This is a genomic window from Streptococcus mitis, assembly GCF_946190275.1.
Lineage (GTDB): Bacteria > Bacillota > Bacilli > Lactobacillales > Streptococcaceae > Streptococcus > Streptococcus mitis_DC.
The window spans coordinates 1-57,671 of record NZ_CAMHZQ010000014.1; the positions used below are offsets into that span (position 1 = coordinate 1).

A 57,671-nucleotide genomic window follows, 5' to 3' on the forward strand; every position below is an offset into this window, starting at 1 on the left:
TCGATTGCTGCTTTTTCTGTCGCTGCTGCTTCGTCTAAGGCTGCTTTTGCTTTCGCTTTCGCTGTATCTAAGTTTCCTGGTGTATGAACTTCTGCGATTGCAGTTTTACCTGTTTCCTTAGCAACTTCAACAACTTCGATAGTTTTCGCTGCGTCTACTTTAGCTTGTTCGGCTGCTTTAACTTTATCTACTTCTGCTGCTTTAGTTTGTTTTTCAGTTTCTGTCAAACTATTGTCTGCTTTGATTGCTTCTTTTTCTGCTGTTGCTGCATCTTCTAATGCTGCTTTCGCTGCTGTCTTAGCTGCTTCTAAGTTTCCAGGTTGATGTACTCCTTTAACAGCTGCATCAGCTGCTTCTTTCGTAGTAGCTAATGTTTCTGCTGTGTTTGCTGCATCAATCAGACCTTTTTGTTTCGTTACTTCATCTTTTAATTTTTGAAGTTGTGTTTCTCTTTCTGCTGAAGTTAGAGTTCCGTCATTTTCAATCTTAGATTTTTCTACAGCTGCGATTGCTTCTAATTGAGATTTCGCTTTTTCTTTCGCTGCTTCTAAGTTACCTGGTGTGTGAACTTCTGCGATTGCAGTTTCACCAGTTCTCTTAACGACATCTACTACTTCGATCGTTTTCGCTGCGTCAACTTTTGCTTGTTCAGCTTCTTTAACTCGATCTACTTCTTCTTTCTTAGCTTGTTTTTCAGTAGCTGTCAAGCTTGAATCATCTGTAATTGCTTGTTTTTCATTTTCTGCCGCTACATCTAAGGATGCTTTTGCAACTCTCTTAGCTTCATCTAATGTTCCCGGTGTATGGATTTTCTCTACTTCGAAGACTCCATTATCTTGAGCAGTTTTCACTCCATCTGCATCTGTTGCTGCATCAACCTTCACTTTTTCAGCTTCTTTAACAGTATCAACTCTTGAAACTTTTTCAGCTTTTTGTTCTTTCGTTAAGCTTCCATCTGCTTCAATCTCTGCTTTTTCATTTTTCGCTGCTTCTTCAATAGCATCTTTAGCTTGTGCTTTGAGAACTTCTAGGCTTCCTGCTACACCTACATCACTTTTACTTGTTAGACCAGTTGTTCCACTAGTTGTTTGAACTGTAACTACTGAACGGTCTTTTACTTGGGCTGCTTTTAATGTTACTTTTCCTGTCGTAGCATCTACTGGTACTTCTGGATCTGAACTTGACCAAGTTCCGTCTTCTGCTCTTGTTAATGTTACTGTTTTAGCAGTTTCATCTTCGGCAGTATAAGTAATTGTAGCTGTTCCTTTAGCCGTTAAGTTCGGTGTGATATCAACTGTTGCATCTTCTTTTGGTGAAACTTCTGGTGTTGCTGGTCTTACTTTTACAACAACTTCAGCATTTTCTGTCGTTCCATCTGCATAAGAAATGACAACTGGAATTGTGTATTGGTGATCGTTTTCGATATCTGGTAATGGTGCTGTTTCCCTTACTTCTAAAATCTTAGCACGTCTGAATTCTTTTGTTTCATCGCCATCAGTAACAGCTGTTACACCTGCATTCCATGATAAATCATCTGTTTTCAATACTGAGTCAGCTTTCTTAACAACATCTGTAAGTTTTACAGTATGTGCTAACAGTGTGTAACTTGCTTGATCAGAATCTGTGGCAACTTTATCCTCACCCTTAGTTGCAATTGCTGTTGCTGTATCACTTACAAGGTTACGAGGGATTTCAAGACTATTATCACGAAGTGTTACACCTTCTGGAGCAGTTCCTTCAATTTGCCATCCTGTTTCATAGTTTCGTAAAACTACTTCACTACCATTCACAGGTACAGTAATTTTATCTCCACTATTCGTTTCAGCAGGCGTTACTTTTACATTACCATTTTGCCATTGAGAAATTTCTGGTGCTGTTGGTTTAGCTTCTTTAACTACAACCGAAACTGTTATTTCTTCTTCAGTCGTATCAGGGTAATGAACTACTACTGTTCCTTGTTTCACACCAGAAGTTCTAGTATCTGGTTTATCACTTTGTTTCCATGTGAAAGTAGTATTCGTTGGTAATGCAGTTACATTTTCAATACCATTTGACGCTTGTGGTTCATCTCCGATATTTACAACTTGTTCTTTAGCAATAGGCTCGTAAGTTTCAGCATTATTTTTCTCACGAACAGTTTCTGAAAGTGTAATTGGTTGTACTTGAGTAGCATCATTCACTCCAGCTCCTGCATGACGATATGTAACATCTCCATTTGGAGCAACTACAAGTTCGGCGATATTTACTGAAGGGTTAGCTTTCTTAACTGCTTCTTTTACTGCTGTTTTTTCTTTATCATTAAGAGCAGCTGGATTCGATGTTGGAACTTTCTCTACTGGTAACAATCCTGCAAATGCCTCATTTTCATATGAGTCCACTTTACCATTCTTATTACTTTCGTGACGTGTTACTACGCGATCTCCTGCTTGGAATTTCTCCTCACCTGTTAACGTTAGAGTAATACTTCCATCTTGAGCAACTGTGAATGTACGATCCGTTCTATCACTTTCATATCCGTGTTCTGTTTTAGTAAGTTGCATACCTACTCCACGAACTGCGACATGTATGATATCTCCATTTTCCACAGCAGTATTCGGTTTAATCGTTACTGTATTATCTTTTTCTTTAAATACTGACGTAATCTCTACTGGTTTTACTTCTAAAACAGGTACTTCAATATCTTTACGAGTATTATCAGCATAAGTTAACTCTACCGTAACTTTACCATTTGTAATAGCTCCATTGTTTTTAACAGCTTTTGAAGTTGGTTTTGGTTGATTTTCTGGTACTGAAATCTTACTTAATACACGTTCATATTGAGAAGCGTCCACACGTCCTTGTGCTGTTGTATCTTTTTCAGCTCGAACAGATGCTTCTGTGGCTGTTGGTTTAGATTTATTTGCATCAGTAGTATCTAACGGTACTTCAATTATTTCTGTAGATTTATCTGGATATGTTACTGTTGCATTGATATATAGCGAACCATCAGCTTTTGTATTCACACGTCCATTATCTTTCATTTCAAACGCCAAATCATTTGTCGTTCTTGTTACATTTACAGAACCTCTATCAGTTGTAAATCCTAATGTTGCTTTAACTCTATTAAACTCCTCAGTACTTAAATTCGTATTTGGCGCAGTAATATCACGTTCAATCTTAACTTTAGATACTGTTGGAGTATATTTCGCAGCTTGTGTTAATACTTTGAACAATACTCGAGCTTCACTAGATGAATTATCTACAGCTACACCTTGTTTTTCAAGCAGTTTATTTTCTGCTGGGTCAGTTGCAGAAGCATAACGCGCTTCTCCTCCAATGATATCTCCATTAACCCAAGGCGTTGTTCCTTCTTTGAATTTATTCAATGTACCTGAAACTCTTAATGTTTGCTCGCCTGAAGTTTCTGTTTCCCCATTTCTAGCAAGTTTAGTATTCGTTAATCCATTTCCTAAATCTACGCTATTTCCTTCACGGTTATAGAATCCAGCTTCTAATAATTTTCCAGAATTATCACGTAATGTTGCTACATTCACATTTGTAGTTTCAGTTGGTGTAATGTAAACTACACGGTTTCCTTGTCCATCTGTTTCAGTATTTTGGAAGTCAACTGTTGGATATTCATGATCTCCTTGTCCAGCTACTCCTGTCGGTACATTACTTTCGATACCGTCACTTGTTAATACTTTTACAGTTACATCAGAACCATCTTTTACAAAACGGTCTTTAATCGTAATTGTTGCATTTTTCTTATCGATTTTCAACGGTGAGTCTGCTGGGAAACTCCAATTATCAACTCCCCATTCTTTCGTAGCTCTAACCGTTACTGGTTGAGGATTTTCTCCTGTTTGTGGAGTATATGTTACGTCAATGAATTTTACATATGGCTCATTTCCACTCGTAATCACAACATCCCCATTATCCTTTGAAGTAATAACTGGTGTTGATGGTTGTACTTGGAATTCAATTTCTTTTTCCTTATAACGTAGTCCATTATATTCTGCGCTACTTCCCGACAAATCGTTTCTTGTACTTCCAAAGTCAGTTATTCCTGCATAATCTCTTGGGAAGTACGCTCTTACTTTTCGAGTAAATTTCCCTGGAGTAGTAAATCTCAACGTTTCAGAGAAGTTAGGAGGATTATTTCCGTCCACAAAAGCAAACTTCGTTCCTTCTGGGAATGCCGGTTCACCTTGGCTCGTTCCATCATTCACTCTTAAATATTCTCTTGCCGTTTGAGTAGATGTTCCAACAGGTACTGGAGAGATAATCTTATTAGCCGTTTCATCTGTTGTTTTGTCTTTCTTGAAGGCTACATCCACTACATTCACACGGAATTTAACATCAGTTTGGTTTCCTGATTCTACACCATTAACCCCATCTGATGCTTTCAATGTTACTGTTCTTAATCCTAATGGTGCATTTGCAGCAACTACTCCTGAAATAGTGTGGTCAACTCGGTTTTCTGAGTTTTGAACAGTTTTTCCTGTCAGGTTAACATCATTATTGTTTGTTCCATTAAATGATACGCCGTCAGGTAATCCAGAAACATATCGCAAGTTAACTCGTCCTGCTGCATCATTATCATAAACCGTTAATGGAACATTTAATTTTGCTCCGCGGAATACTGTTATAATTGGTGAAGAGTTTTCACTATCATCTAATGCAGTTACAGTATTATTGTCTGTTAAATTCTTCAATTTAACTGTTGGCGGGGTTTCCTCTGTTGCAATAATTGTCGGTGTTTTTTCCACATAAGCTGGCGTATAAATTATTACGTCCTCACCATTAATTGTACGGCTATGTTTTCCACCATTTCCTCCTGGGAACGTTGTTCTAACTTTATACTCTGTATGTGTTCCGCTAGTTAGCGTTGTATTATCATTAACACTAGCATTACCTTTATACCATTCAAATCTCATATCTGGTGATGGTAAATAAGTATCGTCAATCGTTCCACCATTAGAAGTAATTCCACCTACAAAATTATGCGGATCACCTAATGCAGTCCCAGCTTGAACCCTTTTTGTTGTAGTTTTTAATTCAACATCTGCAATTGTATACTTAAACTTATATGTTTTTTCATTATTTAAGGCATCTTTTACTGTTACATTAGCAGTATAATCTCCTAATCTGTTTATATTTTCTACTACATTATTTGTAGTAATTTGATATTGCGGATTAGTACTATTTTGAAGATTTGTTTTTTCTACATCACGACCGTTTTGTTTATTGAACCAAACACCTTCAGGAATACCAGAAGCTTTTAAGTAAGCAGTAGTTCCCGAGTTATCATTTACTCTAAATGTAGGATTAAATGCAGCTCCGCGATAAATAATAAAGTGAGTATCATTCGCATTTTCTGTTAATTTTCTACCCTCAACCCAAACTTCTGGAGGTTGTGTATCCGATTTAGCTACCGGAATTTCAACAGTATCTGTAGAACGGTCAGGATAAGTCACTGTTGCTCCTACAAAATAAGTTCCATCTGATTTACGTTGGATTCTTCCGCTATCTTTCATAGAAATCGTCAGATTATCAGTATCTCTATTAACTTTTAACTCTGTTTGATCTTTACCTTTTGCTTTCGCAGTTTCTGATAGAGCAAAAGTAATTCCTTGTTTAAGTGTGTTAAATTCAGTTTCTGTTACCGTTGCACCATTTGCTGTAATATCTTTAGCAATAGTTTGTGCTGTTGCTGTCGGAGTATATTTAGTTGCTTGTGTCAACACTTTAAATTTAACACGAGTTGAGTTTGAAATAGATGAGTTCAAATCTCTCATCTCGTTACCCGCAGCGTCAGTCGCCACAACATAACGTGTTACTAAATCTCCATCTGTCCATGGATTATTATGATTTGATTTGTTTGTTGGATCAAGTTTACCAGAAACTGTAATGTCTCTTGGTGCTACAACTTCATTATTATTTTGTTTTGTCAATTCATTATAGTTCAAACCATAATCTAAATTAAATTGTCTATTATCTTGTGTTGATAATCTAGTTTCTATTAATTTATTAGAATTATCGCTTACTGTTCCTAATGTAAATGACGTTGTTTCTGTAGGTGTTACATAAACTACACGCTCTCCATTTTCAACTCTAGTTGTATTTGAATTGAATGTAAATGTCGGAGCTACACGTTCCCCCGCAGTTGCATTTGCTGTCGTTTCATTACTGTTCACACCCGAAGCAGCTACCTTAGCTGTTACTGCTTGACCATCTTTCACTTCACGGTCTTTAATCGTAACCGCTCCACTTTGAGGATTAATCGCTACTCCATCTGCAGGAGCATCGCTTGCTAACGCCCAAGTTCCATTTGTTTTCGTAGCTGTTACTGTTTTTTGTCTGTTGTCTTTATCCGTATAAGTAAAGCTTAATGTATTTACATTCGTTTGGTTTGTATGCGCAACTACAACATCTCCATTTGTAACTGTTACTGTTGGTGCTGTAGGTTTAACACGGAATTCAACCTCACGAGTTAGATAAGCGCGACCTCTAATTTCAGTTACGTCATCACCCGTTGCATCTGTTGGAGGAGTTGGTTCTCCGTTTGTTGATGCATTATTTGTTGGATAGAATGCCCCAGCTTTTACAACATGCACCCCTGGAGTATTAAAACTTAGTTTTCTTCTAAATTCTTTATTATTTGCCCCAGTAATGAATCGGAATGCCATTCCTTGTGGGAACATATTATCATTTCTGTCTGCACCATTATTTACAGTTAAGTAATCATTTGGATCTGGAGATAGTTGATTTAACTCTAATTCATCCGAAACCTTAGATACTCCAGCAGTTTCTGAGCGACCTCTTTCAAAGTCAATATCTAATACACGAACACGGAATTTAACTTCTTTTTTATTTCCTTTATCAACACTTCCTGTAGCATCATCAGACACTTTCAGTGTAACTTCACTAATTCCAAGTGTTGCGTTCGGCGCTACTTTCCCTCTTACTGTGTATGAACCAGGTGCATTTTCAGTTCTACCATTTTGGTTAATAATAACATTACTATTAGCTGTTGCACTTTCATTGAACCACACTCCCCTAGGAAGACCAGCATTATTCACATAGCTAATATTAACATTACCTGTTTTTGCATTATCAAAGAATGTAAGAGGTAATTCAAGGTTTGCACCACGATAAATATCAATTGTTGGTGAATTTGATACATTATTTGTTAATTCAGTTCCATTTAATTTAACAGTTGGAGCTACTGTATCTCGTACATCAAATCTAACATCTCTTTCAATTGATGCTGGACGATAAATTGTATAATCGTGACCATCAATTCTCTTCACAACTGACGCTGTATTGTTAGGGAATGTAACAGTCGCTTTATACTTCGTAACACTTCCTACAGTATCTAATTTCGTATCATTTCCTCTAGTTGTTTGACCCTCCTTCCAAGAATAAGTAGCATTATCTGGAAGATATTTAGATACATCTGTACCTGAATTACTATCAACTGCTTTTAGATAATCTCTTGCGTCTCCTAATTGTGAATTGATTTCTACAGTTTTTGGTGTGTTTTTAGGTTGTACATCGACTACTGTATATTGGAATTTATAAGTTTTCTCATTTCCTTGCGCATCTCTTACTACAACATTGGCATCATGCGTTCCTAGATTTGCTGTATTTGAAACTGTATTGTTTATTGCTAATTGGTAAGACGTTCCACTTTGAAGATTTTCTTTAGGACTATCAGAACCACCATTTTTATTAAACCATACTCCTTCTGGAACATTGTTTATTTTAAAGCTTGAAACTGTTCCAGAGTTATCATTCACAACAAATGTTGGGTTGAATGTTGCTCCACGGTAGATAACAAAACGGTTAGCAGAAGCATTTTCAGTCAATGTTTTACCATTCATCGATACCGTAGGAGCTTCTGTATCTCGTTGAATAATTCTATATTTATAGAAATAATCTTTTTCTTCACCTGATTCATCAGCTACTGTAATTTTAGATGTATATTCACCCGGTGTTTCTGTTAGAGAAACATTACCTGCAAATCGAGCTTCAGAAGTATTTTTGATTGTTGCACTATTTATCGTTCTAAAGTTAGATCCTGTATTCGGAGATGTAATACCTGGACGCAAGTTATCGATATTAAATTTTGTTAAATTTCCTTTATCATCCCATGCCTCCACCCTTGGTTGGAAGCGTTCTCCTTGAATCACTTCGTAAAGGACACTTGCTCCTTCGCGTGTTTCTGAAACTTCTTGACCTTGAACACGTACCTTCGGCGGAACAATCGCTTGAATTTTTTGATTATCTGAAGTTACTAAATCTGATTCAACAGTACGTTTTTCACTTCCTGCGTAATCAAGATAAGTATCAGTTTTAATAATAGAACGTGCATAATATTTCCCTTCTTTTACAGATGGAAGATTAAATGTTGCTACACCACTTGAGTTAGCATTAGTCACCCCTATTTCTTCTGTTTTTGCAACACCATTTTCTACATACTCACGGAATAATGTGATTGATTTTCCATTATTTCCATCTTTTACTGTCACTGTTGCAGCTGAACCTACGAAGAATTTCTGTGGTTTTACTATTGTAGGATTCTTAGGTCTTGTAGCAATGTTGAAGTATCCATCATCAGCACTTCCATCACGGAATGTACGTTTATACTTATATTTATGAAGGCCTGGAGTCTCACCAGCGTCTCTACCTAACGCTTCTTTTGATAACTCGTTTCCTTCTTCATTGAAGAAATAGAAATTTTGTCCATATTCGTTATTAGCTTTTTGTTTACCTGCTTCGAAGTTATTTTCATACCCCTCATACATTACATATGAAGTGAAGTCAATTGCATGCAAACTTCCTGCTCCTCCATAAGTAACAAGTCCTCTATGCGACTCAATATTATCAATATTAACGCCACCTGTTCCTGATACATTTCCTAGTACAGTACCTTGTGGATTTCCATTAGCATCTCTTTTCAAAGTAGCAGCATTTGATGGCCACCCCTTATTGTAAAAGTGATCTTGATCAATTAGGAATGTCCCATTCCCTTTCAATTTCATAACGAAACGGTCTGTTGCATCTCTTTCCGAATTTGTTTGCGCATAGAATTGGTCAACCTGAGTACGGACTTTAACTCCTTCATTTTGAACGGCTTTAAGCCCCGCTGCATAAGCTAATTTTTTCGGATTATTAGTTCCATTTGTTTGGAAAGAAATACGATAAGAATCTCCTGTACGTTCAGGAATTTCAAAGTAATAAACACTTCCTCCAGAATTTTTGATAATATCAAATTTTTCATTAGCTTTTTTCCTTGATTCTGCTGATTCAAGAACCGCCTTATAAAATCCTCTATTAATACTTCCTACCCCGGTTTCTTCTCTAGCTAAATCATTCAAGCTACCTGTTGCATAAGCTTCAGCACCAGCTCCCATACCTTGACGGAAAATTACATTATCCATTGTTCCTCTTGTTACACGTTTTAATCCTGCTGCTTGCAGTGCAAGTTCAATAGACGGAGCTGTGAACACTTCTCCAGTAGAAAGTTTCGTTACTCTTGCAGTATTCGCTTTGACCGCTTGTCCATTTGGAACTGTAAAGAAGAAACTATTTGAATAATAATTATTATATCCGCCTTTATTCGCTACGAATTCCCACGTAAATCCATCAGCAGTAGGTACTGTTCTCATATATGCAAATTTTTGTGCATTCTCTACTTTTTCATTACGTCCATCAATAGCACCATCTTGTCTGATACTATGGAAAATATACGTATATTTTTTATAAGGTGTAGGTTCTGTACCATTGTCATAGTAGTACTCTAAGGAGTTATAAAAATTCTTCCCTGCTTCACGTGCTTGACGGTTTAAACGATTGCCCGGCAGTACTGCTTCAGGTTGAGCACTAGGTTGGTTGTTAAGGAATCCTTCAGTATAGTCACGAGCTTGTTTTAAGTCCGCTAATGCTTTTTTAAAGTCTTCTTCAGACAATACTGCGTTTTCATCAGCAAGTCCAAGTTTTTCGTTTAACTTGTCGTAGTTAGCTTTGAACGCAGCTACTTTAGCAGCGTCTGCTCCATTATCTTTTAAGTACTTAACGATATTACGCATTTCATCTGCTAATGCATAATTGTCCGTACCGTTTGTGTACGTTGGTAATGCTTTTGGTGCAACTTCTGCTTCTGGATTTGAACCACCAGCAGATTCTGGTTGAACAACTCTACCTCTTCTTCTCTTTCCACCAGATTCTCCAGCTAGAGTTACTGGTTCTAGAGTTGCTGGCGCTGGATTGGCAACTTCCAATGTCGCTGTTTCTTCTTTTCCATCAGCGATAGGATTTGCTACTGGCAATGATTTTTTGCCACGTTTTTTAGGAAGAGAAGCTTCCTCTCCGCTATTGCCTTCAGCCGGTTGTTCAGGCTGTGCTGGTTTCGGTGCTACTTCTGGTCGTTTAGCAGCTTCAAGGCTAGACACTGCTTGTTGAAGAGAGCTAAGCGCTTGTTCTACATCTGCCTTGCTGGCATCAGGATTAGCCAAAACTTGCTTAGCATTTGCTACAGCGCTCTCTACTTGCGCGAGAGCTGTTTTGACATTTTCTGCAAGACTAGATGACTGAAGTGAGCTGATAGTAGCTGAAACTTGATTCACCACTGATGACAGTTCAGATTTGTCAACTTGAGACTTGGCAATTTCTGTTGGCAATGATTTTTTATCAAGTTGAGGTTTCGACGTCCCCTCATCATTGATTTTTGTCGCCCCACCTACAGGTGTAGTAGTTGAGCCAATTGTGGCGTTAGTCCCTGCTTCTGGTGCTTGATATACAGAGCCCTCTGGCTTTGCAAGAGTGGCTTGGTCAGGGTCACCTTCCCCTGAATTAGGGTTGCTTGAAGATGCTACTCCATCTTGGCGTGCAACTAAAGCTTCCTCTGCTTTAACGCTATTAGCACCAAAAAACAGCAAGGATGCTACCGCAACACTAGCTGCGCCAAAATGGTACTTTCTAATAGAAAAGCGTGTTAATTTCTCTCCGGGATGTTTTCCGAATTTCATGAAATGTTCTCCTTTTTTATTATGATGATGGATCCTAAAAACATCAAATTCTTAAGAATCCATCTCGATGTCTTTACAGATACATTTTTTCACATTTAGATAAAGGACTATATACCTCATCTAAACGACTACACACTTTATGCAGTCTACTATAATTATACCATACCCCCCCCCCGATTTTGCCATAAAATCATAAAAAAAGATTGATATATACCACATTTTTTGACTAAACAATTAACATATTGTAAATATTAATGGTTATTTTAAGCTATACTTGTTTTATGTTTTATTTATAAATAGTGCTTTACATTGATATTTTCTTATGTAAATATGTGTTTTATATATTTAGAAATATTATTAATCTATGCTAATTTTTTTATTTTTTATAAAACATAAAGAAAGAGACATGGATTGAAAGCTAGCTTGATTTGTAGAGTTCAAAGGAAGAATCAGCATGCAAACCTGACTTACCTGATAAATGTAAAAATCCACCTCCTTGCACTAAGTAGCCTATTTCACTAAAGTATATTATATTGAACCTAGAGTAGTACACTATACTTCCTGAACTACCTTTAGAAATTGTTTTGAATCCCTTAATCAATTTGTTGGGTTTTAATTCATCCTGATATATATTTTGTCGTATTTTTACAAGCTAATACTCTTCGAAAATCTCTTCAAACTACGTCAGCGTCGCCTTGCCGTATATATGTGACTGACTTCGTCAGTTCTATCTGCAACCTCAAAACAGTGTTTTGAGCTGACTTCGTCAGTTCTATCTGCAACCTCAAAACAGTGTTTTGAGCTGACTTCGTCAGTCCTATTTACAACCTCAAAACAGTGTTTTGAGCAGCCTGCGGCTAGTTTCCTAGTTTGCTCTTTGATTTTCATTGAGTATAACAATGACATATATGCTTGTGTTCTATTTGCAATCTGCAAAAATCCCTTTAAGCTGATTTGTAGCTCACTAGGGAATACCTGTAGCTAGCCCCTAGTTTTCTATCTGATTCTCATCTACTAAAAACACATCACTGTCTCAAGATTCATTTAAAGAGGAGATGGATTTCTAAACCCTTGACATATATATTAAAGGTTCTTATCCCAACAAATACCTGAACTACAATATCTCTTGAGTAATCTATTAAGTCAGACATGCATATTTGTTATCTTCCAGAACATATATAATAAACTGAAATAAGATATGAACAAATCGATTAAAAAAGCCAAATTAATTTATAGAAATGTTTTAGCAGTTATTGTGTACTATTATAGATTCATAATATATAGTTTCTAGGTAGGTATTTTTCATTCGCTACAGTTAAAAATAAGTAAAAAAGGACGGCTAATCCCTTTCACTTCAAGAGATTTTCCTATCCTTTATTTTTTATTTCTCTGTTACATACAGAATGTTTATATGACAAACTGAACCTGGAATAGTACAATATTTATTCTAGAACATTGTTATAAATTGATTTGAATTCCAAAACAGATTCGTCCAGTTCTTATTTCATATTACTACAACTCTCTAGCATCTATCCTTTACAACAGCGCCTCAAACTAAGCGACGGTCATTCCCAATTGTTCACTCGCAAATTCAGAAGTTAGAACATGTTGGCGTACTAAATCTAGAAAGGTAAAAATTTTCCCACGCTCTAAACCACGCTCCAGCCCCTGTTCAATACCTTCTGCACGACCACGTTCAAGACCACGCTCTAATCCTTTTTCTTCAGCTTGTTCCAAGGCATAATCATGAGCCAATAATGCTTGTTCTTCACGCATACGTAGTTGACTAAACATTTTCCTGTCCTCCTCAGACCAGCTCTTGTAGTCCAGCAGTTGGTCTGCCTGGCTAATAGCTCGCTCGGGTTCTTGAGTAAAGGGCTTATTCCCGAAAAACTCCAACCATGGCTTACGAACCTTGTCTTTGCTGGTTTCTCTGTATTTTTTTAATTCCAAGAATGCCATCTTGACTAGTATTGGTAATGGTCTTACAACAAGGCCTCAAACTCAGCGACGGTCATTCCCAATTGTTCACTCGCAAATTCAGAAGTTAGAACATGTTGGCGTACTAAATCTAGAAAGGTAAAAATTTTCCCACGCTCTAAACCACACTCCAGCCCCTGTTCAATACCTTCTGCTCGACCACGTTCTAAGCCTTTTTCTTCAGCTTGCTCCAAGGCATAGTCATGAGCCAATAAGGCTTGCTCTTCTCGCATACGTAGTTGACTAAACATTTTCCTGTCCTCCTCGGACCAGCTCTTGTAATCTAGCAGTTGGTCTGCTTGGCTGATGGCTCGCTCGGGTTCTTGGGTAAAGGGCTTATTCCCGAAAAACTCCAACCACGGTTTGCGAACGCTATCTTTGCTGGTTTCTCTATATTTTTTTAGTTCTAAGAACGCCATCTTGACTAGTATTGGTAATGGTCTTACAACAACGCCTCAAACTCAGCGACTGACATACCTAATTGCTGACTTGCTATCTCGGCAGTCAGAAGACCTTGATGGACTAGATTTAGTAGCATAGACAAACTTCCTTCAACTTTCCCACGCTCTAGTCCCTGTTCAATGCCCTCTGCAAGGCCACGTTCTAACCCTTGTTCAATACCTTCTGCTCGACCACGCTCTAAACCTTGTTCAATACCCTCTGCACGACCACGTTCTAAGCCTTTTTCTTCAGCTTGTTCCAAGGCATAGTCCTGTGCTAACAAGGCTTGTTCTTCACGCATACGTAGTTGACTAAACATTTTCCTGTCCTCCTCGGACCAGCTCTTATAGTCTAGCAGTTGATCTGCTTGGATGATGGCTCGCTCGGGTTGCTGGGTAAAGGGCTTATTCCCGAAAAACTCCAACCATGGCTTGCGAACCTTGTCTTTGCTGGTTTCTCTATATTTTTTTAATTCTTATTTGCGATGCTCTTTCAATAGTTCTTCAAACTCAGAGACAGTCATACCTAACTGCTGGCTGGCAACCTCAGAAGTCAGAAGACCTTGGTGGACCATATCTAGGAAGGCAAAAAATTTCCCTTCCTCCCTAGCAGTTTCCAAGGCATAGTCGTGTGCTAACAAGGCTTGTTCTTCGCGTCTGCGCTGTTCACTAAACATTTTCCTGTCCTCCTCGGACCAGCTTTTATAGTCCAGCAGTTGGTCTGCCTGGCTGATAGCTCGCTCGGGTTGCTGGGTAAAGGGTTTATTCCCAAAAAACTCTAACCACGGCTTACGAACCTCGTCTTTGCTGGTTTCTCTGTATTTTTTTAGTTCCAAGAATGCCATCTTGACCAGATGGTGTTCTTGACCATTATTTGTGATAGTTAAGACCTCACCTGTCGTGTCCTCGCGCATACTAAAGCTGTGAAAAGCCAAGTCATCTTGAAAGTAGTTGCTATCTACAATTGCGATAGCATAAACGGGTGAGATATATTTGTAACTCTGATGAGTATCACCTTCTCGCTGACGAATTTTTTCTAGGTTTTGATTGACCTGACTACATAGATAAGCCCACAAACGATTAATAAAAAAATTCTGATGATGAACTTGGATTTCAATAATTACTTGCGTTCCATTGTCCAACTCCGCCAAAACATCTATACTGGTATAGAAATCTTGTGCTGAATAAGGCAGGGAAGGCAAGACGTGAATGTTACTTCCCTCCAAAATAGTTACATTTTTTGCAGGTAAATCCAACATATCGCGAATAAATTGACAAGTGATTTCCGGATTGCTAAAAATCTTCTTAGCAACCAAATCGTTAGTTGGGCTGATGCCCGGATGACGTACAGTCATATTTCTTCTCCTTTCATTATAGCACATTTTTTAATCTAGGTTTACTAGATTCACTGCTACTATCTATTTATTCGGAAAAGAAAGGATAAATGAAAAAAATAAGAACAGCGGATAAGCAATAAAGGTTAAGCTTATCTATCCTTCTTACTTATCTGATAATAAATAAGGTCCGCAAGGTAGCCTTTTCTCTCTACAGCATTGGTAATAGTCTTTAGATAGGTCATTCCAGCCTTCTCCATAACACGACCTGAAGCTGGATTAAGATTGGCGTAACGAGCTCTGACCTTTTGAAAACCTGCTTGAATAAAACAGAAGTCCAAGACAGCTTTCACGGCCTCCGTCATTATACCATTTCCCCAGTAAACCTTTCCTAGCACATAGCCAATTTCACAAGAAGAATCGTTCTCATCTATTGTAACGATGCTGATATCTCCTATAACTTTCTCCGGATTTTCTTTGAGACAAATGGCCCATTTGTAATAGTTGAGATTAGTATAGGAAGCAACCCAATTGCGAATCGAGTTTCGAGTGATTTCGACATCAGGATGGGGATCCCAAGTGACGTAGGTTAGATTCTCAGTAGACGAAGCCCAATTTTGAAACATGGCTTCCGCATCACTCTCCACAAATCTTCGCAAGATCAAACGTTCTGTCTGTAACATTTGCGTACCAATAGATTTCATGACGCTACCTCGCTTTCTGATAGATGATTCTCTGCCTAATCTCTATTTATATTTGTTTTGCTTTTGAATTTCAAGGCTCAAGCTAAAAAGGTCCCCTGCACCTCCTCGCTTATTTATTTCCGTGCTCGGGCTGAAAACCTCCACTGGAGGTTATTCTTGCTTCCCAGTTTCAAGGCAAGAAGCTAAAAAGGTCCACCGGACCTTCCTCGCTTTCTTATTTATAGGCTCAAGGTAAAAAGACTAAACTCAGTAACAACTAAAAAACAAGTTTTTCATCTAGTTCCTTGACGCAGTCGCTGTCTGGTTTGAAATGTACTTTACCAAGCTTTTTCAAACCTAGTCATCGTTGCGGGAGTGAGACGACGAAATCGAACTCTGTGAGTTACCAGACCTACTCTCACTTTCTTATTTCAAGGTGAGAGGCTGAAAACCTCCACTGGAGGTTATTCTTGCTCTCGAGTTTCAAGGCAAGAAGCTAAAAAGGTCCCCCGGACCTTTTTACTCCCAAAAGTCATCAAATACGGTGATTGGTAGGTGGCGTTTGTGTTGGCCTTTATGCCACCAGTTTTCAATAGTCGCTTGAGCTTCTGGACTAACTTGTTTGCCTTCTAGGTAGTCGTCAATCTCTTCATAAGTAACCCCGAGGGCTACTTCATCAGCTAGGCCTGGTTTGTCTTCTTCTAGGTCTGCTGTTGGGATCTTTTCATAAAGGGCCGGGTCTGCACCTAGTTCCTTCAATAGTTGTTTTCCTTGGCGTTTATTGAGACGGAACAGTGGTAAAATATCTGCACCACCATCACCAAACTTGGTAAAGAAACCTGTGATATTTTCCGCAGCATGGTCTGTTCCAATGACCGCTCCGCTATGGGCACCTGCCAGGGCATACTGAGCAATCATACGGCAACGAGCCTTGATATTTCCCTTGTTGAAATCTGAAACAGGGCTTCCTGTCGCTTCAACTGCTGCTGTCATGGCGTCAGCTGATTCCTTGATATTAACTACCAAGCTGACATCTGGTTGGATAAAGGCTAGGGCTTTTTGAGCATCTGCTTCATCAGCTTGTACTCCGTATGGCAGGCGGACAGCGATAAATTTGTAGCTGTCATCTCCTGTCTCTGCGCGCAGTTCTTCCATAGCTAATTGGGCCAAGCGACCTGCCAAGGTTGAGTCCTGACCTCCAGAAATCCCTAATACAAAGGTTTTTAGGAAGGGATGTTTTTTCAGGTATCTCTTTAAGAAATCAATCGAACGACGGATTTCTTCCTGAGCATCAATCACTGGTTTCACGCCCAGTTCTTGGATAATCGTTTCTTGCAAACTCATTCTTCTTCTCCTTCACCAAGGGCTTCCTTGCGCATCTTATCAATCAAGTCCATCTTATCTTGCCATACATCACGCGCCAAATCGACTGGATAGTGCTGCGGATTGAGCACGCGCTTGTACTCATCCCAAAGCTTGTCAAATTCCTTACGGGCATAAGCCTGAATCTCAGTCAAGCTAGGCAGGTTGTAAATCAATTTTCCGTCTTTGAAGATATCCACCAAGAGAGGGACAGCGTCAAAATTACGAACGGTCTTCTTGATGTAAGTATAAGTCGGATGGAACATCTTGATTTCAGTCATGTCGCTCACATCCACACCGTCATAAGTGATGTAGTCGCCCTCTGACTTACCTTTTTCACGACTGGTAATGCGCCACACCTGCTTCTTACCTGGCGTAGACACCTTTTCCGCATTATTAGACAACTTGATGGTGTTGCGCATCTGGCCATTTTCATCTTCGATGGCAACAATCTTGTAAACTGCTCCAAGAGCTGGCTGATCATAGGCTGTAATCAGCTTGGTTCCCACGCCCCAGACATCAATCTTGGCCTTTTGCATCTTAAGGTTGAGGATGGTATTTTCATCCAAATCATTAGAAGCATAAATCTTAGCCTCTGTAAATCCAGCCTCGTCCAGTTGCTGACGAACTTTCTTGGAAATGTAGGCAATATCCCCAGAGTCAATCCGCACACCCATAAAGTTAATCTGGTCCCCCAGCTCACGCGCTACCTGAATGGCAGCGGGTACCCCAATGCGAAGGGTGTCATAGGTGTCCACAAGAAAGACACAGTTTTTGTGGGTCGCAGCGTAAGCCTTAAAGGCCTCATAGTCGTTACCATAAACCTGTACCAAGGCATGGGCGTGAGTCCCCAAGACAGGAATGTCAAAGAGCTTACCCGCACGCACATTGCTAGTTCCATTAGCGCCACCAATCACCGCTGCGCGTGTCCCCCAGATAGCCGCATCCATTTCTTGCGCCCGACGTGTTCCAAACTCCATCAAAGGTTCATCTTCGATGACCGAACGAATACGAGCTGCCTTAGTAGCCACCAAGGTCTGGTAGTTAACGATGTTCAAAAGGGCTGTTTCGACCAACTGACATTGGGCTAGAGGGCCTTCCACCTGCACAATCGGTTCATTAGCAAAAACCAAATCCCCTTCTTGGGCAGAACGAACGGTCAACTCCAACTTGAAATTGCGGAGATAGTCCAAGAATGCCCCATGATAGCCTAGCGACTCCAAATAGGCAATATCACTATCTGAAAAACGCAGGTCTTCAAGATAACTCACAATTCTTTCCAAACCTGCAAAAACTGCATAGCCATTCTTAAAAGGCTGTTGGCGGAAATACACCTCAAAAACCGCTTTCTTATTGTGAATCCCTTGGTCAAAGTAAACCTGCATCATGTTGATCTGGTACAAGTCTGTGTGCAATGTCAAACTATCATCTGGATACATACTTTTCCTACTTCCTTAGCTAGAAATACATGAAAATTTTCAAAAACTTTCATGTATTCCAATAAATTAGTACTATTATATCACATTTTAGCTGGATTGAGAAAAGAGTAACAAGCTATTCTCCACTCTCCAGTTCATCCATGTCTTGCTCAAATTTTTTCTGGACCCATTCTCCATAACCCAATGCAATATATAAATGTCATTTTGTAAAATTTTATTAACAAAAAACTCTCTACCATAAAAAATAGAGAGTGTTAAGTTTAAATATAAGATTTCAAAATATCGACGACATCACTTCTTTTCTTAACCTTATAGACCTTGATTCCCAATTTCTCAGCTGCGATTGGATTGTCCTCAATATCGTCTAGAAAGACACAATTTGTAGGATTTAACTGGTATTTATCAAGAATCTACTTAAACGTTACCCATAGCCACTATCATACCTCCATACTTTTATAAAGCCCCTCTTTGCTTTATTCTCCTTACAAATCCTTTTGGTAATAATGTCTTTGCCCAATGTAGGGATAGTCTTGTAAGGTAAAGACTTTCTTGTAGCCATGCCTTTTATAAAAATCTGGCGCCTGAAACTGGTAAGTATTGACAAAAGCAAAACGACAGTTTCGATTCTTAGCTTCAGTTTCTGCTTGCTGCAATAGTTTTGAACCGATTCCTTGCCCTCGCAGTTCCTCTTTTACAAATAAATACTCGATTTCTAGCCAATTTCCAAAAGTCTCTGCTATCAAACCTGCCAGGAGATTGCCCTTTTCATCTTCTACATAAAAATTAAGTGGCTCACTTTCAGCTTTTTCTCTTTTTGAACGATTATAAGCACGAATCAGATTCCCTATTTCTTGTGATTTATGGGATTCCTTATTTTCCAATCTAAAGTACATCCAAACCTCCTTGAAAACTGATACAGCTTGATTATAGTCTTATTTCAATGGACTGTCAAACTAGCAAAAACCCACCAACCTAAGTTGATGAGTTTCAAATCTATTTTCTAAATTTCCACTGGCTGTAAATCCCGAAACCGATAATCCAGATAGCTGAGCCGATTGCTCCTACAAATGTAGACTCTTGTAAAAAGAGGGTTACAAAGACAAAGGCAAAGAAGAGCATGGTTAAAGGATTTAGGAAACGATAATGGGGCATGAGATAGCCATCCGCCATAAAGTCTGGTGACTTGCGGTATTTAAGGTGAGCCACCATAATCAAGATATAAATGGCGATATAGACACCTGATGATGATGCTGTAATCAAGGCAAAGGCATCGGAAACACCTGGCAAGACGTTGATAAAGGCTGCTAGGGCAATCAAAACCGCTGAAGCAATGATCGCATTTTGTGGCACGTTATGACGAGAAAGGGTATCTGCCTTAATAGCCTTTAAGAATGGATTTGGCGAATCATGGGCAATCTGGTACAAATGACGACCTGTTGAATAAAGGGTTGAGTTAAGAGCAGATGCTGCTGACGTCAAGACGACAAAGTTAATCAAGGCCGCTGCCCACTTGATACCTGCCAATTCAAATACCGTAACAAAGGGAGAATCAGCCGAAGCAAGTTCACGCCACGGAATGATAGCCATGATGGCTAAGAGGGCACCACCGTAGAAAAAGGCGATACGCAAAGGAATTTCCTTAACGGCTTTTGGCAAGACCTGACGTGGATTTTTGGTTTCAGAAGTTGTTACCCCGATAAATTCAATCATGAGGTAAGCAAAGAAAACCATCTGAAAGGCCATGACAAAGTTCACTCCACCATTAGGGAAGAGGGAGAAATTGTCGGTGATATTGGCCAAACTTGCTACTCCATGAGGTGTCTTAAAGCCTGTCAAGACCATAAAGACCCCTGTGGCAATCATAGCTAAAATAGCCACAATCTTGACCATAGCAAACCAAAACTCAACTTCCCCAAAGAGCTTAACCGCGATCAGATTGACCAAGGCTAGAATGGTCAAAAATCCAATCTCAATCATCCAACTTGGCCAGCTAGGGAACCAAAACTGAACATAATGAGAGATGGCTGTGATTTCTGCCATACCGATAAAGACAACAGATAGCCAGTAAGACCAAACTGAGAAATAACCCCAGCCCTTACCCAAATGACGCGTGATAAAGTTGATAAAGGTATGTTGCTCAGGATCTTGATAAAGCATTTCCCCAACCGCACGCATCATGAGGAACATAAAGGCCCCTGTAATCATATAAATCAGCACAATGGAAGGACCTGTTAAGCTGATAGAGCGACCTGCTCCCAAAAAGAGTCCTGTTCCAATTGTTCCCGCAATGGCCATAACCTGCACGTGACGATTGGTCAGACCACGCTCCATCTTATTTTTTTTCTTCTTTGAACTCATATCGTCTCCAATTCAATTTAAAATGGAAAAAGGAGTGAGTGAAGCGCACAGCCTCCCCACTCCTTTTTTTTGTTTTTAGGCTGTTTTTTCAACCTTCAAGATTTTTACATCATAGCTACCAACAGGTGTTTCAATGGTTGCTGTGTCACCTGTTTTCTTACCAATCAAGGCTTGTCCAATTGGGCTTTCATTTGAAACTTTACCTGCAAAGGCATCCGCACCGGCTGAACCTACGATAATATAAACTTCTTCCTCGTCCTCACCAATTTCTTGGATAGTGACTGTTTTCCCAATCGCTACTTCGTCTTGGGCAACTGAGTCGCTATTGACGATTTCAGCATAGCGAATTTTTGTTTCCAAGCTAGAGATTTGTCCTTCGACAAAGGCTTGTTCATCCTTAGCTGCTTCGTATTCACTGTTTTCTGAAAGGTCACCGTATGAACGAGCAATCTTAATGCGCTCTACCACTTCTGGTCGGCGGACCAATTTCAATTCTTCTAATTCTTTTTCAAGTTTTTCCTTTTCCGCAAGGGTCATAGGATATGTTTTTTCTGCCATTTTTCTCAACTTTCTTCTGATGATATTTTCTAAAGAAAATTATGTGAAGCATCACATAATTTTAGTTTGTTTGGTTTAATTTGCTGTTGACATGGTCGGCAACATTCCGATCATGTTCTTCTTTATTGCTAGCATAGTAGACCTTACCATCTGTCACATCTGCAACAAAGTAAAGGTTTTCACTCTTAGTCTGATTGATACTTGACTCGATAGCATCCAAGCTTGGACTATCTACCGGACCAGGCATGAGGCCTAGATTTGTATAAACATTGTATGGTGAATTAATCGATGTATCAATTCCAGCATCGTCGGCAAGACTAATCTTCTGACCAAGTTTTCCTTGGGCATACAAGATGGCAATATTGCTTTGAAGTGGCATACCAAGATTCAAGCGATTGTAGAATACACCTGCAATCAACTTACGGTCTTCCGTCTTAGCTCCTTCTTTTTCGACAAGAGAAGCAATGGTCAGCAATTCATTGACCGTCAAATTCTTAGACTTAATCGTACTGTAATGAGGTGCCAAAGTCTTGTCCATAGCTGCCAACATCTCATCAATCAAGCTTTCAACAGTTGTGCTTTCCTTGATAGAATATGTAGCTGGGAAGAGGAATCCTTCCAAACGGTAACGAACGCCACTTTCCTTTGTAGGCAAGCTTTCAAGTAGACTCGGATATTTGGCAACTTCTTGACTGATAAAGCTCTCATCTTGAACTTTTGCTAGGAAAGCATCCGCTGTCAATGGCTCTTTGAAGTCACCTTGCAATTGACCTACAGCTTGTGCCATTTGATCAATCGTATAACCTTCTGGAATTGTCAAAGTCGCAAGGACAGGTTCTTGAGCTTCAGCTGTTCCACCTTTTTGTAGTTCGTGGATGATATCTTCTGTACTCATGCTCTTTTGCAAATTATAGTAACCTGATTTCAAATCAGCATAATTTTTGTACTTAGCATACAAGCTAAAAACTAGACCGTGTTTAATCAAGCCGGCATCTTCAAGTGTCTTACCGATTTCTTGAACATTAGAGCCTTCTGGGATTTGAACCGTTACATATTGCTTAGAATCAGCGTCAACAGGCTGTAAAGATGACTGAACATACTGATAACCGAAGTAAGCACCTGCTGAAATCAAGGCAAGGAAAATCAGTAGAGAAATGAAGAAGGCCTTGAAGCCAGATTTTTTCTCTTTCTGCGGCTTAACGGGTTTTGCTCCTTCTCTACGGCTACGACGTGGTGTATCGCTAATGATATCCACTGTTTCTTTAGCAGGCGTCGGTGTTTCTGGACGTGCTTGTTCTTCTTTTTTCTCTGCTGTCTTATAGGAAACAGCTACCCTTGTTGGGGTTTCATTGTATTCTCTTTCAACTTTGCTAGGTCTAACAGGTCCTGGTCCTGGTCTTGAGCCACTTTCTTCTGCTGGAGAAGAAGGCACATCTTGACTTGGATGGGTTGGGACGGCAGGAGTTTCTCTTTGAAGGTCATCTGCTGGAGAAGCTAGTACATCTTGACTTGGGTGAGTAGGCGCAGCAGGAGCTTTTCTCATAATCTCCTCTACCGTTGACAAGGAATCAGCCATGAGTTCTTCAGCTGAAGGTTCATTTGCAGGAGTGGGAACTACTGCCTCATCTTCTTTCAGAACTTCATCATAGCCTTTTACTTTTTCTAAATCTCTCAGAATCTGCTCTTTAAAGCTTAATTTCTCTTCTTCTCTTGACTTTTCACTCAAAAGTTTTTCCTCCTTGTTGACAATCCATAATATTATATCTTAAAAGTCCAAGAAAAGCAACCTATGATACTTTTCCTAGCTTATTTTTTCGTTTCCCAGACCATATCATACCAGGTTTCCCCTGCAAAGGTTGACTGGGACAGGCCTTCATTGGTAAATCCATGTTTTTCGTAGTAAGTAATGAGATAGTCATGACAGGTTAGGTTAATGCCTTCTCTTTCGTGTTCAAGAGCCAGTTCTTTCAAAGCTGCTAGCAATTTCTGACCTAGTCCGAGGCCCTGTGCCTCCTTGGCAATAGACAGACAGGTCACAGAGATATAGCCACCAGGCTCATGACTATAGTCTTCTATCTCCTCTGTAAAAGACTGGTCTTGCAGATGGCGTTGTGGGCCAACTGGCCCTTCTATATACCCCATGATTCTGCCTTCTTTTTCTGCAACCAGAAACGAGGTCTGAATTTCTCGCAAATGCGCCTCAAAAACAGAGCGAGGAATGGCTTCTTCAATCGAGAAATTTTCTAGTTCAATCTCAACGATACGATCCAAATCTTCTAATCTTACTTGTCTGATTTTCATTGTGCCTCCAGATAAAAGGGATTAAACCAAATCATACTAAAACCCTGGCTAGTTGTATAAAGCGAAGTTTCTTCATCAATAAAACCGTTCATTTCAAAATAGGATAGCAACTCATCAGGACTCTTCAAACGAATAGCCTTGTAATCCAGCTCTACCGCCACCTCTTTCAAAGCCGCAAGAAGAAGCATGCCCAATCCCTGTCTCTGATGGTCAGTATCAATGACTAAAGAATGTATTTCTAGACATTGCGGATTGTGGGGCTGAGGACCACCTAGAACATAGCCCAAAAGCTGATTTTCATCCCTAGCTAGAAGAAAGGTATCCGCAGACTTACGGATACTTTCTTCTAAAATATGGGAAGGTTGCTGCTTTTCAGCTGAAAACACTGAGGCCTGAAGTTCCTCTATATCAGCCAAATCAGACTTACTTGCCTGAATGATTTTAATTGGAATTTCCATGGGAAAATCCTACTGAACATTGCTTGTCAAGTTAGACAAGAGACGCTCAAATGAGTATTCATAGGTTTGGATGTCTCCTGCTCCCATAAAGACATAGACAGCATTGTCATGGTCAAGGAGTGGTGAAACATTTTCAACAGTAATGACTTGGTGTTTTTTGTTGATTTTTTGGGCTAGGTCTTCTACCTTAACGTCACCATGGTCCACCTCACGAGCAGAACCATAGATTTGTGCTAGGTAAACAGCATCTGCTTGGTTCAAAGCGTGAGCAAATTCGTCCAACAAGGCAATGGTTCTTGTAAAGGTATGCGGTTGGAAGACTGCTACAATTTCCTTGCTTGGGTATTTCTGACGAGCCGCATCCAAGGTCGCAATAATTTCTGTTGGATGGTGGGCAAAGTCATCGATAATCACTGTGTCATTGACAATTTTCTCAGTGAAACGACGCTTAACACCAGCAAATGTTTTCAAGTGCTCACGCACCAAGTTCAAATCAAATCCTGCTGTGTAAAGAAGACCAATAACGGCCGTTGCATTCATGATATTGTGACGACCAAAGGTTGGGATGTGGAATTGCCCCAAGTCTTGTCCACGGAAGTGAACTGTGAAGGTTGAACCAGTTGTTGAACGAAGAAGCTCACTAGCTACAAAGTCATTACCTTCTGCTTCAAAACCATAATAATAAATTGGTGCATCAGACGTAATCTTACGCAATTCTGCATCTTCACCATAGACAAAAAGACCCTTGGTAATTTGTTTAGCATAGTCGTTAAAAGCATTGAAAACATCCTCTAGACTTGTGAAATAGTCTGGATGGTCAAAGTCAATGTTGGTGATAATAGAGTATTCTGGGTGATAAGGCATAAAGTGGCGTTCATATTCGTCAGATTCAAAGACAAAATATTTGGCATTGGCCGAACCACGACCTGTCCCATCCCCAATCAAGAAGCTAGTGTCTGTGATGTGAGACAAGACATGAGACAACATACCCGTCGTTGAAGTTTTTCCATGCGCTCCTGCTACTCCCATGCTAACAAAGTCACGCATAAAGCTACCTAGGAACTCATGGTAACGTTTGTAGCTGATACCATTTTGGTCTGCATAGGCAATTTCGACGTTGTTATCTGGACGAAAGGCATTTCCAGCGATAATTTCCATATCACCGTCTAGATTCTTTTCATCAAAAGGAAGAATAGTAATTCCTGCCTGCTCAAGACCACGTTGAGTAAAGTAGTATTTTTCAACATCTGATCCTTGAACCTTGTGCCCCATTTGGTGCAACATCAAGGCCAAGGCACTCATCCCTGATCCCTTAATTCCGATAAAATGATATGTCTTTGGCATGTTTTCTCCCCTATTCTGTAATTCTGGTCAGATTCAACTCTTGGGCAACCCGACGTTCTTGTTCTGTTTGTTTACTTTTTTTATTGTAGATTTGGCTCTTCTTTAGAAAATCATAGTTGTTTTTCTTTGGAGCAGGTGCTGACACTTCTTCATTCTTGGTAGGGATAGAATGAACTTCTTCCGCCAAGATATAATGAGACTGGGTCAATTTTTGGCTATATTTGACAAATTCACCAGGATTTTCCTTTTGGAAAGGAGCTGTCGGTTGGTTGCCCTGTCTAAGAAGGCCTGATTTAGAATGACGTCTCGCACGGCTGAAATCCTGAGTTAGATAGTTAGCAGAGCGTTTCTTTTTCAAGTCTGCACGCGCTTCTTCACGCGCCACCTCTGCATAACTCTTTCCTTCTTTTTTAACCCCTAAAGGAGCTTTTTTAGGTTTCTCGACTTGCTTTTCAATCGGTTTGACTGGTGTTTCTTCAGCAATAGGAGCCCATTCTAAATAATTTTTATCTCGATACTCACCCTTGATATTACTGATCAGATCAGACTCATCGTACAAGTTCATGACTGGCATTTCAGTCAACATGACCTCGTCATCTGACACCAATGGAAATCGTTCTTGTTTCATTTTCTATTTCCTTTCAACACTTCATTATAGCGTATTGTCTTGATTTTTCAAGTGCTGGCTTCAGAAATTCCCAAAATTTCTCTAATTTCTGCTAGGGTGAGACTGCCACGTGACTCTGTGCCGTCCAATACTTGTGACACCAGATGTTTCTTCTGTTCTTGGAGTTCCTGAATTTTTTCTTCAATGGTTCCCTTGGTTACCAAGCGATAGACCTCAACCGTTTCTTCCTGCCCCATCCGATGGGCACGGCCAATGGCTTGCGCTTCCACCGCAGGATTCCACCAAAGGTCAACCAAGATAACCGTATCAGCACCTGTCAGGTTCAGACCGACCCCACCAGCCTTGAGGGAAATTAGAAAGGCGTCCCTTTCCCCTTGGTTAAAGGCCTTGGTCATGTCCTGTCTTTCCTTGGCTGGGGTTGAACCTGTAATTTTAAAGGAAGTCAAGCCCAAGTCTGGCAGTTCTTGCTCAATTTTTTCCAACATTCCCTTGAACTGAGAAAAAATCAAGACACGGTGTCCGCCGTCTGCCACCTGTACCAGCAGGTCTCGGAGACTATCCAGTTTGCCACTAGCTCCCTGATAATCCTCCATAAAGAGGGCAGGCGTATCACAGATTTGGCGCAAGCGCATCAGACCAGATAAGATTTCCACACGACTTCGCTGAAATTCCTGATCTGACACTTGAGCCAGACGCTCTCGCATCTGTTGCAACTGGGCTAGGTAGATAGCCTTTTGCTGGTCTTCCAGTTCATTTTTATAAACCACTTCAATCAAGTCTGGCAATTCAGTCAGAACTTCTTCTTTCTTGCGCCGCATAACGAAGGGCTTGATAAACTGAGCCACGCGCTCGGCTGGCAATTTCATAAATTCTTTCTTACTTGGCAAAAATCCTGGCATGACTATTTGGAAAATAGACCACAACTCACCCAGATGATTTTCAATAGGAGTCCCTGACAAGGCAAAGACTGACGGCACCACAAATTGTCTCAAGGTCTGGGCAATCTTGGTCTGGGCATTTTTCATAACCTGAGCTTCATCTAAGAAAAGGAAATCAAAGGCCATCCCCTGATAAAGCTCACTGTCCTGACGGAAGATAGCATAGCTTGTCACATAGATTTGATGGCTCTCAGCAAGAATCTCTTCACGACTAGCTTTCAAACCATGAACAACAGCCACATCTAACTGTGGGGCAAATTTTTGAAACTCATCTGCCCAGTTGTAAATCAAACCTGACGGAGCGAGAATCAAGACTCGACTTTCTTTTGTCACTTGGCTGGTCAAAAATGCAATGGTCTGGAGTGTTTTCCCCAATCCCATATCATCAGCCAAAATCCCACCAAAACCATAATGATGGAGCATTTGCAGCCAGCCGATTCCCTTTTCCTGATAATCTCGCAAGTCAGCCTGAACTTGAGTTGTTTGTCGAGGAAAGTCCTCTGGATGCGTCAAATCGTGAGCCAGATTCTGGAATTCCTGTGAAAAAGAAACACGGTCACGTCCTTCAAAGAGATGGGCTAAACTGTAAGCCAAAGATTTTCGAGTCTGCAATGTCCCATCTTTTAATTCAAATTGCCCCAATTCCCGCAAATTTTGGCTAATTTTCTTGGTTTCTTCATCGAAAAAGTAGACTTGATTGGACGAATCAATATAAAAATCTTGATTGTCAACCAAGGCCTGCATGGCTTGGTCAATTTCCTCCTGAGCAATATCTTGAAAATCAAACTGGATTTCCAAGAGACCTCCCTTGGAAGCAATCTGCACTTGAGGGCTCGCTAGGTTATAGAGTTCTTCTAACTTGTCTGATAGGTCAACATCCCCGAGTTTTTCAAAGACTGGAATGATGTCATGGAAGAAATGATAGACAGACTCGGCTTTTAAGGCCTGACGCCAAGATTGAAAATCGGCTTCAAAACCCGCTGCCAAACAGACTTGGAAAATTCTTTCTTCTAAGTCAGCATCACTCGAAAATGGCAATTCTTCTAGCTCTTGTCGGCTAGATACCTGTCTATCCCCATAATCAAACTGGATTTCTAAACGAATCCGATTATCCTCTTCCCTGTCAAAATAAAACGATGGAGAAAAAGTTTTGATTTGTAACCGTTCTGGAGCTGAGACGGTCCCCATCTGGCTAAAGAGTGTCAAACTGGAAGCCAATTTATCGCGGTCACTGCTATCAAATTGCAGGAATTTCTTTCCATGTTGATCCAAAGGCAGAGCTTTGATTTCCTTAAGAAGACGCATCTGCTGGTCTGTTAGAAAATAAACCTGTCCTTTATGGAAAAGCACAGCTCCCTGATAAAAGACATTGACCCTTGGACTCTCACTGATTTCCATTTCAAAATAATCCGAGTATTCTGTTACTGTAAATGCAAAGAGATTGGCACCAACATGTAAATCCTGAAAAAGCAAGGTCTGGTAGCTATTCACTTGGTGGTCAAATTGAAAATGGGGTAAGGCCATCAGTAAATTCACCCCCTGCTCAAAAAAGGTCAGAGGGAAAAAGAGATGCCGACCTTGATTTTGGAAAAAGAGGTCTGGAGCCTGTCCTTCCTCCATCAGTCCCCGCAAGAAAGTCAGAAGTTCTTGGCTGGCCTCATCAAAGGCTTCCCAAGAAAGAGACTCCTCATAAATCTTGCCAATCATATAAGACTTTCTCTGCTCGACAATCCTTAAAAAAAGTGGAATATCCCGAATAACATAGTATTTTTGGCTATTGATTTGGCCGATTCTCAGGGTCCACAAGATATGATTGGTTCCTGCTTCCACTTGCCCCACAGCCGATAATTCATAGGCACGTTCTGATTTTGGAGACAAGATTCGGTCCAAAAATTTGCCACCCAAGGTCACCTTGGTTTCAACGGCCTCTTTTTCTTCATGACCTTCTTCTAGACTCTGCAAGATTTCCTGACCACGCTCATCATTTTTTAGAAAATGCTCTAGAGCTGCCAAATGCACACAGTAGCCCCTCTTTTGGAAAAAATCGCAGGCACAAAAAACCAAATCATCCTCTAAACTATAGCGCAGTTCTTCTTCTGCCACGCGAGCGTAGAGCCGATTATTCTTTTCCTTGATGATGTCAACCTTACCAGTTTCATAAAGGGCAACGCCTTCGATACGGACTTTCCCCGGAATCAATTTAGCCATATTTTTACCTTTACCTTATCTTTTTATTATACCATATTTTCCCCTATGAAAATAGCCTTCTAGGATGACTTTTCTCCTAGAAGGCTGGATTTTTAACGTTTGGCAAAAGTCGTCACAATCCGCTGACAAACTTCTTGCAACAGGGATTTAGGCATGGCTACATTGAGACGGGCATGGAGACTTCCTTCCTCTCCAAAATCCAAACCACGGTTAAGGATAACCTTGGCTTCATTTCTCAACAGCTCTTGCAATGCTTCATCAGTCAGGTCATAGGCTGAAAAATCAAGCCAAATCAAGTAGGTTCCCTGCGGTTTCATAACCTTGATTTTAGTTTCTTTTTCAAATAGATCGACCACATAGTTGATGTGTTCTTCAAAGACTTGCTTGAGCTCCTCTAGCCAATCCTTCCCATAGCGATAGGCAGCTTCTGTCGCCAAATAACCCAAGCCTGAAATTTCGTGCTGATTATTGGCCAACTGGCGTTTCTGGTAAGCCAGTCTCAACTTAGGATTTTCAATGACTGCATAGGAATTTTTTGTCCCAGCAATGTTAAAGGTTTTAGTGGCACTAGTCAAGACAATCGCAAATTCTTTAAAGTCAGGGTTAATGGTATTGAAAGAATGATGCTTGTGACCAAAGAGAGCCAAATCTTGGTGAATCTCATCTGAAACTAACAAAACACCATGTTTTTGACAGAGTTGGCCAATCTTTTCCAACACTTCCTTTTCCCACACACGTCCACCAGGATTGTGAGGATTGCAGAGGATATAGAGTTTGACATCCTCTTCTACCAAATCCTTCTCCAACTTCTCAAAGTCAATCTCAAACAGACCATCCTTTTCCACCAAAGAATTGGTAATCAATCTGCGGTTATTCAACTTAACACTGCGAGCAAAAGGTGGGTAAACTGGTGTGTTAATCAGAACTGCCTCGCCTTCTTTTGTAAAGGCTTGAATAGCTGTTGAAATAGCTGGTACTACACCCTCGATAAAGATAAGAGCTTCTTTGTCAAAGTGATAGCCGTGTTGTGTCGCTTCCCACTTTTGAACTTCCTTAATTAAATCATCACTGGCATAAGTATAGCCATAAACCAATTGGTCTGCGTAAGTCTGCACAGCTTGGCGGATTTCAGGCAAGACCACAAAGTCCATATCCGCTATCCAAGCTGGTAGGACTTCGCTATCCGTTTCCGCCTCTTTCCATTTATAGGTATGGTGCCCTAAACGATTGGGCAGGCTTGTAAAATCATATTTCCCCATCTTTTTCTTATCCTTCCAAGGCTTGGCGCAAATCTGCAATCAAATCTCTAGCATCCTCAATCCCAATTGACAAACGCAAGAGGTCATCTGTCAAACCATAAGAATGGCGCACTTCTGCTGGAATATCAGCGTGGGTTTGGGTCGTTGGGTAAGTGATAAGACTTTCCACCCCACCTAAACTTTCCGCAAAAGAGAAGACCTTGAGACTATTCAAGATATGAGGAATGCGTGTTTCATCCGCTACTTTAAAGGAAATCATGCCTCCACGCCCAGTGTAGAGAACTTCCTTAACTGCTGGAGAATCCTTCAAAAAGGCAACCACTTCTTGGGCATTGGCTGTTGAGCGCTCCATACGAAGAGACAAGGTCTTGAGACCACGAATCAATTGATAACTGTCAAACGGAGACAAGACTGCCCCTGTCGTATTAAGATTGTAGAAAAGTTTCTCGTATAGTTCTAAACTATTGGTCACAACCACTCCAGCCAAGACATCATTGTGCCCTGCTAGATACTTAGTCGCTGAATGGAGAACGATATCAGCTCCATCTTCAATCGGACGTTGGTAGATAGGGCTGTAGAAGGTATTATCCACCACCACTTTGGCACCCTTAGCATGAGCCAATTTTGCTAGTTTTTCGATATCAAATTCCAACATCAAAGGATTGGTTGGTGTTTCGATATAGAGAACATCCACGTCCTTTTCTAACTCGGCAATCAACTCTTCTTCTGTATTGGCATAGGTAAAATGGAAACGACCTTCCTGTTCCACTTGGTTGAACCAGCGGAAAGAACCACCATAAAGGTCACGGACAGCCAAGACCTTACTACCTACTGGAAAGACGCTAAAGGCCAGTACAATAGCTGACATCCCTGAGCTAGTCGCTAGGGCATAGTCTGCGGACTCAATAGCCGCCAAGACTTCTTCAGCCTTACTACGAGTTGGGTTTTTGGTGCGCGTATAGTCAAATCCAGTAGATTGACCAAACTCTGGATGCTGATAAGTCGTTGAAAAATGAAGCGGTGTCACCAAAGCTCCTGTCGCTTCATCTGATTTGATACCCGCCTGGGCCAAAATTGTGTTGATGTGTAATTCCTTGCTCATACAATACCTCCAAATCTATAATAACTATTGTACCACTTATTTTCATCAACTCATTTTCTTCTTTTCAAGAGCTAGTTATAGTTTCAAACTATAGACTTATACTCTTCGAAAATCTCTTCAAACCACGTCAGCGTCGCCTTGTCGTAGGTATGTTACTGACTTCGTCAGTTCTATCCACAACCTCAAAATAATGTTTTGAGCAACCTGCGGCTAGCTTCCTAGTTTGCTCTTTGATGTTCATTGAGTATTAGCTAGTAAAGCTAAAAAGAATCCAGAAAAGCTTCCAGATTCTTTTGTGAAAATGATTGCTAGGGCTTACTTAGACTGAAAGAAATCCTGTTGGGCTAAATAGTCATAATGGTCTTTGTTAAATTGATATTGGCCCACATGCTGACTAATCTGACCGACATCCACGGAAAAAATATAGTCTTCATTTTGATAATGCCAATTAAGTCTAACTGTATTCAAGACGGTCTTATAAGTAAAATCTTGAACTTGATTCCAGGGCATCTCAAGGACTTGATTAGAGCGATTTTCAGTTATATCACTGATGTCCATCAAGTAGATTCCCTTAGATGTGAATGCTAGAATCTTAGGCTTCACACTCGACTGAACATAGTAGGAACCACCTATAATGAAAAAATCAATAAAGGATTTCAGCAATGTCTTTTTCTTAAAAGCCATCAGAAAATTCTTTTGCCCTTCAATGCGACAAGTTGACAGAAATGATGCAATCTGTTTTTCTGTCGCAAACTCCATAATAGCGCCCATGATGTTACCTCCATAATGATTAGTAAATAGGCAGATAAGAACTCTTCACTTAAAGAAGAACTTATCATTTGTTGCATTTTATCTTACTTTTCCAGTAGATTGCACCCCTCCTATAACATTACCCTAGCATGTGCATACTTAAATCAACATTGGGTAAATTTTCGAACGTAGTTTCTTATATTCATTATAACATAAATTTAATAAAGCAATTAAAAAATGTAAGCACTTTTCTTCCAATTTTTCCATCATTCTATATAAAAACGACAGCTTCTTTCGAAACCATCGTTTTTCTTGAAAAATCCTTATTTGACATGTTTTGCCAATTCTTCTTGGGCTTTTTTATTGGATTCTTCTTTTTCTTTCAACCATTTTTCTTTGGCTTTTTCATATTCGTCTTTCGTAACTGTCTTATCTTGTACTTTGAGGTATTTATATGATTCGACCCCTTTATTACCAGCTAATGAATACGGTGAAGAGAAAGGAACTGTTTTTCTCAATGTTGGTGTTCCACCCCGTGAAACATTTGGAATTGCTAGAGAGCTATCTACCAACCAGGCTTGGGCATCTGCATACTTTTCATAGCGTTTTGTAATATCTTGTTCCTTATTAGCATCTTCCAACATTTGAGTGTAGATATCCAATCCAACAGCCTTGGCCTTGTCATTGGCTTCACCTGGCTCTATACCTAGATTTTGCATCAAACCACCAGAATTAACATTAAAGACGTCAAGATAGGTTGAAGGGTCTTGATAGTCTGCACTCCAACCGCCATTGTAAAGATCATAATCTTTCTGAGCAGCAGTTTGAGCCAAATAGCTTGTATTGTCAAAATCTTCAGTAGTGAGTTGTTGAATATCAATTACAACATTTTCTGCACCTAAAGCTGCTTCAATAGATTGCTTCATAGAGTTTGCCTCTTGGACACCCTTTTTATCAGCTTGGTCAACTGTCATGTCCAAGTGGATAGGGAATTGGACTCCTTTGGCTTGGAGTTCTTTCTTAGCCTCTGCAAATTTAGCCTTGGCTTTTTCAGCATTGTAGTATGGATCCTGGGCATCTGCAAAGTTGATTCCTTGCCATTCCTTACCATAATTCACCATCTTAGAAGCTACTACTTCACCAAAGTCTTTTCCATTGATACTTACAAATGTTGGAGGAACGACAAGGTTACGCAAAATCTTAGTTGCCCCCTCTTCTCCTTGAGATTGAGCCCCGTAGGCTGTACGATCATAGGCAAAATTAATGGCTTGACGGAAGTTTTTGTTAAGAACCGCTTCTTGTGTAGATTTCTTCTCAGCATCACTTGTTTTTGAAGTGAATTTATAAGATTTTCTATCTAAGTTGAAGTTTAAGAAGTAAGATGTAGCATCTTGCAGACTATAGATGATATTGTCTTTATTCTTCTCTTTGATTCCTTCGAAGCTTGAACTATTTGGATAAAGACGAGCATAGCTATAGGCTCCCTCTACATAGTTACGAGCCAGTGCATCTTGGTCACTACCATCATAATAGGCCAATTTCACATCATCTACAAAGACATTTTTAGCATCCCAGTAGTTAGGATTTTTCTTGTATTCGATGACCGATTTTGAAACAAAGGATTTCATCAAGAAAGGTCCATTGTACAAAATGCTAGATGGATCTACCTTCCCAAAATCATCCCCTTTTGATTTCAAGAAATCAGCGTTGACTGGGAAGAGAATGGTTGAAGTTGTTTTTGAGTTCCAGTAAGGTTCTGGTCGTGTCAAGGTATATTGAACGGTTTGGTCATCTAGAGCCTTAACTCCGACAGTTGAAAAGTCTGTTGTTTTACCAGTGATATAGTCATCTAAACCTGCAACGGATTCTTGCACTAAGTACAAGGCTTCTGATTTTTTATCAGCCGCATATTTCAAACCAGTTACAAAATCTTGGGCAGTTACAGGAGCATATTCCTCTCCATCTGCAGTATACCATTTAGCATCTTTCCGCAGTTTGTAGGTATAGGTCAAACCGTCCTTAGAAACACTCCAATCCTCTGCCAAGGATGGGATATAGTTCCCATACTGGTCATTTTCCATGAGCCCATCTACCAAATTAACCACGATATCATTGGTTGTTGCACGGTTTTCTGCTAGATAGTTCAAACTTGATGGGTCACTTACGTAAACATAGTTATATGTTTTTGACCCTGTGCTAGAATTTCCACAGGCACTTAACAAAATACCTGCACTTAACACGACACCTGCAAGCGTTGCATACTTGGCCTTAGACTTTTTCATTTCCAGAACCTCCTGATTTAAATATTTGTTTTATTATACAGACTAACTACTTTTTAGTCAAGTGTTTTTTGACATAAAATTCAATTACTTTCGTTATTTATTCTCTGTTTTACATTTTATATCCAATTCTAACAATAAAAAATGAATAAGAGAGTGTTTTGGTTTTTAAAAAACTCAACTTATTCATTTTATTTATAAATTATTTTTTAAGAAATTTTTAATTTTGCTCGCAGGCGATCTGCTTGGGCTTTTCCAATCACCTTATCCAACAAACGGGTACGGAGACTCATGACCCCGTATACTCCTCCACCCATGGCACCGACAAGAGCTACATAAAGGAAGCTCCACAAACGTCCACTTGGTTGGAATACAAATCCTAAAATCCACTGGATGGCACCTACACCGATGAACATAACAAGGGTCAACAAACTGATTAAAATGGTTCGCTTCAAAATCACCTTGCGCTTAACACCAGTTACTTGACAAATATCCCGATACATCAAGACGTTAGGAATGATAAGACCGATGGTTGTGGAAATTAAAGGACCATAACTGTGGAAGAGAGCGATGGTTGGAAGTTGCAAGACTAGCTTGGCAATAGAACCATAGATAAAATAAAGAACTGCCTTGCGATTTCGGAACATGGCTTGAAGCATTGGAGACAAGACCATGTACAAGCCTAAAATAGTAGACTGCAAAACTGCAAAGACAAACAAGCCCATGGCCAAACTATCTGGCTTGCCATAGAAGACTGTATAAAGAGGTTCTCCTACCATAACCACTCCAACCGTTGCTGGTAGCAAGAATAGGAAAAGCATGGTAATACTGTCCTGAACTAGACGAGAAGCCGCCTTCAAGTCCCCCTTGACATAGTTTTCAGTCAAAAGTGGCAAACCGACGCTCCCAATTGAAACCCCAACAGAAATCAAAATCATAGTAATTTTATTTGGATTGGCAGAAAAATAAGAAAACATGACAATTAAGTCTTCATTACTGTAGTTGCTAAACCACTTCATGCTATTGATAAAGGTATTTTGGTCCAAGATTTGGAAAAGCTGAATAGCCGAACCAGTCAAGATAAAAGGAATAGCTTCCTTAATGGTATCAACCAAAAGACGCTTGCTGTTAATCTTATCTCCTGTTTCAAAGACTCTTTTGAGTAAACCTTCTTGAGCAAGGAAATAGACCAAAACTGCAAAACTAGCTACCATGCCGACAAAGGCCGCAAAGGTCGATTGGGTAACCGCTGCTAGGTAATCTCCTGAACCGAGCTTCATAATGATAAAGGTTGCTAAGAGCATCCAGATAACACGAATGACCTGCTCAGCGATTTGGCTCATGGCATAAGGTTTGAGGTTATTCATCCCTTGGAAAAATCCTCGGATAACACTCATAGACGGGAAAATCAAGACTCCCCAAGCCAAGCTTTGCATGATTGGGATCAAGTCTTTGCCCACGCCAGACAAGTCTGCTAGCCAAGGAGCAAAGACATACAAGATTAGAGCAAAAACGAGGCCTAGTCCTGTCATAAATCCTAGAAAGCTTCTAATCAGGGCAAAGCTATGCTCCTCTTCTCGCATGGTATTATACTTGGCAACTTGCTTGGCCACCGCAACTGGAATACCTGCTGTTGAAACCAGCAAGAACCAGGCATAGATATTATAACCCATGGTAAAGAGACCATTGGCCGTAGCCGCATAAGACCCCATCCAGATGTACCATGGAATAATATAAATAGCCCCGAGTAGGCGACTAATAAAGTTACTAGCCGTTAACCAAGCAGTCCCCCGTAACATCTGGGCCTGCTGGTGATTGTTTTCGTGCGACATAGATTCCTCATTCAATTTTGATAACTAGGAAAAACTCCTTATCTTCCATTATAAACTTTTCCTTGTTACTTGTAAATTTGCGACTTTCGGTTTACAATAGAAAGTATGATTAAGATTGAAACCGTATTAGATATTTTAAAGAAAGATGGTCTCTTCCGTGAGATTATCGACCAAGGACACTATCACTACAACTACAGCCATGTCGTGTTTGACACCATCTGCTATGACAGTCGCAAGGCTAAAGAAAAGAGCCTCTTTTTCGTCAAGGGTGCTGCCTTTAAGAAGGAATTTCTTCTTTCAGCAATCTCTCAAGGACTCGGTTGGTATGTGGCTGAAAAAGACTATGAGGTTAGTATTCCTGCCATTATCGTTAGCGATATCAAGAAAGCCATGAGTTTGATTGCTATGGAATTTTATGTCAATCCACAGAAAAAACTCAAACTCCTTGCCTTTACTGGTACTAAGGGGAAGACAACAGCAGCCTATTTCGCCTATAACATCTTATCTCAAGGGCATCGACCGGCTATGCTCTCGACTATGAATACAACTCTAGATGGTAAAACTTTCTTTAAGTCTGCATTGACAACCCCTGAGAGTATTGACCTCTTTGATATGATGCATCAAGCTGTGCAAAATGACCGTTCCCACCTCATCATGGAAGTCTCCAGTCAAGCCTATCTGGTCAAACGTGTCTATGGTCTAACCTTTGATGTGGGAGTTTTCCTCAATATCAGCCCAGACCATATCGGCCCGATTGAACACCCTAGCTTTGAAGACTACTTCTACCATAAGCGTCTCTTGATGGAAAATAGCCGAGCAGTCATCATTAACAGTGACATGGATCACTTTTCTGTCTTGAAAGAACAAGTGGCAGATCAAGACCATGATTTCTATGGTAGCCAATCAAATAATCAAATCGAGAATTCCAAAGCCTTTAGCTTTTCAGCTACGGGTAAACTCGCTGGTGATTATAATATCCAACTGATTGGTCACTTCAACCAAGAAAATGCAGTCGCTGCTGGGCTTGCTTGCCTTCGTCTCGGAGCCAGTCTTGAGAACATCAAAAAAGGAATTGCTGCAACCCGCGTTCCTGGTCGTATGGAAGTCCTTACTCAGAAAAATGGAGCCAAGGTCTTCATCGACTATGCCCACAATGGTGATAGTCTAAAAAAACTCATCAATGTGGTTGAAACTCATCAAACTGGAAAGATTGCTCTGGTTCTGGGTTCGACAGGAAATAAAGGAGAAAGCCGTCGTAAGGACTTTGGCCTCCTCCTTAATCAACATCCTGAGATTCAAGTCTTTCTGACTGCTGATGACCCCAACTACGAAAACCCAATGGCTATTGCGGATGAAATTAGTAGCTATATCGATCATCCTGTTGAAAAAATTGTGGATCGCCAAGAGGCCATCAGGGCAGCTATGGCTATCACAAATCACGAATTAGATGCAGTTATTATTGCTGGTAAGGGAGCAGATTGCTACCAAATCGTCCAAGGCAAGAAAGAAGCCTATCCTGGAGATGCCGCCGTAGCAGAAAATTATTTATAAGATAGTAAAAAAATCAAGGGAAATGAAACCCTTGATTTTTTCTATCTTTATTTAAAAGCGTTTTTCAAACCTTCAACGGCACCTTCTACAGCACCTTTCGCATCTTCAACTACTTCTTTTGCCTTAGCAACTGTCTTTTCTACAGCGCCTTCTGCTTCAGTCTTGCTATCCCCAGTAACTTTACCAAATCCTTCTTTGATAGCGCCTGTTGCTTGTTCCAATTTGTTTTCAAGTGACATATGATTGTCTCCTTTAGTTTATTCCGATATGTGTTACCGATTACATATAGTTTATACCGAATACTAAGGAAAGTCAAACAATGTGCTCAGAAAAAGAAATCACGCTAAATAGAAAGTTAATCTCTCCTTATCAAAATCGATAGCCAACTCATACTTTCCGTCTTCATTTTGGACAATATAGCCTAGGACGACTAAACTATCCACAAAGATATCACGGCGTTTCTGCATAAGCTGGTCTTTTTTGAGAAATTTCAACAAAAAAGTCGTCATATACTTGAGGGCATACTCAGGATTGACATCTCCTAAAATGTCATAAAGTTCCTGCTGTTTTTCTGTCAAAGGATACTGATGTTTGACCTTGTAGAAATAATTAGACAGGGTCATTTTAGTGCGCGCAAAATCTGTTTTTTCAACTAAAATAGCTGCATTGGTTTGATTGCGCAACTCCGTCTCAAAAGTTTTCTCCGACAAGACTGGATAGACTGGACTATCTTCTCTGACAAAAATCTCTTGATCCAGTTCGAGACTATCAAGTGATTCAAGTATAGGAAGATTAAGGTAATAACGCTTATTTTCTCGTAGAATCAAACCTGCCTTTATATACTCTTCCATGAGTTTATCAACTGCTACATCTGGAAACTTGGCCTTAATTTCCCGTAAAATCACATCCTCATGCTGGTCCAGATAGCGGATCAATTCTCCAAAAAATGGTTGTCTCGTCAAACGAGATGGATTAAAAATCTGAATCATGAAGATTCCTTTCTTTACATTCTAACAGAGGCGATGCTGCCAACTGACTGGGATTGGTCCCAGCTTGGTTCAGAGGAACAGGCAAACCTAGTTCTCTATAATACTCTCTCCAAAAATCACTAATCTCCTGCTCCCCATCTCCAAATTTCATGGGAATAGTTTCAAAAATGGGGAGAATTTCTGCCATGTACTGGGAACAGTAAAAACCATGTCCATCTGGATAGAAAGAAGCATTATAAGGAGCTCCAAGATGTTTGCAAGCTTTTTCCTTCACAGACTGGATATCCATTTCTGGGTAAACATATAGGTCGTACAAGTGATTGGACTCAAAGAAGTTTGCTGGTTCCTGACAAACAACACCAGCCTGTCCACTAGCATGGTAAATCATCCCATCCACATAAATGGCAACATGGTTATAGTTACCTGTGGAAGTCTGGATGGCCTGTCCCATATCTGACTCATCTCTCACAAAAATCATACTTTTCGAAAATCAAATTCAAACCACGTCAGCGTCGCCTTACCGTACTCAAGTACAGCTTGCGGCTAGCTTCCTAGTTTGCTCTTTGATTTTCATTGAGTATCAAATCGCCATTTGCTAACATGCTTCACTCCTAGAAAAAAAGGAGCCGAAACTCCTTTCGATATAAGTCAAACTAGCCTGTTCTAATTTGAATTAACACTCAAAATCTTAAGCATTAAAGCTTTCAGTCAATTGAGGTACCACTTGTTTCTTACGTGAAACGGCACCAGCAAGGAAAGCATGATTGTTTTCAAGTTTGAAGTTGAAGGCTGCCTCAACCTTGTCCATATTGGCACCAAGAGCCAAGATTTCTGAGTTTGAGTTGACGATATCTGTAATCATCAAGACAAAGTCAGAATAGCCATTTGCTGTGTTCGCAGCTTGCATTGCAGCTTCAATTTCTGCTTGACGTTCCAAAACTTCAGCGATGTCAACTGTGTTTACTTGGGCAACACGGACATTATTTCCGTTCAATTCAAAAGTTTTAGCATCGATGTCAATCAATTCTTCAGCAGATTTGCTAGCCAAATTTGTACCAGCTTTCAACATTGCCAAACCATACTCTTCCAAGTTGACACCAGCTAATTCAGCCAATTCAGGAGCAATAACCTTATCTGTTGGGTGTGTTGTTGGTGATTTCAAAAGAAGGGTATCTGAGATCAAACCTGAAAGCATCAAACCAGCAATCTCTTTAGGCACAGCTACACCATGTTCTTTGAACATACGGTAAACGATTGAAGACGCTGAACCAACTGGCTCCAAACGCATGTAGAGTGGGCTTGCAGTTTCAAAGTTAGCCACACGGTGGTGGTCTACAACACCATAAACTTCTACTTCAGCGATATCTGATACAGATTGTTGGAATTCATTGTGGTCAGTCAGGATAACTTGCTCTGCACCTTCTGCTTTAGCAGAAGTGATAACACGCGGTGCTTCCACACCAAAATAGTTCAAGACAAAGGCTGTTTCTTCATTTGGAGTTCCAAGGGCAACAGCTTCCGTATCCAAACCGTAAGCTTCTTTTGCAAGGTAGGCAAAGGCTACAGATGACCCGATGGCATCTGAGTCTGGATTTTGGTGACCAAATACTAGAATCTTAGACATGATAATACCTCATTTTGTTTATTCTCTTTATTGTAGCATTTTTTTCACTTTTTGACAAAAGTAAGAGGAGTCAAATGACTCCTCACGATTCTTCAAAATAACTAAGTAAATTTCTATCTTGATTTTCAGATAAAAATCTTTCCTTCTGTGGCCTCTTCTTACGCTTGAACAGGGCTTCTGCCGACATGGCTTCTTCCTTACTGGCAAAACCTTGAGCATAGATAAGTTTGACTGGTAATCGTGCTCGTGTATATTTGGCTCCCTTCCCACTATTGTGGACAGCGAGGCGTCTTCTCACATCAGTCGTATATCCTGTATAATAGGATCCGTCACGGCACTCCAGCACGTACATATAAGCCTTATGATCCATAATAAATCTCTTCAAGTTCGGGCGTATAGGAACCATCATCATTGTGGACAATCAAAGGAGGCAAGACCTTAAAGCCACTTGTCGAACCATCCTTGATAGCCTCAATCAAAAGCATATTGGCTTCCTTTTCTCTTTTTGGATAAACAAACTGCAGGCGCTTAGGCGCTAGATTATAGCGTTGTAAGGTATCCAAAATATCCAGAAGACGATCAGGACGATGAACCATGGCCAAACGCCCATTGGACTTGAGAATACTCTGGGCACTACGACAGATTTCCTGCAAATTGGTCGTGATTTCGTGGCGAGCCAAGAGATAATGTTCACTCTCGTTCAGATTGGAATGAGGATCCACCTTGAAATAGGGTGGATTACACAAAATCATATCCACCTTACTTCCCTGAATGTGAGCAGGCATATTTTTCAAATCATCACAGATGACCTGCATCTGCTCTTCTAATCCATTCAAACGGACAGAGCGTTCAGCCATATCCGCCAAACGCTCCTGAATCTCAACAGCCAAAATCTGTGCCTGAGTACGAGTGCTAGCAAATAGCCCCACTGCTCCATTTCCAGCACAGAAATCCACAATCAAACCCTTCTTAGGAAAACGTGGAAAGCGTGACAAGAGAACACTATCCACCGAATAGCTAAAAACCTCTCTATTTTGAATGATTTTAATATCTGTCGAAAAGAGCTGGTTAATGCGCTCTCCTGATTTTAATAATTGTTCTTCTTCCATGGTCCTATTATAGCAAATTTATATTAACATTACAAAGAATATAGATTTCTAACTAATTCTTCTGCTTCTTCAAATGTTGAAGGGCTTCCTTGGTCCAAATTGGCATCATTCTTTTGAGAGGCGCAAATCCGTAGTTAAAGCGGTCACTCGAAAAGCGTCTCCGTCTAGGAAACTGGTGCTTTTCTTCCTCCAAAGTACGGATAGAAAGACTGGCTTTCCCTGTAAATTCATCTAAATCCACTACCTGAACTTGAACCTCTTCATCGACTTTCAAGGCTTCATGAATATTTTCAATAAATCCGGTACGAATCTCTGAAATGTGAATCAGCCCCGTATCACCCGTCTCTAATTCAACAAAGGCACCGTAGGGCTGAATCCCTGTAATACGCCCCTTTAGCTTATCACCGATTTTCATCTTAGTCCTCGATTTCAATAGTTTCAATCACAACATCTTCAACTGGCTTGTCCATAGCCCCTGTCTCAACAGCAGCAATGGTATCCAAGACAGCGTAAGAAGCTTCATCAGCTAGCTGACCAAAAACAGTATGACGACGGTCTAGGTGAGGTGTCCCACCTTGGTTGGCATAGATTTCTGCGATCGGTTCTGGCCAACCTCCACGAGCAATTTCTTTCTTAGAATAAGGCAAATGTTGATTTTGCACGATAAAGAACTGGCTGCCGTTGGTATTTGGACCAGCATTGGCCATGGAAAGAGCACCACGGATATTGTAAAGTTCTTCTGAGAATTCATCCTCAAATGATTCGCCGTAGATTGACTCGCCACCCATACCAGTTCCAGTCGGGTCTCCACCTTGAATCATAAAATCCTTGATAATACGATGGAAAATGACACCATCATAGTAACCATCTTTTGAAAGAGCTACAAAGTTAGCCACTGTTTTAGGAGCATGTTCAGGGAAGAGCTTGATACGCAAGTCTCCGTGATTGGTCTTAATGGTCGCAAGAGGACCTTCTACTGTTTCAATGTCTACTTGTGGGAAATGCAATTCTTTTTCTACCATACCAAATCCTTCTAAGGCATCAAAAATGCCATCTTCTTCTAGTGTTTTTGTTATATAATCTGCTTTTTCTTTGATTTTATCATGAGAAATTCCCATTGCAACGCTGATTCCAGCATAATCAAAGAGTTCCAAGTCGTTGAGGCCATCTCCAAAGACCATGACGTTCTCTGGTTTCAAGCCTAGGTGTTCTACAACCTTTTCCACACCTGTCGCTTTGGAGCCTGAAATCGGCACAATATCAGACGAATGCTCATGCCAACGAACCATGCGAAGCTTATCTGAAAGACTGTCAGGCAAGCGTAATTCATCTCCTTTGTCTTCAAAAGTCCACATCTGATAGATGTCTTCTTTTTCATGGAAATCAGGATCCACACCCAAGTTCGGATAAATCGGATTGATAGCCTCACTAATCATATCGGTGCGAGTCGACAACTTGGCATCATGACTCCCAACCAAACCATACTCAATTCCTTCTTCCTTAGCCCAAGAGATATACTCCTCAACATCTGACTTCTCAATCTGATGTTGATAAATAACCTGGCCTTTTTTATCTTCGATATAGGCACCATTTAAGGTTACAAAAAAGTCAGGCTTGAGCTCACGAATCTCTGGCACGACACCAAAAATCCCTCGTCCAGAAGCAATACCTGTCAAAATTCCTTTCTCACGTAATTGCTTAAAAACAGTTGGGATTGAAGCTGGAATAAAACCTGTCTTTGAATTCCGTAAGGTATCATCAATATCAAAAAAGACAATCTTGATTTTCTTTGCCTTATATCTTAATTTGGCATCCATCTCACTACCTCTTTCAATCTAACTCTTTCCATTATACCATAAAGTAGAGAAATCCCACATCCCCAATAAAATCCTTATCTCTTATCCGAATTCCTTTACAAGATACAAAACCAAATCATCATTATTTTGGCTAGTTGCATTCATTTCCAAGGGTTGATTTCGATACCAGACACCTGTCCCATCTGGAATGTAACCCCGTCTGATATACAATCTCTGGGCAGGGCCATAGCCCAAGTGCAAACCTACACCAAGAGTGACCTTACTCGAAACAAACTTGACTCGTTTTTCTGCTTCTTCTAGCAGTTGATTCCCAATCCCTTGATTTCGAAAAGGCTCAAACACATTAAAATCTGATAACTCTGGATAGACTTCTGCAAAAGGACCATGTTTAGCAGAGGGCAAAATGGTAACATAGCCCGCTACAGCACCATCAATCTCTGCAACTAAGACTTCTCTCTCCCCACTTTCCTGTTCCAGAAAATATCTAGCCAAAATTTCCTCTCTACCAGGCCAACCCTGATTAATAAAACCTTGGGATAGGTGTTGGATATCCGATTCAATCATTTTTCTAATAATAGCGTTTCCCTTCATAAGATACTCCTTTAGAAATTCCTACTATCATTATAGCACGTTTATAGAGAAAGAGACCCAAACGGGTCTGAAAAAGAGGTCCACCCGGACCCAAACTCGCTCTCTCATTTCAGGCTCATGAAAAAGAGATCCACCGGACCCAACTCGCATTCTCATTTCAAAGCTCGTGAAAAAAAGACCCATCGGGGTCTGAAAAAGAGGTCCACCTGGACCCAACTCGCTCTCCCATTTCAAGGCTCATGAAAAAAAGACCCGTCGGGGTCTGAAAAAGAGGTCCACCCGGGTCTTAACTCGCTTCCTTATTTCCTAGCTCATGAAAAAGAGATCCACCCGGACCTGAAAAAAAGACCCACCCGGGTCTTTTCTTTAATCTTCGTTTACGAAAGGCATCAAAGCCATTACGCGAGCGCGTTTGATAGCTGTTGTTACTTTACGTTGGTTTTTAGCTGAAGTTCCTGTTACACGACGAGGAAGGATTTTCCCACGTTCTGAAACGAAACGGCTAAGAAGCTCAGTATCTTTGTAATCAACATATTCAATTTTGTTTGCTGCGATGTAATCAACTTTTTTACGGCGTTTGAATCCGCCACGACGTTGTTGAGCCATGTTTTTTCTCCTTTATAATTTTAGTTGTCCATTAGAATGGTAAATCATCATCTGAAATATCCAATGGATTTGTTGCTCCAAATGGATTTTCATCACGTGAAAAGTCTGGTACTGAATTTGTAGGTGCTGAATAGCTTGCAGTTGGTGCAGAGTAAGCTCCACCTGTATGACCCTCACGCACACTACGGCTTTCCAACATTTGGAAATTCTCAGCCACGACCTCTGTCACGTAGACACGTTGTCCTTGCTGGTTATCGTAACTACGAGTCTGGATACGACCTGTCACCCCGATAAGTGAGCCTTTTTTAGCCCAATTAGCAAGGTTCTCAGCCTGTTGGCGCCACATAACAACATTAATAAAATCAGCCTCACGTTCGCCATTTTGACTCTTAAATGTACGGTTTACTGCAAGAGTAAAAGTCGCAACTGCTACATTTGATGGGGTATAACGCAACTCAGCGTCACGTGTCATACGCCCTACAAGTACAACATTGTTAATCATAGTTTACCTTCTTACGCGTCAGTTTTGACGATCATGTGACGAAGAATGTCAGCGTTGATTTTTGAAAGACGGTCAAACTCTTTAAGAGCTACGTCGTCGTTTGCTTCAACGTTAACGATGTGGTAAAGTCCTTCACGGAAATCTTTGATTTCGTATGCAAGACGACGTTTTTCCCAAGATTTTGATTCAACAACAGTTGCACCGTTGTCAGTCAAAATAGAGTCAAAACGTGCTACCAAAGCGTTTTTAGCTTCTTCTTCAATGTTTGGACGAATGATATAAAGAATTTCGTATTTAGCCATTGATATGTTCCTCCTTTTGGTCTAATGACCCCAAGACTTTGCAAGGGGTAAGTGAGGTTCGCTCACAATAAACTATTATACTAGAAAAAAATTTTTTACGCAAGTAAAAACACCGAAATAAAAAAAGAAGATGACGAATCATCTTCTCAAAAACTATGAGTTTTTAGTCTTCTTTTTTCTTGCGAGCAAGAAGTCCAAATCCACTTAGGGCTCCAAGAAGTCCAAGCGCTGCGAGGCTAGCGTTAGCTTCTGTACCTGTGTTAGGCAATTCTTTTTGACCATCAACATATTTAGGTGTTGCTGGTTGGGTAGCTGAATCAGTTGCTACTGTTGCATCTGCTTGAGCTGGTGCCGCTGGTTGAGTTTGTGCTGGTCGTCCAGGTTCTGCAGGAGTTGCAGGTTGTTCAGGAGCAGTTGGTCCAGCAGGTTGTGGTGTTGCCACTTTCTTGTAGTGGTGTACAAGATGCCCATTTGAATCTTTTGTTGAATTTACAAATTCATATCCTTCAAGAGCTTTAGGATCTTTCAATCCTTCTTCAGGTGAAGTGATATCTTTACCATTTTCATCTACAAAATGAGTTATAACTTTTGTAGTTGGTGTTGATGGAGTAGGATTTGGTGTTGTCGTAACTTTCACTGGAATGTTAACAACTACACGTTTTCCACCTGGTAATTCAATCTCCACTGGAATACTTGGTCTATCACCTGGAATATCTGTAGATGGTTTATCTCCAATACTAATGATTTTTCCACCTTCTGGAATCTTAATATGTTTTTCAACATCTTCATTCGTAATTGGATCACCAAGCTTCTTAACGATATCTTTGATAGGCGTTACGTTCACTGGAACTTCTACTGTGATTACTTTTCCATTTGGTAATTCAACTGTTACCTTAACAGGGTCTTTCTTACCTGGGGTTGTTAAGTCCGGAATATTTTCTACATTCGTTATCTTGCCACCTTCTGGAATCTTGATTCCTTTAGTGTAATCCTCTGGTGTTAATGGCGTTGTCGTTACTGGTGTTTCGATTTCCTTAACCGGCGTTACATTCACTGGGACTTCGACTGTAATTACTTTTCCATTCGGTAATTCTACCGTTACTTTAACTGGATCTTTCTTACCTGGGGTTGTTAAGTCTGGAATGTTTTCTACGTTCGTTACTTTTCCACCTTCTGGAACTTTAACATATTTAGAAATATCATCTTTTGTTAAAGGTGTATTCGTCACTGGTGTTTCGATTTCCTTAACCGGCGTTACATTCACTGGAACTTCCACTGTAATTACTTTTCCATTTGGTAATTCAACTGTTACCTTAACAGGGTCTTTCTTACCTGGGGTTGTCAAGTCTGGAATATTTTCTACATTCGTTACCTTGCCTTTTTCAGGAACTTTAACATATTTAGAAATATCATCTTTTGTTAAAGGTGTATTTGTTACCGGTGTTTCAATTGGTTTTGGTTTAGCTTCCACTACTTTAATCGTTGCTGGTACTTCAACTAAAACTTTTCCATTTTTATCTTTTACTACAACTGTTACTGGTTTATCTCCAACAGTTGTTGAATCGAACGGTTCAGTTTTTCCTTCTGGAACTTTATATTCAAATGTTGAGTCTGCTGGATAATCACTTGGTGTAATACTATCTTTTGGTTTTGGTTGATTTTCACCTGTAGCATTAATAGGAATTAATTGTTCTTTTCCTTCTACTACTTTAACTTTAGCTGGAACTTCAACAAGTGTGTCATCTCCGTCTTTGGCAACAACGACTACATCTTTTTCGCCTGGCGTTGTTGTGTCCACTGGAGTCTTATATCCAAATGTAATTTCATCTGGATACTCTTCTGGATTAATGCTCTTAGATGCATCTGGTTGTTTATTTGTTTTATCAACCGGCACATATTGAGTCTGAGGTTCAACAACCATTACTTTTGCAGGGACTTTTGCAATGACCTTTTCTCCAATTTTAGCTACTACCACAACATCTTTTTCGCCTGGCGTTGTAGTGTCTACAGGAGTTTCGTAAGTAAACTCTGTATCTTTAGGGAAGGCTTTAGGATCAATACTTCCTTCAATATTTGGTTGTTTTTTATCTTTGTCTACTGGGACAAATTGTGGATAGCTTTCTACAACACGTACTGTTGCAGGAACTTCAACTAATACTTTATCCCCTTGTTTCACAACAACGGTAACTTTCTTGTCGCCTGATGTAGACGTATCTACTTCTTCTTTATACTCAAATGTTGCATCTTCTGGATAATCATCCGTATCAATACTATCTTCTGGAGACGGTTGTTTCTTACCTTCATCCACTGAAACGATTTGAGGGTAACCTTGTACAACCTTCACTTTTGTTGGCACTTCAACAAGTGTATCATCTCCATCTTTGGCAACAACGACTACATCTTTTTCACCTGGAGTTGTTGTATCTACTGGTGTTTTGTACTCAAATGTTGTGCCATCTGGGTATTGTTCTGGATCAATACTCTTAGATGCATCTGGTTGTGGTTTGCTTGGATCTGCTACTACGTATTGTGTCTTAGGATCTACTACCACTACTTTTGCAGGAACTTCTACAATTGGTTGACCATTTAGTTTTGCTACAACTGTGACATCTTTTTCCCCTGAAGTGGTTGTATCTACTGGTGTTTTGTATTCAAATGTTGTGCCATCTGGATATTCTCCTGGTGTAACACTATCTTTCGCTTCAGGTTGTTTCTTAGCCGGATTTGCTACTACAAATTGTGGTGTACTATCTACTACACGTACAATTGCTGGTACTTCTGCAATAGGATTACCATCTTTATCCAGCACTTCAACAATCACATTCTTATCTCCAGTTGTTGTTACATCGATTGGAGAGGTTTGTCCATTAGGAGTTTTATATCTGAATGTAGAACCTTCTGGGTATTCTGTTTTATCAATGCTCTTCTCTGGATCTGGAAGAACATCGTTTGTTTCTTTAACTGGCACGATTTGAGGGACACCTTCAACTACTGTAACTGGTACTTTAACAGTTGTTGTTTTTTCTTGACCATCTACAGTGTATTTAACAGTTACATCCACTTCAGTATCATCTGTTAAGTCTGGAACTGTTACTGTAGCTGTGTCATCAATAGCAACTGTAGCACCTTGTGGTAATTTCCCTGTAAATGTTCCGTCAGCAATCGCTTTTTTAGCTTGAGCAAGTACTTTTTCTTTTGCTTTATCTTTGTCACCATTTTTAGGAACAAGAATTTCATCAGCTTCTGGTTTTGGTAATACTGTTACAGGGACACTTACTGTTTCTGTTATCTTACCATTGTCATAGGTTACTGGCACGTCAACTTTTACATCTGTAGCTCCAGCTTTTCCAGTTGTTTCTGGCAATGTTGTTGGTTCACCTTTTGTACCGTCTGTTCCTGCTGTTACAGCATCTTTCGCTTGTTCAGCGGTTGGTTTTTCACCTTCGAATACAACAATTTTACTTGGTGTTGAGCTTACAACTGTTACTGGTACTGAAATTGTATCTTCTGTTACCACTGTACCTGTACTGTCTTTGTATTGTACTTTCACTGGTACTGCTGTTTTATCACCATTAGAATCTGTTGCTGGAACAGCATATGTTTGATTTGGATCTAATTCTGCTGTAACTCCTGATGGTAATGTTAGTTTACCTACCGCAGCTTGTGCTTTTTCTTTTACTGCTGTTGTTAAGTTATCACCAGTTGTATCTTTTAAGGTAATCACTTTTTCTGGTGTAGCTTTTGGTAAGACTGTCACTGGAACTTTTACAGTTTCATTTCCACTTGGATATGTTACTGTTGTTGTTGCAGTTACATCTGTTGCGCCTACTTTTCCTGTTGTTTCTGGTAAATCAGCTTCTGTTGGCGTTCCTACTGTTCCACCAGTATCTGGTGTTACTGCTTCTTTCACCTTATTCGCATCTGGTTTGTTTCCTTCTACAGTGTAAACTGTTTTTGGTACTGAACCTAATACGTTAACCGTAATTTCAGCATCTTTTGTATAAGTTTTGCCATCAACTGTATAAGTTACTGGAACTTTAACGGTTCCTTTTTCAGTTCCTTTTTCTGCAGTGATTGTTGCTAAAACTTCTTCCGTAACATCTCCAACAACTACATCTTTAGAACCTTCTGGTAAATTATCTTTGAAATCAGCCGATGTTACTAATTCTGTTACTTTTGCTTTCGCAGCTTCTTTTACTTTTTCAACAGTTGAGCCTTTTGGTACGTCTACATCACCTGTTGCTTTTGGTAAAACTACTACTGGCACTAAAACTCTTTCCGATAAACTATCATTATTATAGGTTACAGGAATTGGAACTTCCTTAGTCCCTGGTTCTGCTGTAATATCTTCAGATAATAGAGGTTCCCCTATTTTTCCATCTGTACCTGCTGTTACAGCTGCTTTCACTTCGTCATCTGTTAATTCATCATCTTCGAATTTTACAATTTTATTTACTGTTGATCCTACTACCGTTACTGGAACTTCAACTTCTCTCGTTTCAACAACATTATCATTAGCATCTTTGTACTCTACTACTACTTTTGCAGGAGTTTGGACACCTGTTGTCGCTGTTGCTGGAAGAGTGCCTTCTTTTACTTGTTTAATCGATACTTTTATACCTGTTGGAATCTTATCTGTAGCAATTGCTTTAGCTGCTTCTTTAGCTTTTTCTTTCACTACAGTTTCTAAATCAGAGCTATCTTTAAGTACCGTTACTCCTGTAGGAGTTACTTTTGGTAAAACTACAACATCTACTGTTGTTTCTACAGAAATTGTTTCTGTTCCTTTTGTATAAGTTACTGTTGCAGGAGTTGGTAATGTTTGACCTGCTTGACCTGAAGTTACAGGAATATTAGTAATATCATTTTTAGTTGGAGTAAATCCATCTACTGCTGTAGGATTTACTTTGTCTTTTAATTGATCACTTGTTACTGTGTCGTCTTCAACTGTATAAAATTTATTAGTTGCTTGATCTTTAGCAGTAATAACATAAGTCGTTGAAGCAATCGCAGTATTATCATTTTCATTTGTTCCTGTTGCTGTATCTGAATCGGCAGTAACTTTATTTCCATTACTATCTTTCACTTCTACTTTAACAGTATAATTTCCTGCTTCTGTTAACTTCACAGCTGCAACTTCTGCGGCACTATGATATTCCGTTACTTTCCCTGAAGGAGAAGTTAACGTTACTTTAGTAACAGTTGTTTCCTTCTTAGTTGGATCTGTAGTTGCATCATCTTCTCTATCAGTTATTGTTACTGCAGCAGATGCTTGTTTTACTAAGTCAACTGTTGCACCTTTTACAATTGTGTAAGAAGTTGAAGTAACAGCTGGAGCATCATTTAATACAGACGCTTTATCTGAACTTTCTGCATGAACTGCATCGACTGTTCCAGTGAAGCCTGATGAAGTTGAAATATTCCATGTCTCTCCATTTTTTGTTGCGGTAACAGTAGAATTATCATCAGCAGTCCATTTGTTTAGCCCTTTATCGTATCTAACAGTTACAACCATGCCTTTATTGGTATCAGTTGCTGACTCTGCTGTACTATTATCCGCATTTTCTTTATTATAAGTTGTCAAGGTACGAGTAGGATTATTAACAGCTGTTACTTTTCCTGTTGCATCTAACGTACGTGTATATTCATAAACATTGAATGTTGTTTCTCCATTTTTGTTTACATCAACATATAAATCACGTTTTAACCATGTAGTAGTTCCATCGCTATTAACTGTTTTCTTTTCAGCAATATCACTAGGCAAATCCCAACGACCTGTTGTCTTATTGAATGTTGCGGTTACATTATCTCCAACTTGAGTTTTTATAGTTACTTCCGCTCTTGTGAACGTTGCGGTTACATTTTCACTGCTTGCTGTTACATTGATCGTATCTGTAGCCGCTTTTTCTGTTGCTGTTGGAAGAACTTTTAAGTTAAATGTTTCTCCAACTGTACCGATTTCATCATTAACGTTTACAGCTGTATTAGTGGTTTCTGATACAACCCATTTACCATTTTTAGCAACAATTTTAGTATTTGTGCCATCTGGTAATGTAATCGTTGCTTCTGAAGCACCTTTTGAAATTGTAATTGGTACTTCTTTATCATATGCATGAACATTTTTTACAGAAACTGTAGGTGCAATTTTAAAGGTTGCGTGAGCATAGGCTTCATTTGCATTAGTTACATTATAGTCTCTTGCATAAATAGATACGCGGTAAATCCCTGCTTCAGTAGGAGTTCCTTTAAATCCATTTGGATTGCTATCCGTCATATCATTTGAAGCAATTGTGAAACCTACACCAGGAATTTTAGTGTCATCTCCTGTCAGTTCTGTAGGATTCCCTGCTCCTGCCCCTGTAGTTCCTGTAATATTCGCTCCAGAAACACCAATAATAGCACGACCAACTGTATCTCTAATAGTCGCTGTACGGTTAAGAGGAGTTCCATTTTCATCTGTTAAATTATAAGAAATATTTCTACCATTAGGTGCACCGGCATGAGAACCACCCGCATCTCTATAGTCAACCGGAACTACAAGATTTTCTCCAACTTTTCCTTCTTTAACTGTATCATTAATTCCGATTTTAGGTGGTGTAGTATCTTTCCAAGCTACCCCACCAAATCGATGTTCATCTAAAGGAAGTGTTACTGTTTTACCAGTAATAGTATTTTTAAAAGTTACTCGAGTTCTTAATTGTTGATAGTTAAATGGAGTATTATGTGTAAGAACCCCTTGTACACTATTTGTTTGCTTGTCATATGTAGCACCTGGAAAATTGTATACTGTAAAATCTGAAACCGTCCATCCAGCGGCCTTAGCTTCTTCAGTTACTTCAATACGTTTACTTACATCTTTAATATATACTTTATCAATACCTTGTTCATATCCAAGTTTATAAATACTTGATATTAGATATTCATATGGTCCACTACCAAAATATGTAGAAGCTGGTGCGCTTTGAATTCTCGAACCATCATATCGCATTTTCCCACGCCAAAGAACTGCTTCTTCTATCAACTTCTGAACTTCTTCTGCTGAAAGTTGCAATCCATAGTCAATACGACCTTTTACATCACTCTCTTTACCTAAATACGTATAATTAGATGGTCCTGGACTAGGCCTTGTGCCAGCACGTTGATCAGAAAATACTCGAAACTCTAAACCAGCAGCATCTGCTCTTTTCTCTGGCGTATTAACACCTAAATCACCTTGACCTGGATGGCTACTTCCGAACGGCATTGTATAGGTATCCCAACCAGTAAAATTCTCTCTTGATACTGTACTTGTATCCCCAACTATATCTTTTGCTGTTGGTTTTGCTGGTGTTGTTGGTGTAATGACATCATTTGTAACTGTAGTATTTGCCGATGCCTCTCTAAACCCACTTTCCCCATTGCCAGGAATCGCTTGTCCGTTACGTGAGTCTTGATTTTCTTTTTCTTCTTTCTTGTCTGCAGTTGCTTTTGGCATACTTTCAACAACGAAAGCTTTTCCGTTTACTGCTGATGTAGCTTTTGCTACTTCTTCTTTTGTTGCAGTTTCATTTGCAGCAACAGCTTTTGCATTTGCTAATTCTGCTTTTGCAGACTCAATTGCTGAAGCCGTTTTTTCAGTTGATGCTACTTTTTCTAAAGCTGCTTCTAAACGAGCAATAGCTGCTTCCAACTTGCTTGTGTCAGCCTTTGTAGTTGGTGCTGATGGTTGTTCTACCTCAGATGCAGGTGTTGCTGTAGCTGGGGTTGTTGGTTGTTCTACATCAGACGCTAGTTTTTCTAAAGCTGGTGCTGTTGGTTGCTCAGTTGCTGGTGTCGCCACAGTTGATGTAGAAGTTTCAGTTGCTGCTACGGTAGTTGCCGCACTTTGTACCTCTGTCGCTGAAACTGCTCCATTTCCCAAAAATATCAAACCAGCCGCAATCGCTACCGATGCCGCGCCGAAACTATACTTACGAATACCGTAACGTATATACTTTTCCGTTCTAAAATCTTGTTGTTTACCCTTCATTAGACTTAGAACCTCCTTTATGCATGTTTTTTAATATTGAATTGAAATATACAGACAAATAAAAAGACCCCCCCCCCCTTAAATTTTTTAGCTATATCAAGAGGTTATCATTTTAAAAAGGGTTGCCCAATAATTATCAATATCACTTAATATTGTATCATGCCACTATTATTAATTCAAGTTTAATGCCTATATATATTTATTGTTTCAATTTAATACCTCCTTAAAGAAACTAGTACATACATCAGTTTTTAAACAATAAGGTCAATGTACTAGGATACGAAACTCTATTCTGAACAACTGGTAGTATGTTTCTAGCACAAATTCAATTTTATAAGAAAAGGAAGTAAATATTTTCACGAAAAGCGCATATTATCAAGATTTTGAAAACCTGATAATATTTACTTTCGTTTCTCGACCTTTCCATGAAAAAAACGCCACATGGGCGTTTTCCTATTCTTATGGTTTGATACGGTGCAACATACGTGGGAATGGGATAGCTTCACGGATGTGTTTTGTTCCTGCTGCGAAGGTGACCATACGCTCGATACCGATACCAAATCCACCGTGTGGAACTGTACCGTATTTACGAAGGTCAAGGTAGAATTCGTACTCTGTACGATCCATCCCAAGTTCATCCATCTTAGCAACTAATGCATCGTAGTCTTCCTCACGCATAGACCCACCGATGATTTCTCCATAACCTTCTGGAGCAAGCAAGTCTGCACAAAGCACGCGCTCTGGATTTCCAGGAACTGGTTTCATGTAGAAGGCCTTGATGGCTGCTGGGTAGTTCATGACAAATGTTGGCACACCAAAGTGGTTTGAGATCCAAGTTTCATGTGGTGAACCAAAGTCATCACCATGCTCAAGATGTTCGTAGTCAGCGTCTTCATCATTCTCATGCTCTTGCAAGAGGTCAATGGCTTGATCGTAAGTAATGCGTTTGAATGGCTCTGCAATGTATCGTTTCAAAAGTTCTGTATCACGTTCCAAGGTTTCCAAGGCTTGAGGAGCACGGTCAAGAACACCTTGTAGAAGAGCTTTCACATAAGCTTCTTGCAAGTCAAGTGATTCATCGTGTGTCAAGTATGAGTACTCTGCGTCCATCATCCAGAACTCAGTCAAGTGACGGCGTGTTTTTGATTTTTCAGCACGGAATACTGGACCAAAGTCAAATACACGACCAAGAGCCATAGCCCCTGCTTCTAGGTAAAGCTGACCTGATTGGCTCAAGTAGGCTGGCGTTCCGAAGTAGTCTGTTTCAAAGAGTTCAGTTGAATCTTCTGCCGCGTTTCCTGAAAGAATTGGGCTGTCAAATTTCATGAAACCGTTCTTGTCGAAGAACTCATAAGTTGCATAGATAATAGCGTTACGGATTTGCATCACCGCTACTTGCTTACGAGAGCGTAGCCACAAGTGACGGTTGTCCATCAAGAAGTCTGTTCCATGTTCTTTTGGTGTAATTGGGTAGTCTTGAGATTCACCAATCACTTCAATGTCTGTAATGTCCAACTCATAGCCAAACTTAGAACGTTCGTCTTCTTTGACAATACCTGTCACATAGATAGACGTTTCTTGGCTCAAGCGTTTGATAACATCAAACTTCTCAAGCCCCACTTCTTCACCAAATTTTTCTACAAAGTTTGGTTTAAAAGCCACACCTTGGAAGAAGGCTGTTCCATCACGCAATTGCAAGAAGGCGATTTTCCCTTTTCCTGATTTGTTGGCAACCCAAGCGCCAATCGTCACTTCCTGACCAACATAGTCTTTTACATCAATAATCGTTACACGTTTTGTCATTGTTTTTCCTTTTCTTTTATTTTTCCATAAATGCTTTCAAGCGTTTAACTGCTTCTTTAAGTGTGTCTAGGTCTGTCGCATAGCTGAGGCGGACATTTTCTGGAGCTCCAAATCCTGCTCCTGTTACCAAGGCCACTTCAGCTTCTTCTAGGATAGCGGTTGTAAATTCTGTCACATCCGTATAGCCTTTCATCTCCATTGCCTTTTTGACATTTGGGAAGAGATAGAAGGCTCCTTGCGGTTTGACCACTTCAAATCCAGGCACCTCAGCAAGAAGGGGATAGATGGTGTTTAGTCGTTCCTCAAAGGCCTGACGCATGCTTTCTACAGTATCTTGCTCCCCTGATAGGGCCTCAACTGCTGCATACTGGGCTACTGCTGACGGATTAGAGGTTGTTTGACCTGCAATCTTGGACATGGCCGAGATAATGTCTACTTCTCCGACGGCATAGCCAATACGCCAACCAGTCATAGCATAGGTTTTAGACACACCATTGATGACCACTGTTTGCTTGCGAATCGCTTCGGATAGGCTAGAAATCGGTGTGAATTCATGGCCATTATAGACTAAGCGACCATAGATATCATCTGCTAGGATGAGAATGTCCTTTTCTACAGCCCAGTTCCCGATTGCCAAGAGTTCCTCACGGGTGTAAATCATACCTGTCGGATTGGATGGCGAATTCAGCACCAAAACCTTGGTCTTGTCTGTGCGAGCCGCTTCCAACTGCTCTACGGTCACCTTAAAGTGATTGTCTTCCTTAGCAGGAACAAAGACTGGCACCCCCTCTGCCATCTTGACCTGGTCTCCATAACTGACCCAGTATGGGGTTGGGATGATGACTTCATCACCTGGGTTGACCACTGCCATAAAGAAGGTATAGAGAGAATATTTGGCTCCCGCAGCGACTGTCACTTGATTTGGCGCTACAGAATAGCCATAAAAGCGCTCAAAATAGGTATTAACCGCCGCCTTAAGTTCTGGCAGACCTGAGGTTACTGTATAAAAAGAAGCACGCCCATCTTGAATCGATGCAATGGCGGCATCTTGGATATTTTTTGGAGTAGTGAAATCTGGCTCACCTAAGGTTAGAGACAGGATATCTCTTCCCTCAGCCTTCAGTGCTTTGGCACGGGCTCCAGCAGCCAAGGTCACACTTTCTTCCATTTCTAAAACACGGTTGGATAGTTTCATAGGCCCTCCTTATTGACCAATGCTCCTGTTTCAAAATCTACTAGATAAAAATTAGAGCCTGACTTGACTTCCCAGATTGGCTTATCTTGATAACGGCCAAAGGTAATCTTGTCAATCTCGCCTGCTCCTTTTTCCTTAGAAACCGCTTCTGCTTTTTCTTGTGAAACACCCTGATTTAGCTGATAAACGTAGATCTTATGGTCATCTTTCCCAATCAGGACAGCAAGTGCTTCTTGTTTTTTATTACGACCAAGAACGCTATAATAGGATTCCAAGCCATTGTATAAGTCAACCTGATCAGCCTGCTCTAATCCTGCATACTGCTGAGCTAATTTTTCTCCTTCACTTTTAGCTGTTTGATAAGGTTTCATACCCAAAAACACTAGATACAGAAAGGAAGCACTGATAACCACAAACAAAATCGTCATCCCTAGACCATACTGCCACAGTAGATTATTTTTTGCTTTGTTTTGTCTTTTTTTCACTCGTCTATTTTACCATCTATTGGGCTTTATTACAAGCGAATGCAAGAATACTCTTCCAAAATCTCTTCAAACCACGTCAGCTTTATCTGCAACCTCAAAGCTGTTCTTTGAGCAACCTGTGGCTAGCTTCCTAGTTTGCTCTTTGATTTTCATTGAGTATAAGCAACCAATTCTATTTCTTCCTTCAAAGCAAACCGATTTTTCTTGATTAAAACCGAGCAGGAAAAGTAAAGACAGCTCCAAAATCAACCTATTAAAAAACCTGAGCTTAGTACTCAAGTTTTCGTAAGTTTTTTGATCTATGGAATCACTTTATCATCCATTCTTTTAGCCATTTTTCCTAAAAATACAGGCAGTAGAAAGCTAATCATGAATAAAAAGAATCCTAAATAAAGAAATGTTAACACAAAGCCTAAATGGTCAATCAACCAGCCTGTCAGTGGGAAGAAGACAATCATACTAAGACTAAACATCATAGAGTAGACACTCAGCATGGTTGCCCTTACTTCACTTGGGAGCCGCTCTTGCAAATCATTGTCAAAAATCGGCTGAAAAAGAGCATATAGAGCATTACTCATCAAATAAATCAAAATATAGATTAGAGGTGTTCCAAAGTAGGACAGCATATAGGTGACGCCAGTCAGCAGGACGAGGACAGGGAAAAGCTTCAAGGCAGCATAGTTCTTGCCAATCTTACTCGCTAGATAGACTGCGACAATATTTAAGAGACTACCAAGTAGCATAACTGCTGAAATTTGCCAACCACTTAAATCTGGTAACTGATTTTGATAGTAAAAATAAAACATGCACATGAGTACTCC

37 protein-coding genes and 3 pseudogenes (1 of these 40 running past the window's edge) are annotated in these 57,671 nt (G+C 40.0%); 1 reads left to right on the forward strand and 39 read right to left on the reverse strand.

All coding sequences use genetic code 11. The annotated features are described in order from the left end of the window. From N8M20_RS07660 to N8M20_RS07765, 22 genes and pseudogenes are all read right to left on the reverse strand, one after another. The coding region (locus tag N8M20_RS07660) for a Rib/alpha-like domain-containing protein (RefSeq protein WP_261079646.1) at positions 1–11,015 on the reverse strand (11,015 nt) is incomplete at its 3' end. Between the two features lie 1,554 nt (positions 11,016–12,569). Further along, positions 12,570–12,986, reverse strand: a pseudogene (locus N8M20_RS07665) (Rpn family recombination-promoting nuclease/putative transposase); the annotation flags it as partial. A gap of 14 nt (positions 12,987–13,000) precedes the next feature. Further along, a pseudogene (locus N8M20_RS07670) lies at positions 13,001–13,423 on the reverse strand (Rpn family recombination-promoting nuclease/putative transposase); the annotation flags it as partial. Positions 13,424–13,437: 14 nt separating this feature from the next. Beyond that, a pseudogene (locus N8M20_RS07675) lies at positions 13,438–13,911 on the reverse strand (FliH/SctL family protein); the annotation flags it as partial. Then, positions 13,912–14,790, reverse strand: coding sequence for an Rpn family recombination-promoting nuclease/putative transposase (locus N8M20_RS07680; protein ID WP_261079647.1), 879 nt, complete (start codon positions 14,788–14,790; stop codon positions 13,912–13,914). 131 nt (positions 14,791–14,921) lie between these two features. Continuing rightward, complete coding sequence (locus N8M20_RS07685) at positions 14,922–15,473, reverse strand: GNAT family N-acetyltransferase (RefSeq protein ID WP_261079648.1); 552 nt, start codon at positions 15,471–15,473, stop codon at positions 14,922–14,924. Positions 15,474–15,971: 498 nt separating this feature from the next. Then, positions 15,972–16,796, reverse strand: coding sequence for an ammonia-dependent NAD(+) synthetase (nadE, locus tag N8M20_RS07690; protein ID WP_261079652.1), 825 nt, complete (start codon positions 16,794–16,796; stop codon positions 15,972–15,974). Continuing rightward, positions 16,793–18,253, reverse strand: a complete 1,461-nt coding sequence (locus tag N8M20_RS07695) for a nicotinate phosphoribosyltransferase (RefSeq protein WP_061654019.1) — start codon at positions 18,251–18,253, stop codon at positions 16,793–16,795. The genes nadE and N8M20_RS07695 overlap by 4 nt, the downstream gene beginning before the upstream one ends. 482 nt (positions 18,254–18,735) lie before the next feature. Then, on the reverse strand, positions 18,736–19,146 hold the full coding sequence (locus tag N8M20_RS07700) for a GNAT family N-acetyltransferase (protein ID WP_261079655.1): 411 nt from the start codon (positions 19,144–19,146) through the stop codon (positions 18,736–18,738). Positions 19,147–19,246: 100 nt separating this feature from the next. Beyond that, positions 19,247–20,611: an amino acid permease gene (locus tag N8M20_RS07705; RefSeq protein WP_180947989.1), complete on the reverse strand. Its 1,365-nt coding sequence runs from the start codon at positions 20,609–20,611 to the stop codon at positions 19,247–19,249. 75 nt (positions 20,612–20,686) lie between these two features. After that, complete coding sequence (gene greA, locus N8M20_RS07710) at positions 20,687–21,169, reverse strand: transcription elongation factor GreA (RefSeq protein ID WP_000818750.1); 483 nt, start codon at positions 21,167–21,169, stop codon at positions 20,687–20,689. A gap of 61 nt (positions 21,170–21,230) precedes the next feature. Next, the gene (mltG, locus tag N8M20_RS07715) at positions 21,231–22,895 is read right to left on the reverse strand and encodes an endolytic transglycosylase MltG (RefSeq protein ID WP_261079657.1); all 1,665 of its coding nucleotides are present in this window, start codon (positions 22,893–22,895) and stop codon (positions 21,231–21,233) included. 80 nt (positions 22,896–22,975) lie between these two features. Next, positions 22,976–23,470, reverse strand: coding sequence for a GNAT family N-acetyltransferase (locus N8M20_RS07720; RefSeq protein WP_261079659.1), 495 nt, complete (start codon positions 23,468–23,470; stop codon positions 22,976–22,978). Continuing rightward, entirely contained in the window at positions 23,467–23,928 is a 462-nt protein-coding gene (locus N8M20_RS07725) for a GNAT family N-acetyltransferase (protein ID WP_261079660.1), read from the reverse strand. The genes N8M20_RS07720 and N8M20_RS07725 overlap by 4 nt, the downstream gene beginning before the upstream one ends. Positions 23,929–23,937: 9 nt before the next feature. Beyond that, positions 23,938–25,272, reverse strand: coding sequence for a UDP-N-acetylmuramate--L-alanine ligase (gene murC / locus N8M20_RS07730; RefSeq protein WP_261079663.1), 1,335 nt, complete (start codon positions 25,270–25,272; stop codon positions 23,938–23,940). 10 nt (positions 25,273–25,282) lie between these two features. Further along, a complete protein-coding gene (locus N8M20_RS07735; protein WP_033677692.1) occupies positions 25,283–25,900 on the reverse strand; it encodes a divisome accessory protein ZapJ in 618 nt (205 codons plus the stop codon). 47 nt (positions 25,901–25,947) lie between these two features. Beyond that, positions 25,948–29,046, reverse strand: coding sequence for a pilus expression-regulating Snf2 family helicase (locus tag N8M20_RS07740; protein ID WP_261079664.1), 3,099 nt, complete (start codon positions 29,044–29,046; stop codon positions 25,948–25,950). A gap of 92 nt (positions 29,047–29,138) precedes the next feature. Further along, the gene (locus tag N8M20_RS07745; RefSeq protein WP_261079665.1) at positions 29,139–30,305 is read right to left on the reverse strand and encodes a MalY/PatB family protein; all 1,167 of its coding nucleotides are present in this window, start codon (positions 30,303–30,305) and stop codon (positions 29,139–29,141) included. Between the two features lie 7 nt (positions 30,306–30,312). Then, complete coding sequence (locus N8M20_RS07750) at positions 30,313–31,407, reverse strand: cystathionine gamma-synthase (protein WP_016399612.1); 1,095 nt, start codon at positions 31,405–31,407, stop codon at positions 30,313–30,315. Positions 31,408–31,722: 315 nt separating this feature from the next. Then, positions 31,723–32,178: a hypothetical protein gene (locus tag N8M20_RS07755; protein WP_261079666.1), complete on the reverse strand. Its 456-nt coding sequence runs from the start codon at positions 32,176–32,178 to the stop codon at positions 31,723–31,725. A gap of 302 nt (positions 32,179–32,480) precedes the next feature. Next, the gene (locus tag N8M20_RS07760) at positions 32,481–34,439 is read right to left on the reverse strand and encodes a peptide ABC transporter substrate-binding protein (protein ID WP_261079667.1); all 1,959 of its coding nucleotides are present in this window, start codon (positions 34,437–34,439) and stop codon (positions 32,481–32,483) included. A gap of 206 nt (positions 34,440–34,645) precedes the next feature. Beyond that, positions 34,646–36,268, reverse strand: a complete 1,623-nt coding sequence (locus N8M20_RS07765) for a putative polysaccharide biosynthesis protein (RefSeq protein WP_261079668.1) — start codon at positions 36,266–36,268, stop codon at positions 34,646–34,648. A gap of 105 nt (positions 36,269–36,373) precedes the next feature. Between N8M20_RS07765 and N8M20_RS07770 the strand changes: the two genes are divergently transcribed. Further along, entirely contained in the window at positions 36,374–37,819 is a 1,446-nt protein-coding gene (locus tag N8M20_RS07770; RefSeq protein ID WP_261079669.1) for a UDP-N-acetylmuramoyl-L-alanyl-D-glutamate--L-lysine ligase, read from the forward strand. 47 nt (positions 37,820–37,866) lie between these two features. Here the strand turns inward: N8M20_RS07770 and N8M20_RS07775 are convergent, their stop codons facing one another. The 17 genes from N8M20_RS07775 to N8M20_RS07855 all read right to left on the reverse strand — a co-directional run. Next, positions 37,867–38,058 carry a CsbD family protein gene (locus N8M20_RS07775; RefSeq protein ID WP_000051184.1) on the reverse strand — a complete coding sequence of 64 codons (192 nt, stop codon included), beginning with the start codon at positions 38,056–38,058 and terminating at the stop codon, positions 37,867–37,869. A 99-nt stretch (positions 38,059–38,157) separates the two neighbouring features. Further along, on the reverse strand, positions 38,158–38,808 hold the full coding sequence (locus tag N8M20_RS07780) for a DUF1803 domain-containing protein (RefSeq protein WP_261079671.1): 651 nt from the start codon (positions 38,806–38,808) through the stop codon (positions 38,158–38,160). Next, positions 38,792–39,286 (reverse strand): YiiX/YebB-like N1pC/P60 family cysteine hydrolase, encoded by a 495-nt coding sequence (locus tag N8M20_RS07785; protein WP_261079675.1) that lies wholly within the window; start codon positions 39,284–39,286, stop codon positions 38,792–38,794. Before N8M20_RS07785 ends, N8M20_RS07780 begins: the two co-directional genes overlap by 17 nt. 210 nt (positions 39,287–39,496) lie before the next feature. Next, complete coding sequence (locus N8M20_RS07790; RefSeq protein ID WP_075232195.1) at positions 39,497–40,432, reverse strand: manganese-dependent inorganic pyrophosphatase; 936 nt, start codon at positions 40,430–40,432, stop codon at positions 39,497–39,499. Between the two features lie 82 nt (positions 40,433–40,514). Further along, positions 40,515–40,802, reverse strand: a complete 288-nt coding sequence (locus N8M20_RS07795; protein ID WP_261079676.1) for a GIY-YIG nuclease family protein — start codon at positions 40,800–40,802, stop codon at positions 40,515–40,517. Continuing rightward, positions 40,792–41,541, reverse strand: a complete 750-nt coding sequence (locus N8M20_RS07800) for a tRNA1(Val) (adenine(37)-N6)-methyltransferase (protein ID WP_261079696.1) — start codon at positions 41,539–41,541, stop codon at positions 40,792–40,794. Before N8M20_RS07800 ends, N8M20_RS07795 begins: the two co-directional genes overlap by 11 nt. Positions 41,542–41,593: 52 nt before the next feature. Further along, positions 41,594–41,956 (reverse strand): S1 RNA-binding domain-containing protein, encoded by a 363-nt coding sequence (locus N8M20_RS07805; RefSeq protein ID WP_023943268.1) that lies wholly within the window; start codon positions 41,954–41,956, stop codon positions 41,594–41,596. 1 nt (position 41,957) lies between these two features. Next, a complete protein-coding gene (locus N8M20_RS07810) occupies positions 41,958–43,358 on the reverse strand; it encodes a bifunctional Cof-type HAD-IIB family hydrolase/peptidylprolyl isomerase (RefSeq protein WP_261079707.1) in 1,401 nt (466 codons plus the stop codon). Between the two features lie 81 nt (positions 43,359–43,439). Then, entirely contained in the window at positions 43,440–43,949 is a 510-nt protein-coding gene (locus tag N8M20_RS07815) for a GNAT family N-acetyltransferase (RefSeq protein WP_261079755.1), read from the reverse strand. 366 nt (positions 43,950–44,315) lie between these two features. Next, on the reverse strand, positions 44,316–44,555 hold the full coding sequence (gene rpsR, locus N8M20_RS07820; RefSeq protein WP_000068664.1) for a 30S ribosomal protein S18: 240 nt from the start codon (positions 44,553–44,555) through the stop codon (positions 44,316–44,318). A 31-nt stretch (positions 44,556–44,586) separates the two neighbouring features. Then, the gene (ssbA, locus tag N8M20_RS07825; RefSeq protein WP_261026331.1) at positions 44,587–45,057 is read right to left on the reverse strand and encodes a single-stranded DNA-binding protein SsbA; all 471 of its coding nucleotides are present in this window, start codon (positions 45,055–45,057) and stop codon (positions 44,587–44,589) included. Positions 45,058–45,068: 11 nt separating this feature from the next. Then, the gene (rpsF, locus tag N8M20_RS07830) at positions 45,069–45,359 is read right to left on the reverse strand and encodes a 30S ribosomal protein S6 (protein WP_001151780.1); all 291 of its coding nucleotides are present in this window, start codon (positions 45,357–45,359) and stop codon (positions 45,069–45,071) included. 163 nt (positions 45,360–45,522) lie between these two features. Further along, on the reverse strand, positions 45,523–53,367 hold the full coding sequence (locus N8M20_RS07835; protein ID WP_261079816.1) for a Rib/alpha-like domain-containing protein: 7,845 nt from the start codon (positions 53,365–53,367) through the stop codon (positions 45,523–45,525). A gap of 459 nt (positions 53,368–53,826) precedes the next feature. Continuing rightward, on the reverse strand, positions 53,827–55,170 hold the full coding sequence (gene asnS / locus N8M20_RS07840) for an asparagine--tRNA ligase (protein WP_261079900.1): 1,344 nt from the start codon (positions 55,168–55,170) through the stop codon (positions 53,827–53,829). A 16-nt stretch (positions 55,171–55,186) separates the two neighbouring features. Beyond that, positions 55,187–56,365: a pyridoxal phosphate-dependent aminotransferase gene (locus N8M20_RS07845; protein ID WP_261079954.1), complete on the reverse strand. Its 1,179-nt coding sequence runs from the start codon at positions 56,363–56,365 to the stop codon at positions 55,187–55,189. Continuing rightward, positions 56,362–56,850 (reverse strand): cell wall elongation regulator TseB-like domain-containing protein, encoded by a 489-nt coding sequence (locus tag N8M20_RS07850; protein ID WP_261059585.1) that lies wholly within the window; start codon positions 56,848–56,850, stop codon positions 56,362–56,364. Before N8M20_RS07850 ends, N8M20_RS07845 begins: the two co-directional genes overlap by 4 nt. Positions 56,851–57,149: 299 nt before the next feature. Further along, a protein-coding gene (locus N8M20_RS07855) for an MFS transporter (protein ID WP_261079966.1) crosses the window boundary here: on the reverse strand, positions 57,150–57,671 show its 3' portion. It continues 675 nt past the right edge of the window; the window shows 522 of its 1,197 coding nt (coding positions 676–1,197); the start codon falls outside the window, past its right edge — the gene reads right to left on this strand; it ends in the stop codon at positions 57,150–57,152.

Coding starts and splice junctions, on each gene's coding strand:
- N8M20_RS07780 (WP_261079671.1), bottom strand. CDS start 38,808: ATGATTCAGATTTTTAATCCATCTCGTTTGACGAGACAACCATTTTTT.
- N8M20_RS07815 (WP_261079755.1), bottom strand. CDS start 43,949: ATGAAGGGAAACGCTATTATTAGAAAAATGATTGAATCGGATATCCAA.
- greA (WP_000818750.1), bottom strand. CDS start 21,169: ATGGCAGAAAAAACATATCCTATGACCCTTGCGGAAAAGGAAAAACTT.
- N8M20_RS07835 (WP_261079816.1), bottom strand. CDS start 53,367: ATGAAGGGTAAACAACAAGATTTTAGAACGGAAAAGTATATACGTTAC.
- N8M20_RS07785 (WP_261079675.1), bottom strand. CDS start 39,286: ATGATTTTTGTGAGAGATGAGTCAGATATGGGACAGGCCATCCAGACT.
- N8M20_RS07800 (WP_261079696.1), bottom strand. CDS start 41,541: ATGGAAGAAGAACAATTATTAAAATCAGGAGAGCGCATTAACCAGCTC.
- N8M20_RS07755 (WP_261079666.1), bottom strand. CDS start 32,178: ATGGGCGCTATTATGGAGTTTGCGACAGAAAAACAGATTGCATCATTT.
- rpsF (WP_001151780.1), bottom strand. CDS start 45,359: ATGGCTAAATACGAAATTCTTTATATCATTCGTCCAAACATTGAAGAA.
- N8M20_RS07795 (WP_261079676.1), bottom strand. CDS start 40,802: ATGGATCATAAGGCTTATATGTACGTGCTGGAGTGCCGTGACGGATCC.
- N8M20_RS07765 (WP_261079668.1), bottom strand. CDS start 36,268: ATGTCGCACGAAAACAATCACCAGCAGGCCCAGATGTTACGGGGGACT.
- N8M20_RS07810 (WP_261079707.1), bottom strand. CDS start 43,358: ATGGATGCCAAATTAAGATATAAGGCAAAGAAAATCAAGATTGTCTTT.
- N8M20_RS07775 (WP_000051184.1), bottom strand. CDS start 38,058: ATGTCACTTGAAAACAAATTGGAACAAGCAACAGGCGCTATCAAAGAA.
- N8M20_RS07725 (WP_261079660.1), bottom strand. CDS start 23,928: ATGGAAATTCCAATTAAAATCATTCAGGCAAGTAAGTCTGATTTGGCT.
- N8M20_RS07705 (WP_180947989.1), bottom strand. CDS start 20,611: ATGAGTTCAAAGAAGAAAAAAAATAAGATGGAGCGTGGTCTGACCAAT.
- N8M20_RS07700 (WP_261079655.1), bottom strand. CDS start 19,146: ATGTACTTTAGATTGGAAAATAAGGAATCCCATAAATCACAAGAAATA.
- rpsR (WP_000068664.1), bottom strand. CDS start 44,555: ATGGCTCAACAACGTCGTGGCGGATTCAAACGCCGTAAAAAAGTTGAT.
- N8M20_RS07790 (WP_075232195.1), bottom strand. CDS start 40,432: ATGTCTAAGATTCTAGTATTTGGTCACCAAAATCCAGACTCAGATGCC.
- murC (WP_261079663.1), bottom strand. CDS start 25,272: ATGCCAAAGACATATCATTTTATCGGAATTAAGGGATCAGGGATGAGT.
- N8M20_RS07680 (WP_261079647.1), bottom strand. CDS start 14,790: ATGACTGTACGTCATCCGGGCATCAGCCCAACTAACGATTTGGTTGCT.
- N8M20_RS07760 (WP_261079667.1), bottom strand. CDS start 34,439: ATGAAAAAGTCTAAGGCCAAGTATGCAACGCTTGCAGGTGTCGTGTTA.
- N8M20_RS07805 (WP_023943268.1), bottom strand. CDS start 41,956: ATGAAAATCGGTGATAAGCTAAAGGGGCGTATTACAGGGATTCAGCCC.
- N8M20_RS07720 (WP_261079659.1), bottom strand. CDS start 23,470: ATGAAAATCAGACAAGTAAGATTAGAAGATTTGGATCGTATCGTTGAG.
- N8M20_RS07685 (WP_261079648.1), bottom strand. CDS start 15,473: ATGAAATCTATTGGTACGCAAATGTTACAGACAGAACGTTTGATCTTG.
- asnS (WP_261079900.1), bottom strand. CDS start 55,170: ATGACAAAACGTGTAACGATTATTGATGTAAAAGACTATGTTGGTCAG.
- N8M20_RS07740 (WP_261079664.1), bottom strand. CDS start 29,046: ATGGCTAAATTGATTCCGGGGAAAGTCCGTATCGAAGGCGTTGCCCTT.
- N8M20_RS07845 (WP_261079954.1), bottom strand. CDS start 56,365: ATGAAACTATCCAACCGTGTTTTAGAAATGGAAGAAAGTGTGACCTTG.
- nadE (WP_261079652.1), bottom strand. CDS start 16,796: ATGAGTTTGCAAGAAACGATTATCCAAGAACTGGGCGTGAAACCAGTG.
- N8M20_RS07770 (WP_261079669.1), top strand. CDS start 36,374: ATGATTAAGATTGAAACCGTATTAGATATTTTAAAGAAAGATGGTCTC.
- N8M20_RS07735 (WP_033677692.1), bottom strand. CDS start 25,900: ATGAAACAAGAACGATTTCCATTGGTGTCAGATGACGAGGTCATGTTG.
- N8M20_RS07745 (WP_261079665.1), bottom strand. CDS start 30,305: ATGGGGAAATATGATTTTACAAGCCTGCCCAATCGTTTAGGGCACCAT.
- ssbA (WP_261026331.1), bottom strand. CDS start 45,057: ATGATTAACAATGTTGTACTTGTAGGGCGTATGACACGTGACGCTGAG.
- N8M20_RS07750 (WP_016399612.1), bottom strand. CDS start 31,407: ATGAGCAAGGAATTACACATCAACACAATTTTGGCCCAGGCGGGTATC.
- N8M20_RS07695 (WP_061654019.1), bottom strand. CDS start 18,253: ATGTATCCAGATGATAGTTTGACATTGCACACAGACTTGTACCAGATC.